Source organism: Komagataeibacter melomenusus (assembly GCF_013155395.1).
Lineage (GTDB): Bacteria > Pseudomonadota > Alphaproteobacteria > Acetobacterales > Acetobacteraceae > Komagataeibacter > Komagataeibacter melomenusus.
This window is the reverse complement of sequence record NZ_JABJWC010000005.1, coordinates 1-57,671: the sequence shown is the minus strand read 5'-3', so window position 1 is coordinate 57,671 and position 57,671 is coordinate 1. Positions and strand designations below refer to the sequence as shown.

General features: G+C 61.8%; 46 protein-coding genes and 1 pseudogene. 27 read left to right on the top strand and 20 right to left on the bottom strand.

What is annotated here, in order from left to right:
• Positions 1-19 precede the first annotated feature (19 nt).
• Positions 20-481 carry an Lrp/AsnC family transcriptional regulator gene (locus tag HNW77_RS03355; RefSeq protein ID WP_172155398.1) on the top strand — a complete coding sequence of 154 codons (462 nt, stop codon included), beginning with the start codon at positions 20-22 and terminating at the stop codon, positions 479-481.
• 145 nt (positions 482-626) lie between these two features.
• Complete coding sequence (locus HNW77_RS03350; RefSeq protein WP_172155485.1) at positions 627-1,634, top strand: NAD-dependent epimerase/dehydratase family protein; 1,008 nt, start codon at positions 627-629, stop codon at positions 1,632-1,634.
• Between the two features lie 6 nt (positions 1,635-1,640).
• Here HNW77_RS03350 and HNW77_RS03345 read toward each other — a convergent pair whose 3' ends face one another.
• The 5 genes from HNW77_RS03345 to HNW77_RS03325 all read right to left on the bottom strand — a co-directional run bounded on the left by HNW77_RS03345 (position 1,641) and on the right by HNW77_RS03325 (position 6,235).
• Entirely contained in the window at positions 1,641-2,486 is an 846-nt protein-coding gene (locus tag HNW77_RS03345; RefSeq protein ID WP_172155396.1) for a copper resistance protein B, read from the bottom strand.
• Positions 2,483-4,438, bottom strand: coding sequence for a copper resistance system multicopper oxidase (locus HNW77_RS03340; RefSeq protein WP_172155394.1), 1,956 nt, complete (start codon positions 4,436-4,438; stop codon positions 2,483-2,485). The genes HNW77_RS03345 and HNW77_RS03340 overlap by 4 nt, the downstream gene beginning before the upstream one ends.
• Before the next feature lie 81 nt (positions 4,439-4,519).
• A complete protein-coding gene (locus HNW77_RS03335) occupies positions 4,520-4,909 on the bottom strand; it encodes a hypothetical protein (RefSeq protein ID WP_172155392.1) in 390 nt (129 codons plus the stop codon).
• Between the two features lie 163 nt (positions 4,910-5,072).
• Positions 5,073-5,891 (bottom strand): FTR1 family iron permease, encoded by an 819-nt coding sequence (locus tag HNW77_RS03330; protein WP_172155390.1) that lies wholly within the window; start codon positions 5,889-5,891, stop codon positions 5,073-5,075.
• Positions 5,892-5,893: 2 nt separating this feature from the next.
• Positions 5,894-6,235 carry a cupredoxin domain-containing protein gene (locus HNW77_RS03325; protein ID WP_172155388.1) on the bottom strand — a complete coding sequence of 114 codons (342 nt, stop codon included), beginning with the start codon at positions 6,233-6,235 and terminating at the stop codon, positions 5,894-5,896.
• A gap of 200 nt (positions 6,236-6,435) precedes the next feature.
• Here HNW77_RS03325 and hmpA point away from each other — a divergent pair, with 200 nt between their 5' ends.
• A complete protein-coding gene (hmpA, locus tag HNW77_RS03320; RefSeq protein ID WP_172155386.1) occupies positions 6,436-7,638 on the top strand; it encodes an NO-inducible flavohemoprotein in 1,203 nt (400 codons plus the stop codon).
• A gap of 9 nt (positions 7,639-7,647) precedes the next feature.
• Here the strand turns inward: hmpA and HNW77_RS03315 are convergent, their stop codons facing one another.
• Positions 7,648-7,899 (bottom strand): hypothetical protein, encoded by a 252-nt coding sequence (locus HNW77_RS03315; protein WP_172155384.1) that lies wholly within the window; start codon positions 7,897-7,899, stop codon positions 7,648-7,650.
• Between HNW77_RS03315 and HNW77_RS03310 the strand changes: the two genes are divergently transcribed.
• From HNW77_RS03310 to HNW77_RS03290, 5 genes are all read left to right on the top strand, one after another.
• Positions 7,882-8,574 carry a glutathione S-transferase gene (locus HNW77_RS03310; protein ID WP_172155382.1) on the top strand — a complete coding sequence of 231 codons (693 nt, stop codon included), beginning with the start codon at positions 7,882-7,884 and terminating at the stop codon, positions 8,572-8,574. The genes HNW77_RS03315 and HNW77_RS03310 overlap by 18 nt on opposite strands.
• 74 nt (positions 8,575-8,648) lie before the next feature.
• Positions 8,649-10,271 carry an ABC-F family ATP-binding cassette domain-containing protein gene (locus tag HNW77_RS03305; RefSeq protein WP_172155380.1) on the top strand — a complete coding sequence of 541 codons (1,623 nt, stop codon included), beginning with the start codon at positions 8,649-8,651 and terminating at the stop codon, positions 10,269-10,271.
• Positions 10,272-10,327: 56 nt separating this feature from the next.
• Positions 10,328-12,715 (top strand): heavy metal translocating P-type ATPase, encoded by a 2,388-nt coding sequence (locus HNW77_RS03300; RefSeq protein WP_187353156.1) that lies wholly within the window; start codon positions 10,328-10,330, stop codon positions 12,713-12,715.
• 167 nt (positions 12,716-12,882) lie between these two features.
• Positions 12,883-13,152 carry a metal-sensitive transcriptional regulator gene (locus HNW77_RS03295; protein ID WP_408886759.1) on the top strand — a complete coding sequence of 90 codons (270 nt, stop codon included), beginning with the start codon at positions 12,883-12,885 and terminating at the stop codon, positions 13,150-13,152.
• A gap of 24 nt (positions 13,153-13,176) precedes the next feature.
• Positions 13,177-13,548, top strand: coding sequence for a hypothetical protein (locus HNW77_RS03290; RefSeq protein WP_172155376.1), 372 nt, complete (start codon positions 13,177-13,179; stop codon positions 13,546-13,548).
• Positions 13,549-13,628: 80 nt separating this feature from the next.
• On the opposite strand, the gene HNW77_RS03285 is transcribed toward HNW77_RS03290, so the two are convergent.
• Positions 13,629-14,732 (bottom strand): glycerophosphodiester phosphodiesterase family protein, encoded by a 1,104-nt coding sequence (locus HNW77_RS03285; protein WP_172155375.1) that lies wholly within the window; start codon positions 14,730-14,732, stop codon positions 13,629-13,631.
• A 202-nt stretch (positions 14,733-14,934) separates the two neighbouring features.
• On the opposite strand from HNW77_RS03285, the gene HNW77_RS03280 reads away from it, so the two are divergent.
• The 4 genes from HNW77_RS03280 to HNW77_RS03265 all read left to right on the top strand — a co-directional run bounded on the left by HNW77_RS03280 (position 14,935) and on the right by HNW77_RS03265 (position 19,447).
• On the top strand, positions 14,935-15,294 hold the full coding sequence (locus HNW77_RS03280; protein ID WP_172155374.1) for an STN domain-containing protein: 360 nt from the start codon (positions 14,935-14,937) through the stop codon (positions 15,292-15,294).
• 568 nt (positions 15,295-15,862) lie between these two features.
• A complete protein-coding gene (locus HNW77_RS03275) occupies positions 15,863-16,477 on the top strand; it encodes a sorbitol dehydrogenase family protein (RefSeq protein WP_172155373.1) in 615 nt (204 codons plus the stop codon).
• A gap of 17 nt (positions 16,478-16,494) precedes the next feature.
• Positions 16,495-18,132, top strand: coding sequence for a GMC family oxidoreductase (locus HNW77_RS03270; protein ID WP_172155372.1), 1,638 nt, complete (start codon positions 16,495-16,497; stop codon positions 18,130-18,132).
• Entirely contained in the window at positions 18,125-19,447 is a 1,323-nt protein-coding gene (locus HNW77_RS03265; protein ID WP_172155371.1) for a cytochrome c, read from the top strand. The genes HNW77_RS03270 and HNW77_RS03265 overlap by 8 nt, the downstream gene beginning before the upstream one ends.
• A 262-nt stretch (positions 19,448-19,709) precedes the next feature.
• Here the strand turns inward: HNW77_RS03265 and HNW77_RS03260 are convergent, their stop codons facing one another.
• Positions 19,710-19,958 (bottom strand): hypothetical protein, encoded by a 249-nt coding sequence (locus HNW77_RS03260; RefSeq protein WP_172155370.1) that lies wholly within the window; start codon positions 19,956-19,958, stop codon positions 19,710-19,712.
• Between the two features lie 232 nt (positions 19,959-20,190).
• On the opposite strand from HNW77_RS03260, the gene HNW77_RS03255 reads away from it, so the two are divergent.
• Positions 20,191-20,715, top strand: a complete 525-nt coding sequence (locus tag HNW77_RS03255; protein WP_241694269.1) for a phosphatase PAP2 family protein — start codon at positions 20,191-20,193, stop codon at positions 20,713-20,715.
• A gap of 177 nt (positions 20,716-20,892) precedes the next feature.
• Here the strand turns inward: HNW77_RS03255 and HNW77_RS03250 are convergent, their stop codons facing one another.
• The 4 genes from HNW77_RS03250 to HNW77_RS03235 form a co-directional block, all read right to left on the bottom strand.
• A complete protein-coding gene (locus HNW77_RS03250) occupies positions 20,893-22,284 on the bottom strand; it encodes an NAD-dependent succinate-semialdehyde dehydrogenase (protein ID WP_172155368.1) in 1,392 nt (463 codons plus the stop codon).
• A 238-nt stretch (positions 22,285-22,522) separates the two neighbouring features.
• Positions 22,523-22,978: an Rrf2 family transcriptional regulator gene (locus HNW77_RS03245; RefSeq protein WP_172155367.1), complete on the bottom strand. Its 456-nt coding sequence runs from the start codon at positions 22,976-22,978 to the stop codon at positions 22,523-22,525.
• A gap of 340 nt (positions 22,979-23,318) precedes the next feature.
• Positions 23,319-25,904, bottom strand: a complete 2,586-nt coding sequence (locus HNW77_RS03240) for a TonB-dependent receptor plug domain-containing protein (protein WP_172155365.1) — start codon at positions 25,902-25,904, stop codon at positions 23,319-23,321.
• A gap of 570 nt (positions 25,905-26,474) precedes the next feature.
• The gene (locus tag HNW77_RS03235; protein ID WP_172155363.1) at positions 26,475-27,377 is read right to left on the bottom strand and encodes a delta(1)-pyrroline-2-carboxylate reductase family protein; all 903 of its coding nucleotides are present in this window, start codon (positions 27,375-27,377) and stop codon (positions 26,475-26,477) included.
• Between the two features lie 657 nt (positions 27,378-28,034).
• Here HNW77_RS03235 and HNW77_RS03230 point away from each other — a divergent pair.
• Positions 28,035-28,256 carry a (2Fe-2S)-binding protein gene (locus HNW77_RS03230; RefSeq protein WP_172155361.1) on the top strand — a complete coding sequence of 74 codons (222 nt, stop codon included), beginning with the start codon at positions 28,035-28,037 and terminating at the stop codon, positions 28,254-28,256.
• Between the two features lie 218 nt (positions 28,257-28,474).
• On the opposite strand, the gene HNW77_RS03225 is transcribed toward HNW77_RS03230, so the two are convergent.
• Together HNW77_RS03225 and HNW77_RS03220 are read right to left on the bottom strand one after the other, a co-directional pair.
• Positions 28,475-29,989: a sodium:solute symporter family protein gene (locus HNW77_RS03225; protein ID WP_172155359.1), complete on the bottom strand. Its 1,515-nt coding sequence runs from the start codon at positions 29,987-29,989 to the stop codon at positions 28,475-28,477.
• Positions 29,986-30,162, bottom strand: a complete 177-nt coding sequence (locus tag HNW77_RS03220) for a DUF3311 domain-containing protein (protein ID WP_172155357.1) — start codon at positions 30,160-30,162, stop codon at positions 29,986-29,988. Before HNW77_RS03220 ends, HNW77_RS03225 begins: the two co-directional genes overlap by 4 nt.
• A 559-nt stretch (positions 30,163-30,721) precedes the next feature.
• Between HNW77_RS03220 and ppdK the strand changes: the two genes are divergently transcribed.
• From ppdK to HNW77_RS03170, 11 genes are all read left to right on the top strand, one after another.
• A complete protein-coding gene (gene ppdK, locus HNW77_RS03215; protein WP_172155355.1) occupies positions 30,722-33,397 on the top strand; it encodes a pyruvate, phosphate dikinase in 2,676 nt (891 codons plus the stop codon).
• 81 nt (positions 33,398-33,478) lie between these two features.
• Positions 33,479-34,345 (top strand): pyruvate, water dikinase regulatory protein, encoded by an 867-nt coding sequence (locus HNW77_RS03210; RefSeq protein WP_172155353.1) that lies wholly within the window; start codon positions 33,479-33,481, stop codon positions 34,343-34,345.
• 249 nt (positions 34,346-34,594) lie between these two features.
• Positions 34,595-36,037, top strand: coding sequence for a D-glycero-beta-D-manno-heptose 1-phosphate adenylyltransferase (rfaE2, locus tag HNW77_RS03205; RefSeq protein WP_172155351.1), 1,443 nt, complete (start codon positions 34,595-34,597; stop codon positions 36,035-36,037).
• Entirely contained in the window at positions 36,030-37,178 is a 1,149-nt protein-coding gene (locus tag HNW77_RS03200; RefSeq protein WP_172155349.1) for an AGE family epimerase/isomerase, read from the top strand. Before rfaE2 ends, HNW77_RS03200 begins: the two co-directional genes overlap by 8 nt.
• 11 nt (positions 37,179-37,189) lie before the next feature.
• Positions 37,190-37,543, top strand: coding sequence for an immunity protein Imm33 domain-containing protein (locus tag HNW77_RS03195; RefSeq protein WP_172155347.1), 354 nt, complete (start codon positions 37,190-37,192; stop codon positions 37,541-37,543).
• Positions 37,544-37,881: 338 nt separating this feature from the next.
• The gene (locus HNW77_RS03190) at positions 37,882-39,222 is read left to right on the top strand and encodes a B12-binding domain-containing radical SAM protein (RefSeq protein ID WP_172155345.1); all 1,341 of its coding nucleotides are present in this window, start codon (positions 37,882-37,884) and stop codon (positions 39,220-39,222) included.
• 52 nt (positions 39,223-39,274) lie between these two features.
• Positions 39,275-40,951: an alpha-keto acid decarboxylase family protein gene (locus HNW77_RS03185; RefSeq protein ID WP_172155343.1), complete on the top strand. Its 1,677-nt coding sequence runs from the start codon at positions 39,275-39,277 to the stop codon at positions 40,949-40,951.
• A gap of 484 nt (positions 40,952-41,435) precedes the next feature.
• On the top strand, positions 41,436-41,567 hold the full coding sequence (locus HNW77_RS17970; RefSeq protein ID WP_257788376.1) for a hypothetical protein: 132 nt from the start codon (positions 41,436-41,438) through the stop codon (positions 41,565-41,567).
• Positions 41,568-41,924: 357 nt separating this feature from the next.
• Complete coding sequence (locus tag HNW77_RS03180; protein WP_408886755.1) at positions 41,925-43,151, top strand: MFS transporter; 1,227 nt, start codon at positions 41,925-41,927, stop codon at positions 43,149-43,151.
• A gap of 156 nt (positions 43,152-43,307) precedes the next feature.
• A complete protein-coding gene (locus tag HNW77_RS03175) occupies positions 43,308-44,576 on the top strand; it encodes an acyl-CoA dehydrogenase family protein (RefSeq protein ID WP_172155341.1) in 1,269 nt (422 codons plus the stop codon).
• A 163-nt stretch (positions 44,577-44,739) separates the two neighbouring features.
• Positions 44,740-45,741, top strand: a complete 1,002-nt coding sequence (locus HNW77_RS03170; RefSeq protein WP_172155339.1) for an asparaginase — start codon at positions 44,740-44,742, stop codon at positions 45,739-45,741.
• 175 nt (positions 45,742-45,916) lie between these two features.
• Here HNW77_RS03170 and HNW77_RS03165 read toward each other — a convergent pair whose 3' ends face one another.
• Both HNW77_RS03165 and HNW77_RS03160 read right to left on the bottom strand, forming a co-directional pair.
• Positions 45,917-47,791 carry a CocE/NonD family hydrolase gene (locus HNW77_RS03165; protein ID WP_172155337.1) on the bottom strand — a complete coding sequence of 625 codons (1,875 nt, stop codon included), beginning with the start codon at positions 47,789-47,791 and terminating at the stop codon, positions 45,917-45,919.
• 72 nt (positions 47,792-47,863) lie between these two features.
• Positions 47,864-50,017 (bottom strand): TonB-dependent receptor, encoded by a 2,154-nt coding sequence (locus tag HNW77_RS03160; protein ID WP_241694262.1) that lies wholly within the window; start codon positions 50,015-50,017, stop codon positions 47,864-47,866.
• A gap of 542 nt (positions 50,018-50,559) precedes the next feature.
• On the opposite strand from HNW77_RS03160, the gene HNW77_RS03155 reads away from it, so the two are divergent.
• Entirely contained in the window at positions 50,560-51,474 is a 915-nt protein-coding gene (locus HNW77_RS03155) for a LysR family transcriptional regulator (RefSeq protein WP_172155335.1), read from the top strand.
• Between the two features lie 106 nt (positions 51,475-51,580).
• Here the strand turns inward: HNW77_RS03155 and HNW77_RS03150 are convergent, their stop codons facing one another.
• From HNW77_RS03150 to HNW77_RS03140, 3 genes are all read right to left on the bottom strand, one after another.
• Positions 51,581-52,474 carry a LysR family transcriptional regulator gene (locus HNW77_RS03150; protein ID WP_172155333.1) on the bottom strand — a complete coding sequence of 298 codons (894 nt, stop codon included), beginning with the start codon at positions 52,472-52,474 and terminating at the stop codon, positions 51,581-51,583.
• Between the two features lie 293 nt (positions 52,475-52,767).
• Entirely contained in the window at positions 52,768-53,910 is a 1,143-nt protein-coding gene (locus HNW77_RS03145) for a hypothetical protein (RefSeq protein WP_172155480.1), read from the bottom strand.
• A gap of 188 nt (positions 53,911-54,098) precedes the next feature.
• A complete protein-coding gene (locus HNW77_RS03140) occupies positions 54,099-55,556 on the bottom strand; it encodes an amino acid permease (RefSeq protein ID WP_172155331.1) in 1,458 nt (485 codons plus the stop codon).
• 398 nt (positions 55,557-55,954) lie between these two features.
• Here HNW77_RS03140 and HNW77_RS03135 point away from each other — a divergent pair, with 398 nt between their 5' ends.
• Positions 55,955-56,827, top strand: a complete 873-nt coding sequence (locus HNW77_RS03135; RefSeq protein WP_276592046.1) for a hypothetical protein — start codon at positions 55,955-55,957, stop codon at positions 56,825-56,827.
• A 33-nt stretch (positions 56,828-56,860) separates the two neighbouring features.
• Here the strand turns inward: HNW77_RS03135 and HNW77_RS03130 are convergent.
• A pseudogene (locus tag HNW77_RS03130) lies at positions 56,861-57,671 on the bottom strand (restriction endonuclease); the annotation flags it as partial.

The window sequence follows — 57,671 nt, the reverse complement described above, 5'->3', positions numbered from 1 at the left end:
TGGTGTCATATGATCGGTTATGAGCGAAAAACTGGATCATTTTGATCGTGCCATATTGCGCGCCCTGCAAAAGGATGCGGGCCTGTCGCAGCGTGAACTGGCCGAGCGGGTCGGCCTGTCACAGAATGCCTGCTGGCGGCGGCTCAACGCCCTGCGCGCGCGCGGCCTGGCAGGCGAGCGCACCCTGCGGCTTGATCCGGCAAGGCTGGGGCTGGGGCTTACGGTTTTTGTCATGGTGCGCACGCGCAGCCACTCACGTGAGTGGCTGGAGCGGTTTCACAAGGCTGTCAACGACATCCCCAATGTGATCGATTTCTACCGCATCGCGGGCGATTACGATTACATGCTCAAGATCATCACCGAGGACATGGACTCGTTTGACAATATCTACCGCACCCTGATCAACCGGGTCGACCTCGATACGGTCACATCCTATATCGCCATGGAGGCGATCGCCGCCAGCCGTGACCTGCCCATCTGAACCCGGTCGGGGCAGGGCGCGGGGGCCGCGCATGTGTTTATGCGCCGGGTGTGTCCCGATAACAGGACTCACCCATTGCGCCCTGTCACGCTAAGACCGCATGCGGTGGCCGGGGCAGGTGGCCGTGGGGGTTGTGGAGTTCATGATGCGTATTCTTGTTACCGGCACCGCCGGGTTCATCGGTTTTCATGTGGCACGGCGGCTGCTGCGCGAAGGCCATGCGGTAACCGGCATCGATGGCATGACCCCCTATTACGATGTCATGCTCAAGCGCCGGCGCCATGCCCTGCTGCGGGAATACGCGGGTTTTACCTGCAATGAATTCATGCTCGAGGATGCGCAGGCCCTGGGCAACGCCTTTGAGCAGTGCAGGCCGGAACGGGTCATCCACCTCGCGGCACAGGCAGGCGTGCGCTACGGCATGGAAAATCCGGGCTCGTATGTCAGCGCCAACCTTGTGGGCACCTATAACGTGCTCGAGCAGGCCCGGCGCTGTGCCGTGCCCCACCTCATGATCGCCTCGACATCCTCCGTCTATGGGGCCAGCCCGGTCACTCCCTTTGCCGAGGACCAGCGCTGCGACCATCCGCTCAGCCTGTATGCCGCCACCAAGAAGGCAACCGAGGATCTGGCCCATTCCTACGCCCATCTGTGGAACCTGCCCATCACGGCCTTCCGCTTCTTTACGGTGTACGGGCCGTGGGGGCGGCCTGACATGGCGCTGTTCAAATTCACCGCCAATACGCTCGCGGGGCGTGCGATCGATGTTTACAACAATGGCGACATGGAGCGGGATTTTACCTATATCGACGATATCGTCGAGGCGGTCCTCCGCCTGTCCGCCCGCCCCGTGCCCGCACCGGGGGAAGGCGACCGCGGCGCGAGCCCGGTTGCCCCTTACCGGGTGGTCAATATCGGCAATGGCGAGCCGGTCAGCCTCATGGCGTTCATTCAGGCGATCGAGATGGCGCTGGGGCGCAGATGCGTGTGCCATTACCTGCCCATGCAGCCCGGTGACGTGCCGCGCACCTGGGCGGACTGCACGGCTTTGCAGGAGTTGACCGGCTTTCGCCCCACCACCTCCGTGCAGGCGGGGGTGGATGCCTTTGTTGCGTGGTACCGTGACTATTACGGCGTGCCTGCCCCCGCCTGAGCCCGCTCAGAACCAGCTCCGCACGCCAAAGGTAAGGCGCAGCGCCCCGCTCTCGCCATGCTGGTCATGCACGATGCGGCGGGCCTGTGTCAGATACCCCGCATAGGATACGGCCACATAGGGTGCGAATTTGCGCCAGACCTCGTAGCGCAGGCGCAGCCCCGCATCCACATCGGAAAGCCCGGCCCCCACCTGCCGCGCCGGGTCGGATTTGGTATAGAGATTGAACTCCGCCTGTGGCTGCAAGATGAGCCGGTTGGTGAGCAGGAAATCGTATGATCCCTCGATACGGGAGGCAAAGCGCCCCCGGTCGCTGACATAGGCGGTGGCCTGGAACTCGAACTGGTACAGCGCCAGCCCCTGTACGCCCAGCGCGCCCCATGTGCGGGTGGGGCCATCATCAATATCGGCGCGGACACCCGCCTGCACGTTCCAGTAGGGCGAGACCGCGCGGCTGTACAGCAGTTCGTGGTCGCCATCATGCAGGCGGCCATGCTCGAGCGTGCCCTCCGACTTGAGCCACAGCCGGTTGTAGTCGCCACCGTACCAAGCTTCGCCATCCCAGCGGAAATCGGTGCCACCGGGTGCGTAACGCCCCTCAAGCTGATCGAGAATGCCATGAAGGTAGCGGCCCTGGTCCATGACCGGCTTCATCCCGCCCACATAGGCCACGGGGGCGTTGGTGGGGGCATCGGCAGCGTGATAGGCGGGCCCTGGCGGGGGCTTGCGCAGGGTTGCGGTCGCGGTTTTCCGGGCCGTGGTTATAGTCTGGCCATGGGTTTGGCTCCGGGCCAGCGCGGGCAGGGCTGTGACAGGTAGCAGCAGGGCTGCGGCAAGGAGTGCGCGCCTCATTCCACGATCACCGTGCGGAACATGCCCGTTTCCATATGCAGCATGAGGTGGCAGTGATAGGCCCACAGTCCCGGCGCATCTGCCGTGACAAGATAGCTCAGCTTCGAGCCGGGCTGCGAGATGAGGGTGTGCTTGTAGGGGCGGTAGGCGCCCTGTCCGTTTTCAAGTTCGCTCCATAATCCATGCAGGTGAATGGGGTGCTCCATCATCGTGTCGTTGATGAGGGTAAAGCGCACGCGTTCGTTGCGCCTGAGCCGGATCGGCCCTGATTCGGAAAATTTGCGCCCGTTGAAGCCCCAGATATAGCGCTCCATGTTGCCCGTGAGGTGCATGATGATTTCGCGCGTGGGCGGCCTCGGGTCGGTGCCTGGCCGGGTGGCGCGCAACTGGCTGTAGCTGAGCACGCGGCGGCCATTATGCTCCAGCCCGTCGCCGGGACTGGCCAGGCGGTCGGTCGGCATGCGGGCGATGTTCTGGTTTTCCACGTTCAGGGGCGGGGGGCCGGGATCGTCCACTTCCAGCACGGGCGCCATGTCGGCGGCGGGTGCGTCATGGTCCATTGTCCCGGGTTTGTGCAGGTGGGCGGCAGGCATGGGCAGGCTGTGCCCGTGCCCGTGTCCACCCAGCGCCGTTGGTGCGGGCTGCATGTCCTTCATGTCCATGTCATCCATCGCGCCCTCTTCGTGGCGCGGCATGGGCATGCCGCTCATGGGGGGCTGCGTTTTATGATCGGCCATATCCATGCCGGCCATTGCGCTGCCATGCCTGTGCCCCGGCATGGCCATGCCGTGCATGCTTTCGCCGGGTTTCATGTCGCCCATGCCCATATCGACCATGGTGCGCACCGGGCGTGGGTCCATGGGGGGGATGGGGCCGCTCATGCCCGGTTGCGGGGCCAGCGTGCCCCGGGCGTAGCCGGTGCGGTCTTCGCTCTGGGCAAAGATGGTGTAGGCACGCGCCTGCGTGGGCTGCACGATCACGTCATAGGTCTCGGCCACGCCTATGCGGAATTCATCCACCGGCACGGGTTCGACCGCATTGCCGTCGGCGGCGACCACCAGCATTTCCAGCCCTGGTATGCGGATGTCGAAAAAGGTCATCGAGGCGCCATTGATGAAGCGCAGCCGCACCCGCTCGCCGGGGGTGAAGATGGCATTCCAGTTCATGTCGGGCGCATGGCCGTTGAGCAGGTAGGTATAGATCACGCCCGTTACGTCAGCGATGTCGGTTGCGGCCATGCGCATGCGCGACCAGGCCAGCCGGTCCTTCAGCGCGGCCAGCGTGCCGCCTGCGGCTCTGGCCTCGCGCGGGAGGGAGGCCAGCGTGCGCTGGCGGAAGACATAGTAGTCATCCTGCATCTTGAGGTTGTCCAGCATGTCCATGGGCGAGACATCGCTCCATTCCGACAGCAGGATAACGTAGTCACGCGCGCAGGGCTGCGGGTCGGGCGCGGGCGGATCAATGACGATCGCGCCATACAGCCCCTGCGCCTCCTGCATGCCGGAATGGCTGTGGTACCAGTACGTGCCGCTCTGGGTTATGGGAAAGCGGTAGGTAAACGTCTTGCCAGGCGCAATGCCCGCAAAGCTCAGCCCCGGCACGCCATCCATGGCGGCGGGCAGGCGCAGGCCATGCCAGTGGATGGAGGTCTCTTCATCCGCCAGCGTGTTGGTGACGTTGATGCTTACCGTATCCCCCTGCCGCCAGCGCAGGATGGGGCCGGGCACGTCCCCGCCAATGCAGGGCGCATGCAGCACCTTGCGGTCGATTTCAATACGGGTGCGGCCCACGCGCAGGTCCCAGCGTGGGCGGGCCACGGGGGGAATTTGGCCAGCAGTTGGCGTGCGGGCCAGAAGCGGGCGGGGCAGGGCGGCCACAAGCCCCCCTGCGCTCAGCCCCGTTACAAAACGGCGACGGCTCAGGCCGCCCCGGTTGCGAGACGGAATCAACATAGGAAAAATCCGACAAGGAAACAGGTCAGTCAGAGCCCGCCCCGTACCAGACAGGACAGGCGCCGAAACGCGGTGACGTGTTCAGATGTTGCGGATTTTGGGCGGTCGCAGGGGCGGTAGCCAGTCGCCACCCACAGCCGGAGCCTGCCGGGTGGCGATGAAAGCCCGTGTTCCCTCGGCAGACAGGCCGGTCAGGCGCTCGGCCACGGGTGGCGCAGGCATGTCCGACAGGCCCGCATGCACATGGCAGCACGGGTCCTGGCTGGCGGGGGCGGGATCGTGGCGGGCATGATGCATGTGGGCCATGTGCATCATGTGCGCGGGGGTCATGCAATCAGGCGCCATGGCGCAGGCCGTGGCCAGCGGATGGGCGTGGGCGACGGGGGCGGAAACGGCGCCGGGAAACAGCCCCGCCTGCATCAGCAGCCAGACCAGCAGGCCAATCCATGTCCGGCCCCGTGCCGTGAACATTGCGCACTCCCATCCGCCGTGAGGCGTTGCAAACTGCTGCCCATAATACCCATGGGGGGCATGAAGGGAAGCTTTTTATGCCCGCCCGCCCGTGGCTTTGTCAGATTTCAAGAAGCTTCAAAGAACGCCGCCTTTTTGGATCAAAGACGGCACCCGGAAACTTTTATGATTTTATCACAGCCTGCCTGCGCACCAGTCGGGTCGCGATCAGCATCACCGCCAGCGTTACTCCCCATGCCACGAGCTGGATGCCCATGGGCCGGTCGGAATACCCCACCAGTGCCTTGGCGGCGCGCCCCACCATGCTGCCGTCAGACAGCAGCCACGATGTATCCCACACCTCGTAGCCCAGAGCGGGCACGATATCATCGCCCGCCAGCAGGGCTGCGGCCTGGCTGGCCATGCCTGCGGCCAGCAGGGCGATGAGCAGGCCGGTCACGGCAAACAGGCGGTGCAGCGGGATGACGATCAGCCCGCGATACAGCAGCCACGACATGCCGCCGCCCGCCACAATGCCCAGCAGGCCCCCCACCAGCATCGGCACCGGGCCGGAATGGGTCGAGACGGCAATGCCATACAGGAACAGCACCACCTCTACCCCCTCGCGCAGTACCGCTACGGCCACCACCACGGCCATGGCCGCAAGCGAGCGCTGGCCGGTGGCCACTTGCGCGCCCAGCGCCTTCATGTCGCCTGCCATCTCGCGCCCGTGCCGGGTCATCCAGATATTGTGCCAGCCCAGCATGACCACCGCGATGCACAGGATGGTGGCCGAGAATACATCCTGCCCGTTGCCCGACAGCGCCGCCGAGAGGCTGCCCGCAAACGCCGCCACCACCGCAGCCCCCGCCACGCCGGCGGCTATGCCGCCTGCCACCCAGCGCCCCCTTCCCGCTATGCCCTGCGTTGCCGCGAGCACGATGCCGATGATCAGGCCCGCTTCCATGACCTCACGAAAAACGATCAGCAGACTTCCAAGCATGTTCAGGGCTCCTGCGTTACGGTAACGGTGCCCGTTGCCTGGTCGGGATGGTAATCATCGAAGAACTTGTAGGTGCCCGGATGCAGCGGCCCGGCATGGACCGTAATGGTGCTGCCCGGCACCACGATCTTCTCGAATTTCAGGTCATAGCTTTCGAACTCGTCCGTCGTGTCATCCTGGTTGTCCAGCATGATGAGGAAGCGCGTGCCAGCAGGCACCGTAAAATGGTCCGGGCTGAAATGATGGTCTTTCACCACCAGGTGCACGGGGTCCTGCGCCCATGCCGGTGGGGCGGACAGGAGGGCCGCAAGCCCGAGGCAGGACAGGATGGTCGCATAACGCATGAACAGACTCCGCGTGGAATGGCGGCAAGATATTGCGACTTATTATCACTGTCAATTTCACTCTTGCCACCCGCGGTGTCCTGTCGTGTCGATGCGGGGCTGGCATGCGTGGATGGAGGCCGGAAAAAGGTATGTCCTGTTGACATCTTTTGGCGGCGCCATAAAAGGTTTCATTTATATACACCTTAATGGAGGCCAGAATGGCGCCGCCGCTCGATGACACAACCCGCAGCATCATCAAGGCCTGCGTGCCCGCGCTTGAAGCGCATGGCCTGGCGATCACGACTGAAATGTATCGCCGCCTGCTGGCCAATCCTGCCATCCGCGACCTGTTCAACCTCTCGCATCAGGAAGATGGCGCGCAGCCCAGGGCGCTGGCGCTGGCCGTGCTGGCCTATGCCCGCAACATCGACACCCTTGGCGCCATGGCCGGGGCTGTCGAACGCATTGCTGAAAAACATGTGGGCCTGAACATCAGGCCCGAACACTACCCGTATGTGGCCGAGGCCCTGCTTGGCGCGATTGCGCAGGTGCTGGGCGATGCGGCAACACCTGAAATTCTCGATGCATGGGGCAAGGCCTACTGGTTCCTGGCCGATATCCTGATCGGGCGGGAAAAACAGATCTATGAAGCCCATGAGGCAGCTCCCGGCGGCTGGGTGGGGTGGCGGCCCTTTTGCGTGCAGGCCCGCAAGGCCGAGAGCGAGAGCGTGACCTCCTTTGAACTGGTGCCTGAAGATGGCGGGCCGGTGATGCGGCATGTGCCGGGGCAGTATCTCAGCTTCCGGCTCGATGTGCCGGGGCATGGCAGTGAACGGCGCAATTACAGCATCTCGTCAGCGCCCTCCGCGCAGGGCTACCGCATCAGCGTGCGCCGCATCGATGGTGGCGTGGTGTCGGACTGGCTGCATGACAGCGTGCGTGAAGGCAAGGTGCTGCAGGTTTCCGCCCCCGCCGGTGCGTTCACGCTCGCGCCTGCCACCGGGCCGATCGTGTTCCTGAGCGCGGGGGTGGGGTTGACGCCGTTCATGTCCATGCTGGCGGAACTGACGGGTCGTGACGCGCATCCCCCCGTTCATTACATCCACACCACCCGCACCCCGCGCACGGAAGCCTTTGGCCAGACCATTCGCGCGTTGGCTGCGAGCGGGCAGGTGCAGGCGGATCTGTTCTACACCCGGCAGGTCCCGCAGGCTGCTTCACCCGTGCCGGGGGTAACCTGCCATGAAGGGCGCATCACGCCCGCATGGCTACAGGGCAGGGTGGACCCGAAGGCGACGTGGTACATCTGCGGCCCTGACGGCTTCATGCGCGACATGGTGGGCGCGCTGAAGGAAGCGGGCGTGCCGCCTGCGCAGATCCACTACGAATTCTTTGGGCCTGCCGATGATCCGGCGCTGTGAGTTAGGCAGTTACTGAAAAACAAAGAAGTTTTTGGTGAAGCTTTTTTCAAAAAGCTTCGAGAGAACGCCGCCTTTTTGAAAAAAGGCGGCACCCGAAACCTTTTGCTCTTTTTCGGTAATCATCGGGCACGCTGCGGGCAGATCAGGCGGAACCAAACAGGTGGCCATTCCCTTATCGCCAGTATCCGCATCGCGCGTGCTGCCGGGCGGGTTCCTGTCTCCCGGCCCGGAAGGTCCGCTGCCATGATTACCGTATATCATCTCGACAATTCGCGTTCGCAGCGCATTTTATGGCTGCTTGAGGAACTCGAACTGCCCTACGAGATCCACTTTTACAAACGCGACCCCAGAACCATGCTGGCCCCAAAGAGCCTGCGCAACATTCACCCGCTGGGCAAGGCCCCGATCATTACCGATACCGAGGGCGACGTGACGCTTGCGGAAAGCGGGGCCATTATCGAATATCTTGTCGAGCGCTACGGTAACGGGCGCCTGCAGCCCGAACGCGGCACGCCCGCGCATGTGCAGTTCCTGTACTGGCTGCATTATGCCGAGGGCTCGGCCATGCCGCCGCTGCTGCTCAAGCTGGTGTTCGGCCTGCTGCCCACGCGCGTGCCCTTTGTCATCCGCCCTATTGCCAGCCTGATCGCAGGCGGGGTGCAGTCACGCCTCATCAATCCGCAACTCAAGCTGCACATGGATTTCTGGGAGCAGGCGCTGAGCCGGAGCGAATGGTTTGCCGGCAAGGACTTCACCGCAGCCGATATCCAGATGAGCTTTCCGCTGGAGGCCGCCGCCATGCGCGCCGGGGCGCTGGGCGGCAGGCCGCATGTGGGGGCCTTTTTGCGGCGCATCCATGCACGGCCCGCCTATCAGCGTGCGCTGGTTAAGGGCAGTGCCTATGCCTTTGCCTCGGCAGGGGACGGCCCTGCCTGAGGGCATGGCCGCGGTTTACGCCCCACCTCGGTTCGTATTAAGTGCGCGCAGTCCTTCCGCGCGCCCGAGGTTCCATGATTCGTCTCGACAGTATTAGCAAGCATAATGGCCAGCGTCTGGTCTTCATCGAAGCTTCGGCTGCGTTGCAGAAGGGCGAGAAGATCGGCCTCGTGGGGCCAAACGGGGCGGGCAAGACCACGCTGTTCCGCATGATCACCGGGCAGGAGGAGCCCGATGAAGGCCAGATCCTGACCGATCGCGGCATCACCATCGGCTTTTTCAGCCAGGATGTGGGCGAGATGGCGGGCCGCAGCGCCGTGGCCGAGGTGATGGAGGGTGCGGGTGCGGTATCGGAGGTCGCCTCCGAACTCGCCACGCTCGAAACGGCCCTGGCCGACCCCGAACAGGCCGACCAGCTTGACGCCATTCTCGAACGCTTTGGCGAAGTGCAGGCCCGCTTTGAGGAACTCGGCGGCTACGCGCTCGACAGCAGGGCGCGTGAGGTGCTGCATGGGCTGGGCTTCAGCCAGGAGATGATGGATGGCGATGTCAGCCGCCTTTCAGGCGGGTGGAAGATGCGCGTGGCCCTTGGCCGCATCCTGCTCATGCGCCCTGATGTGATGCTGCTCGATGAGCCAAGCAACCATCTTGACCTTGAAAGCCTGATCTGGCTGGAACAGTTCCTGGCCGGTTACGATGGCGCGCTGCTCATGACATCGCATGACCGGGCGTTCATGAACCGGGTCATCAACAAGGTGATCGAGATTGATGGCGGCAACCTGACCAGCTTTTCGGGTGATTACGAGTTCTATGAACAGCAGCGCGCCCAGAACGAGAAGCAGCAGCAGGCCCAGTTCGAGCGCCAGCAGGCGGCACTGGCCAAGGAAATCAGCTTTATCGAACGTTTCAAGGCGCGTGCCTCGCACGCAGCCCAGGTGCAGAGCCGGGTCAAGAAGCTCGAAAAGATCGACCGCGTCGAGCCCCCCAAGCGCAGGCAGGCGCTGAGCTTCGAGTTTCCGCCCCCGCCGCGCTCGGGCGAGGACGTGGTCAAGCTGCGGGGCGTGGACAAAAGCTATGGCAGCCGCGTGATCTACCATGACCTCGACCTGCTGATCCGCAGGCGCGAGCGGTGCTGCGTGCTGGGTGTGAATGGTGCTGGCAAGTCCACGCTGCTCAAGCTCGTCACCGGCGCTACCCAGCCCGATGCGGGCACGGTTACGCTGGGTGGCAGCGTGAAGCTGGGCTATTTCGCCCAGCACGCCATGGACCTGCTTGATGGCAGCCGCACGGTGTTCGAAACGCTGGATGATGCCTTTCCGCTGGCAAGCCAGGGGTCGCTGCGCGCGCTTGCGGGCAGCTTCGGCTTCTCGGGCGATGAGGTGGAGAAAAGCTGCCGCGTGCTGTCCGGCGGCGAAAAGGCGCGGCTGGTCATGGCGCTGATGCTGTATGACCCGCCAAACTTCCTGGTGCTGGACGAGCCGACCAACCACCTCGACATCGCGACCAAGGAAATGCTCATCGCGTCGCTCGCGCAGTATGAAGGCACGATGCTGTTCGTCTCGCATGACCGGCACTTCCTTGCCGCCCTGTCCAACCGGGTGCTGGAAGTCACACCGGGTGGCATCCACCAGTATGATGGCGGCTATACCGAATATGTTGCCCGCACCGGGCAGGAAGCCCCCGGCCTGCATGCCTGATCCGGCCATCGACCCTTGAAAATACCATTGGGGGGTATAAAGTCAGGACGGTGAGCATGAGGAGCGCCACCGTGGTCCAGACTGTCAGTTTCCCCGTTGGCGGCATGAGTTGTGCCGCCTGCGCCACGCGGCTTGAAAAGGTGCTCAACCGGCAGGCGGGTGTGCAGGCCACGGTCAATTTCGCCACCGGCCGGGTGCAGGCCGATGTCGATGACCCCGCAACCGCGCTGCCCGCCATGGTCGCGGCCATTGGCAAGGCGGGTTTTACGGTTGCCGAAAGCAGCGTGGACCTGTCGGTTACCGGCATGAGTTGTGCCGCCTGCGCGGCACGGGTCGAGAAAATCCTCAATCGTCTGCCGCTGACACAGGCCAGTGTGAATTTTGCCACCGGGCGCGCGCATGTCACGTACATGCCCGGCGTGAGCGGGCCGGAAAGCTTTGTCGCCCGCATCCAAAAAGCCGGTTTTGGCGCGACCATGGTGGATGATGCGGCCCCTCGCCCCGACCCGCACGCCCTGCGCATGCAGGCGTGGCGCAAGGAGTACCGCCAGTTTGCGCTCACCCTTGTGCTGGCGCTGCCGTTTGCGGTGCAGATGCTGGCCATGCTGGCGGGCATGGGCTTCATGCTGCCCGGATGGGTGCAGGCTGCACTCGCCACGGTGGTGCAGTTCTACTGCGCGCGCCAGCTTTATCCGCGCGCGTGGCGGGCCGTGCGGGGCGGCGCTGCCAACATGGATGTGCTGGTGGTGCTGGGCACGGGCATCGCCTATTTCTTCAGCCTGGCCGTGCTGCTCCTGCGCCTGCCGCAACCGCTGTATTTCGAGAGCAGCGTTGCCATCATCACGCTCATCTCACTGGGCCGCCTCATGGAAAGCCGCGCGCGCGACAGGACGGCGGCGGGGCTGGAAAGCCTGCTGAAACTCCAGCCCGCGCTGGCCCATGTGGAACGCGATGGCGTGGTGCATGACTGCCCGGTGGAACAGGTGCGCGTGGGTGACGTGTTTGTCGTGCGCCCTGGCGAGAGCCTGCCGGTGGATGGCACGGTGCTTGAGGGCGCATCGGATGTGAATGAAGCCATGCTGACCGGCGAGAGCCTGCCCGTGGCCAAGCAGGTGCATGACATGGTGTTTGCGGGCACGCTCAACACCACCGGCAGCCTGCGGGTGCAGGCCACCGGCGTGGGGGCGGATACCGCGCTGGCCCATATCGTGACAATGGTGGAGCAGGCGCAGGGCAGCAAGGCCCACGTGCAGCGCCTGGCCGACCGGGTGGCGGGCGTGTTCGTGCCGGTGGTGCTGGTGCTGGCGGTGCTGACCTTTGGCGTGTGGTGGGCGGTGAGCGGGCAGGTTGCGCCCAGCCTCATTGCCGCCGTGTCGGTGCTGGTCATTGCGTGTCCGTGTTCGCTGGGGCTGGCCACGCCCACGGCCATCATGGTGGGCACCGGGCTTGGCGCGCGCGCGGGCATCCTGTTCCGCAATGCCGATGCGCTGGAACAGGCCCAGAAGCTCGATACGATCATGCTCGACAAGACCGGCACCCTGACCGAGGGCACGCCCATGGTGCAGGACATGCAGCCCGCGCCCGGCGTGGACCCGGGCCTGCTGCTGGAGGTGGCCTGCACGCTGGAGCAGGATTCCGAGCACCCGCTGGCCCGTGCCATCATGGCGCATGCCGCAAGGCTTGGCGTGCGGCCCGGCATGCTGGCCGATTTTCAGGCCATGCCGGGCATGGGGGTTGCGGGCATGGTGGATGGCGTGGCCGCCTGCCTCGGCGCGCCACGCTTCCTGGGTGCGCGCGGCATTGCGCTGGACCCTGATGGGGCGGACGGTGTGGCGGGCGCGGGGCGCACCGTGATCGGCGTGGCGCGGGCGGGGCATCTGCTGGGCTATATCACCCTGTCCGATACATTGCGGCCCGATGCGGTGGCGAGTGTGTCAGCATTCCGGGCGGCGGGCATCCGGGTGGTCATGCTTACGGGTGACAGCCCGCAGGCAGCCGCCCCCATCGCGGCGGCCGTGGGGGTGGATGACTGCCACGCGGGCGTGCTGCCCGGCGACAAGGCGCGGATCATCGAACAGTACCGCGCGCAGGGCCATGTGGTGGGCATGGTGGGCGATGGCATCAATGATGCCCCGGCGCTGGCGGCGGCCGATGTGGGGTTTGCCATCGGGGCGGGTACAGCCATCGCGCGCGAGACGGCGGATATCGTGCTGATGAAAAACGAACTGGCCAGCGTGAATGATGCCATCTCGCTCTCGCGCGCCACATTGGCCAAGATCCGGCAGAACCTGTTTTTTGCGTTCATCTATAACATTCTGGGCCTGCCGCTTGCTGCCTTCGGCCTGCTCAACCCCATCGTGGCGGCGGCCGCCATGGCCATGAGTTCGGTCTCTGTGGTCAGCAACGCGCTGCTGCTCAACCGCTGGAAGCCGCGCGCCCGATAGTGCAATCCTGTTACGGTCTGTTCCGCGTGCGTGTGCTCGCCTATGCTGTTTCCAGTTGCATGAGCCAGCATGATTCAAGGGATGGACGACGACGCGTGGTAACCAGACATAAACAGCAGGGCACAGACCCTGCCTCCTGCACGCAGTGCGCCCCGCCGGATGACAGGATCGTGGAACAGCCGCACAAGAAAGCCCTGACCAACCGCGTGCGCCGCATTGAGGGGCAGGTGGGCGGCGTACTGAACATGATCGAGAATGACCGCTACTGCGTGGATATCCTGACCCAGATCTCGGCGGTCAAGTCAGCGCTGGATGGGGTTGCGATCCAGATCCTGTCCTCTCACGCCAAGGGCTGTGTGCGCAAGGCAGTGCAGGAAGATGGGGGCGAGGAAACGATGGAGGAACTGCTCGGCATCATCCGCAAGCTGATCCGCTAGGCGTGATCCTGATGTGAATGGAAGATGCTGCCTTGGCTGGAAAAAGGCGGCATCTGGCCATGTTCGTTCCATGGTCATCAGGAACGGAACTGGGTGACGACGTCTCTTTGCTACGGAGTAATGAAAATGACCATACCGCCTGATTATGCAAAAGTGCGCGAGGTATGCCCCATTTGTAGCCAGGGATGGGTGCTCGTTGCACGGGACAACGCGACACATGCCCTTTTTTTCCGCTGCGATGAATGCGGAAGTGAATGGGAAGATGCCCGGAACATCGAGGATGAATCATCAAGAAGGAGAGATGATTATTACGATTGGGATTTTGTAGAAAGCAGGGAACTGGCAACAAATAAAGTCTATAAATACGTCATCAATAAAATATCAAAGAACTGGTAATGTATCGTGGCCCCCCTGATGCTTCAGGGGTGCCTATTGCCATCATGTTCCACATCCCTGCGTTTGCGCGCATGGCGGCGTTACAGGCCCAGCGCCATGCGGCCTATGGCCGGGTCATCGGTAAAGAAGCCATCAAGCCCCAGATCGAGATGGCGCCGGATTTCGGCAATCGCGCCGGGTACGTTGCGCGCGCTGTCGCCATTGCCATTGCGTAGCTGGGCGGGCAGGAAATGGTTCTCGGGGCGGAAGGTGTAGGAATGCACCAGCAGCCCTGCGGCGTGGGCATCATCGATCAGGCTGGTGGGGGCAAGCCACGCGCCTGCGGCATCACGCGGAATGATGTCATCATTCGAGGGACCGATCACATCCGCATAGGCCCGCACGCCACGCAGGCCATCGGGGGTCATGAAATCGCCAAACGTGGCGGGGCTTGCCGTGCCCAGCGTGTCGGGCACCGTTTGCGTGCGTCCGCCCATGAGGAACATCAGCCGCGCCTGCGGGTTGATGGCCTGCACCTTGCCATGGAGCAGGCGCAGGTTCGCCGTCTCGAAGGACTGGACCTCGAGCGGGCAGTAGCGGGTGTAGTCGTGGGCTGCGATGACGCGCAGGAACGTCTCCTCCGGCGTGTGGCCGAGGTGATGGAAATGCGTTGAATTCTTTATTTCCGGTATCAGCCCGATCATGCGCCCGCGGGTTGCGGCCTCGGCTGCGACAAAGTCGATCACTTCCTCAAATGTCGGAATATCGAAATGCCCGTCATAGCGGGTGTTGTGGGCGCGGAGCGTGGGCAGGCGTTCACGCGCGCGCAGGGTCTTGAGTTCGGCTAAGGTAAAGTCGGTCGTAAACCAGCCGTCTTCCGCCTTGCCATCGATGGTCATGGTGCGGCGGCGGCTGGCAAATTCCGGGTGGGCGGCCACGTCGGACGTGTCAGCAATATTGCTTTCATGGCGGGCTATGAGCACGCCATCACGCGTGGGCACGAGGTCGGGCTCGATATAATCCGCGCCATCGGCAATGGCGCGGGCATAGGCCGCGAGCGTGTGCTCGGGCCGCAGGGCCGATGCCCCCCGATGCGCCATGACAGCGGGCACCGGCGCCAGAGATGGGTTGGCAAAAGCGTGCCGGGCTGTCAGCGCGGCCATGCTTGTCAATGTGCCTGTCATGGCCTGTCTACGGGTCAGCATGCCTGTGTCCTTATTAAAGCGCGCGTCAATTTTAAGCCGGAATACGCAGGGGGCAATGGGGCCGTACAGACCTGAACGGTGGTGAACCGGGAATTCCATATGACAGTTTAATGAAAGTTATACCACAAAGCGAGAAACCGCTTTTTTCGATTGTCACCCTGTCATGACCGCCCCTGGCGCCCGTTAACAGGAACCATGATACATGACAGTCCGCTTCCGGTGTGATTTCCGTGCTTTTTTACTTGTTACGGCTGGCACGGCCAGTCTGGTCATGCCATGGGCGCGCGCCGAGGCCCGGAGCATCCATATTGCCGCCCAGCCCATGGCGCGGGTGCTTGAGGCGTTAGGGCGCCAGACGGGCCAGAACATCGTTTTCACGCCGCGGCAGGTGGCACATATCCAGGTGGAGGCCGTCAATGGCAACATGACGGCGGCACAGGCGGTCCGGCGCGTGCTCGCCCTCATTCCCATGAGTGCCTTTGACCACAAGGGCCTGTACAAATACCTCGATGCCTATGGCATCAGGTCTATCCGGGCATTACGCTCAAATACGAAGTCATGAACCTGGCCAACTGGCAGCCACGCTACGTTACCGGCGATCATCTGCAATATGTTGATGAAATGGATAATTACGGTCGCGCCGTTTATTTCCATGTCGTTTTCAACTGACGGACCATGTGCCTGCGGCAGTGTTTTCAGGAGGTTTTCCCCACCGGGCCTGGTCATAACCCGCTCTGGAACTGAAATGAACCGGCATGCAGGCGCCATGTTCATGGAAAGCTGAAATAGTAATGATACTTTTCAAATACATATTAAACACTTTTTATAAATCAGCACGCGTCATGTCATCATAACGGCCTCTTTTCATGGTCCTGTCGGCCGGGCAGGCCCACGTGGTTGTGGTGACGAGCACTCTGGTCATGTCACTATATTTTTACAAATCATGTCTTGCCCGTGGAGCCGCCACTTTTACTCATGGGATGTGAAGCTGCTATACGCGGAGATAGGGGTATAAAAGGTTGCAGGACTGCAGTAAGTGGCGGTATCGATATAACACTATTGCATCCCGCACGGTCATGCCTGTCTTCCGGCATTCCTGCTGGACCAACGTGCATGAGAGGCGACCCTAGATGGCTGCAGAACGGCCCTGTTTTCCTACCAGTATTCATCGTTCCACCCCCAACGCCATCAGGCTGAACCGGGCGCTGCGCATGTCGCGCCGTGATGCGCTGCTCGGTGCGTTCGGGGCTGCCGTTGTCGTAACGGGCAGCAGGCAGGGCCTTGCCGCCACGGCGGAGCAGGACACGGTCGTGCCGCTGTTCATGGCCCTGTCGCAGCGCCTGACGGACCGTGACACCCTCGACCCGCGCATTGGCACTGCGCTGTGTGCCGGCATCATCCATGCCGTGCCCGAGCGGCGTGACCAGATCCAGAAACTGCATGACTTCATGACCGGCGGCAACTTTACATCGGCCCATGCGCTCGCCGCCGCCGCCGAGCATCAGGACCCCGTGTTCAAGGCTGTCATCCAGGATATCCTGACCGGCTGGTATCGCGGCCTGGCCGACCACAAGGTCGTGGTCTATCGCTCCGCGCTGATGTTCGACATCACCAAGGATGCGATCTACCCCAAGACCTATGCAACGGGTGGCCCGTTCTACTGGACCCAGACCCCGCCGGAAGTGGCGGTGCCGACTGGCGAACCCGCCCTTTCGCCGTCGAAACTCGTGATCGAACCTACCTGATATCCGGAGCCTTTTTTATGCCGTCCGAACAAGACCTATCTGCTGACGTCGTGATCGTCGGCTCCGGCGTCGCTGGCAGCTCCATTGCCAACGAACTGGCGCGCGCGGGTATTTCCGTCATCGTGCTCGAAGCGGGGCCCCGGGTCGACCGCCAGCATTTTGTCGAGAACTTCCGCAACCTCGAGAACAAGCCCTCCTACCAGGGGCCGTTCCCCGCAGTGCCCTGGGCGCGTCATCCGCCCGACCAGGTCACCCCCAATGATTACCTGCACACCACCGGCCCCGATGCCGAGGCCTACCAGCAGGTCTATCTGCGCATGATGGGTGGCACCACCTGGCACTGGGCGGGCTGCGCGTGGCGTTACCTGCCATCGGATTTCGAACTGAAGACCCGCTATGGCCAGGGCCGTGACTGGGCGCTGAAATATGATGACCTCGAGCCGTTCTACTATCAGGCCGAGGTGATGATGGGCGTGTGCGGCCCGGACCCGAAGGTGGAAGACCTCGGCTCGCCGCGCAAGCAGCCTTACCCCATGGATGCGCTGCCCATCTCCTACGCGGCCCAGCAGTTCCGCAAGCTGATCAGCGAGAAGACGCCCTATCGCGTGGTGCATGAGCCGCAGGCCCGCAACACCCGCCCGTATGACAGCCGCCCGACCTGCGAGGGGCATAACAACTGCATGCCCATCTGCCCGATCGGAGCCATGTATAACGGCAGCTACTCCGTCTATCACGCCGAGGCGGCGGGGGCGAAGTTCGTGCCCAATGCCGTGGTGTACCGGATCGAGCGTGACAGCGCCAACAAGCGTGTCACCGCGGTGCATTATTACGATCCCGACAAGGGCTCGCACCGCGTGACCGGCAAGTATTTCGTGATCGCGGCGCACTGCATCGAGACCGCGAAGCTCATGCTGTTCTCCGCCGATGAGCAGAGCCCGGACGGCATTGCCAACAGCTCGGGCCATGTCGGGCGCAACATGATGGACCACACCGGCGTGCAGGTGAGCTTCATCAGTGGCGACAAGGCCCTGTGGCCCGGTCGTGGCCCGCTGGAAACCAACGTGATCGACAATTTCCGCGATGGCGACTGGCGCAACGAGCGCGGCGCGTATCTGGTGCACATGGTTGATGACAACCAGGTTGACCTTGCCACGCAGCTTGCCATCTCCAAGGGGTATGTGGGCCGCGAGCTTGAGGAGCAGATCCGCTATCTCGCCTCGCACACGGTGCGCCTGTTCAGCCATAACGAAGGCCTGGCCGACCCGGACAACCGCCTGACGCTGAGCAAGACCAACAAGGACATACTCGGCATCCCGCACCCCGAGGTCTATTACAAGCTGCCCGAATACACGGTGAAGAGCTGCGAGCACACGCGCGGCCTGTTCCGCGACCTGATCGGCCTCATGCACGGCACGGACGAGGAATGGACGCCGGGCTACTTCCCGCAGGACCATCCCGCGGGCAGCACCATCATGGGCACCGACCCGAAGGATTCCGTGGTGGACGGCTTCTGCCGCACGCATGACCACGAGAACCTGTTCATCGCGAGTTCGTCCGTTTTCTCTTCGGTCGGAACCGGCAACATCACCCTGACAGTCGCCGCACTTGCCCTGCGCGTGGCTGATACGCTTAAAAAAGAACTCGCCCATGCCTGACGTGACGCGCAAGATCCTGTGGTCGGTCCTGACCGCAGGCACTGCTCTTGCAACATTTTCTGCCGTTCCCGCCCGGGCGGATGATCCTTCTGCCGACCTTATGGCCCGTGGCGAATATATCGCCACGGCGGGCGACTGCGTTGCCTGTCATACAGCCCCCGGCGGCAAGCCCTTTGCAGGTGGCCTGAAGATCACCACGCCCATGGGCGATGTGGTGACGACCAACATCACGCCTGACCCTGATCATGGCATCGGCAAATACACGGAAGAGGATTTTGAGAAGAGCCTGCGCCATGGCATTCGCCGTGATGGCAGCAGGCTTTATCCCGCCATGCCCTACGTGTCCTATTCCGGCATGACGGATGGCGACGTGAAGGCGCTGTACACCTGGTTCATGCATGGGGTGAAGCCAGTGGCCGAGACCCCGCCGGTCACATCGCTCAACTTCCCGGCCAACCTGCGCATCACCATGGGCCTGTGGAACATGGTGGCCACCAGTGAAACGCCGGAAACCGGGGATTCCGCCACCTTTGACAAGCTGCGCCGGGGTAAATACCTGGCCCGTGCCCTTGAGCATTGCGGCACCTGCCATACCCCGCGCAACATCATGCTGAGCGAGAAAGAGGACAGCTACCTCGCAGGTGCAAGCCTGCTCGGGTGGTATGCCCCCAACATCACCTCCAGCAAGACCGGCGGCATCGGTAACTGGAGCGAGGATAACCTCGTTGAATACCTCAAGACCGGCCATGTGGCCGGCCTGAGCCAGGCAGCCGGCCCGATGGGCGAGGCGGTGGAGCACAGCACCAGTCACCTGACCGATGATGACCTGCATGCGCTGGCAGCTTACATCCTTCAGGTCCCTGCCATGACTGACGAGGCCGAGCACAGCCCGCGCGAACAGTTTGGCAAGCCGCTTGAAGAGGCGGACGTCCGCTCGGGTGAACTCACCCGTATCGACAAGCTGGACCAGATGGATGGCGCGCAGATCTATGATGCGAACTGTGCGGCCTGCCATGGCGGTAATGGCGCGGGCACGGCTGACCATTATGCGCCCTCGCTGTTCCATAACTCGGTTGTTGGCTCGGCCCGGCCCGATGACCTGATTATGGCCGTCCTCAACGGCGTGGACCGTAATGCGGGTGGGGTGCATGTGCATATGCCTGCCTTCAACCAGACCTCCGACGTGGAGCGCCTGAGCAATGCCGAGATTGCCAGCGTGGTCAACTACGTCACGGCCACGTTCGGCAGCGGCGACCATGGTGTTACCGCCGAGCAGGTGGAAAAAATGGGCAAGGAACTGCCCAAGACCCCCTGAGGCCGGATGCTCCGGCGGAAGCCTGCACCCTTTGCCAGGGGCAGGACCGCCGGGTCGGTGCTTTTATAAAAGCTGTGAATGATGGTAACGCCGCCTTTTGCAAAAAGGGCGGCGTTCCTGTTTATGACAATGGCTGGAGCAGATCCAGTTTGAATGGATCCATTCGAACTGGTGAAGATGCTCGATAAACAATGAGTTAGAGCCATTCCACTGAGCCAGGGTTCAGTGGAATTGTTCCGGGAGTGGAGGCTGGAAAAGGTCGTTAATCCTGGCTGTTCCGGCCCTGTTGGGCAGAGGGAAAACGCAAGGGTGTGTTTGCGGCGTCAAGGCCGTATTCTTCTACCCGCAGCGGAATGATCGTGTCTGGCGCATGATGTCTGCCCGGCCAATGACCCCAGACGACTTTTGCCGCGAATGTACGACCGCGGCATTCAACCTCCACCATATCCCCCAAGATGGGAACGGGGCCGTTGAAGAGATTCTGATCAGCGCGGAGTTCGCGTTCGGTCACGACTTCCCCTGATTGCAGCAAGATCCGCTTGATCCAGTAGCGCATGCCACAAGCATAGCAGGCGGCTGCCGCCCTTCAAGAAATATCGCGATGTGCCGCTGTGGGGCTGCAAGCCATTCCCGGGTAGTGTTTGCTGGCGAGGGTGTGGTGTCTGTGATAGGCACGACAGGCGCAAAACGGGGCACCAGACATCATGCTGCATTTCATCACCGATTTTGCCGATCAGGCCGTGATGCTGCCGGTGATGGTTACCGTGGTCCTTATCATGGCTGTGTACGGATGGTGGCGCGGCGCCTTGGTCTGGGCGCTGACAGCCGTTGCGATGCTGGCCGTCATGCTGCTGCTTAAAATAGCCGGTCTTTATTATGCCGCTATTGAACGGACGACCATCATCAGCCCCAGCGGGCATGTCGCGGCGGCGTGCATGGTGTATGGCGGGCTTCTGGTGTTGCTGGGGCAGCGTTATTTCAGGCGTTTCCCGGTGCTTATGCTGGTGCCGTTATCAGGCATTGGCATTGCCGTGGCATGCACCCGCGTGGCGTTGCATACCCATACCCTGTTCGAGGTTGTCACTGGCGGGGTAGTTGGTTGTGCCGCAGGCTTTGCGCTGGGGCGTGCGTGCGGGCCGGTGCCGCAGCGGTTATGGTTCTATCTGCTGCCTGTGGTGGCCTGCGTGGCCGCGCTGTTCCATGGGGCGCATCTTGGTATTGAAGGGGCGATACGCTGTATGTTTATGCCCAGGCGAATAAGTGCGTAATGCGCTTCAGGCAATCATCATTTCAGGATTTTACTTTTAATAACGCTGTGTTCTGCACGCTTTGCTGAAAAAAGCTTGGCCAGAAACTTTTGTATTTTCAGGAGTGTTCGCTGTCGATGGCCCGATCAGGCACTGGCCGGGAGGTTATCCCTCGGCCAGTGCCCGGACGTTACCTGGTCAGAACGGAGCGTCGATGTTCACGACGTCGATCAGCTTGTGATTGACGAATTCCTTGATGCCAAGGCCAATCAGTTCACGGCCGTAGCCCGAGCGGGCCACGCCGCCAAACGGCAGGTCGGCCTTCACCATGGTCGGGTGGTTGATGTAGACCATGCCGGTATAGATCTGCTCGGCCACCTTCACGCCGCGCTTGGTGTCCTTGGTGAACACGGCGCCGCCCAGGCCATAGGGGGAATCATTGGCGATGCGGATGGCATCAGCCTCGTCCTTGGCGCGGTAGAGCTGCGTTACGGGGCCAAAGAACTCCCAGTGGCGGGCTTCATTGTTCTCGTGCAGGTTGGTCATGAGCAGCGGCTGGAAGAAGGCACCCTTTTCAGGCACGGGCGCGCCGATCACTTCCACAACGGCGCCATGCTTCTTGGCTTCTTCAACCTGCGCGCGCAGGTCGTCCGCCGCCTTCTGCGAGGAGAGGGGAGCCAGTTGCGTTGCCGGGTCCATCGGGTCGCCTGCCTTGAGGCTGGCTACGCCCTTCTTGTACAGTTCCACAAAGCGGTCATAGATCGCATCAGCCACGATCAGGCGCTTGGCCGAGACACAGACCTGGCCTGCGTTCCAGTGGCGTCCGTACACGGCCCACTTCACGGTCTTTTCCAGGTCGGCATCTTCGAGCACCACGAATGCGTCGGAACCACCAAGTTCCATCGTGGATTTCTTGAGCGCCTTGGCCGCAACGCCTGCCACAATGGCACCAGCGCCTTCCGAGCCGGTCAGGGCAACGCCGCACACGCGCGGATCGCTCAGGATCACCTCGGTGTGGTGGCGGGCGGCATACAGGTTGCGGAAGCCACCCTTGGGCAGGCCTGCTTCCTGCATCAGCGTATCGAAGGCGGCGGCGCACTGCGGCACGTTGGAGGCATGCTTGAGCAGCACCGTGTTACCGGCGGAAAGCTGCGGCGCGATGATGCGGGCCACCTGATAGTAAGGGAAGTTCCACGGCTCGATGGCAAAAACGATGCCCTGCGGCTGGTGGATGATCATGGCCTCGCCCTCATCGGGGCTGGCGACCGGCAGTTTCTCGGCTTTCAGCAGGCGCTCGGCATGCTCGGCGTAATACTCGAAGATCTCTGCCGACAGGATGGTCTCGGCCTTGGATTCCGCATACGTCTTGCCCATCTCCAGCGTGATCAGGCGGGCATATTTGTCAATGTCGCGGCGCAGGATGGCGCCAGCGGCCTTCATCACTTCCGCACGTTTGGCAAACGAGGTGTGGCGCCAGGCCTTGAAGGCATCATAGGCATCGGTCAGCGCGGTCTGGACTTCCTGATCCGTCGCATCGGGGAAAGTCTTCAGCTTTTCGCCAGTATAAGGGTTGGTCGTAGCATAAGCCATGGACAATCTGTTCCTTAGAGTTTCGTCAAGTATATATTCCACGTGCAGGCGTGCAAGAATCGTTTCAGGTATCACTAACGCCCCGCACGTGCAAAAGCTGATTTTTCATCAAGGCGGGAAAACGCGGGGATTTTATACGGAAAACCGGAGTTTTCTGCCCTCTGGCCCGTTCCGCGCCGATGGCGGCCAGGCATGGTAAAATGGAATTTACCGTCTGCGCGCCATAGCTTTCAGGCGCTCAGGCTGAAACCGCGTTGCCGAGCAGCTTGCGTTCGCGGTCGGTTATGACATCAGCCAGCGTATAACGGTCCAGCACCGAGATGAACAGGTCCAGTGCTTCATGCAGCACGCCGCGCAGGCGGCACACATCGCTCAAAATGCAGCCCTTGCGGTTCAGGCCCTCGGGGTGGGGGGGCTGCATGCAGGCCACCAGCCCCATGTCTTCTTCCGTATAGCGCACGACATCACCGATCAGGATCTGCGCGGCGGGCCGCCCCAGCCGCAGGCCGCCGTTGCGGCCACGGATGGTTTCCACAAAGCCGCCCTGTCCCAGCCGGTGGATGATCTTGATCAGGTGATTTTCCGAAATGCCATAAGCCTGCGCAACCTCCCTGATGGATGTCAGGCGGTCTGTATGGATGCCCAGGTAGATCAGGGTTCGCAGGGCGTAATCGGTATGCAGGGTCAGGCGCATGACAGGAGATATATAGGGTTCCCCTGTTAATTCCAGTGGATAATGCTATTTCCCACCCCGGCCGCGTCCGTTGGGGGCGCAGGGCATGCAGGCTGGCATGGGAAAAAGATCAACAGCCTCAGGCCAGTCGCACATTGGCGGTATGGCTCGGGCAAGGCATGTTTGCCGCTGCAATGCCTTGCAACACGGGCGATCAGGCCAGGAGCCGGTGTAGCAGCGTGGCACCTGCACATGGATTGAAACCCGACAGTTCATGGCAGTGGTGCCGGGTTGCGGCAGGGGAACAAAAAATGCCCATGGCTTTCACCATGGGCATTGTCGTCAGGAAGGGTGGAAAAGATCAGAAGTTGGCGTTGATGCGGCCATAGTAGTAGCCACCCGTGATGGGGATCTGCGCCGAGTTCTGGTCATACGGCATGGCGCCAAGGGCGTTGAGTTCCTGCGACATCATGCGGGGACGGACGTTGAACACGTCGTTCGCGCCGACGGCGAAGTGCCAGTTCTTCTGGAACCGCACGCCGATTTCGATATCGGTCATCCAGTGCGGGGTGTTGATGAACTGCTGCAGCGCATTGTTAGAGTACTGCAGGGCTGCCGGACCCCAATCCTGGTACTGCACCATGTCGCTGGTCTGACCATAACGGGTCTGGCGGATGTTGAAGTCCCAGTTCTTGTAGGTGTAGTAGGCGTTCAGAATGATCTTGCTGCGCGGGTTGTCCGAGGTGATCGAGGCGATATCCGCCAGGTTCAGGTTGGCACCATTATGGTGCAGGCGGGTGCGGTTGAGGTCGATCGACATCGACAGCGCGAGGTTGCCATACTTGTGGAAGCGGAAGAGGTAATCAGCCTTGATGTCCACGCCCTGCGTGCGGGTGCTGGCGCCGTTGGTGAAGTAGTCGGCATAAACGTCGTTATAACCAGTGAAGCCGGTCGGCAGGGAAGCAAGCTTGGCAATGGACTGGGATGCGATATAGCCCTCTGTCGTGTCACCGTAAGGGGTGCTGCCACCAAAGTTGGTATCCTGCACGATACGGTCACGGAGGTTGATCTGGTAGACGTCGGCTTCGACATGGAAGCCATCGACGGGTTCCAGAACGATACCGCCGCTGACACTGGTCGAGCGTTCAGGCTTCAGCTTGGTCGCGCCAATTTCCCGCGCGGCCTCGGAATCGGCAGCCAGCAGGCCGCTTGCACCGGTGGGCGAGACGTTGACGGCGCTGAAGTGTGATTCAGCCAGTGTGGGCGCACGGAAGCCCGTGCTGATGGTGCCGCGGATGGCAATACGCTTAGTGAAGTTATAGCGTGTTGAAATCTTGCCGTTTTCGGTATTGCCAACGTCGGTGTAATGCTCCAGTCGGCCTGCGAAATCGAGTTCCCACTTCTTGGTCAGGCGGAAATCACCATCCATGTACCACGCCCAGATGTCACGATACCATGTGCCAGCCGAACCTGGTGAAATGCCAGCATAACCCTGCGTGCCACCGTTTTCGTAGGAGACCGGCTCACCTGCGGTAATGTTATAGGATTCCATCCGTTCTTCGGCGCCGAAGGCCAGCGTCATCGGAACGACATCACCGATCTTGAAATGACGGCGGAAATCGATGTTATTGGTCCACTGCGTCATGCTGTAGGTTTCGGCCCGCGCCGTGCGGGGGCTGGAACCGTAATCGGTGACGTAAGAAGTATTGAGGGTGTTCTTGTTGCCGATCTTGTCGATATCTTCGCCGTAGGTGGTGCTGAGATCCCAGTTGAAGCCCATGAAGTTGTCACCCTTCAGGCCCAGTGTTGCGGCAAAATCGTTTTCTTCCATGGTTTCCAGCGGCGAGAAACCATAAGGGGCAATGCTTTCGCATGCGGTGCAATTGCCGCCTACGGAAGGCGTGCGGTAGTTTTCATAAGCTTCCGCGTGGCGGTGGGCATAGGTGATCAGGCCATAGAAATTGATGCCGGGCGTGAACTGCTTGCCCCATTCGATTGCCAGGTTCTCACGCGTTTCTTCCGGCGTGCTCATGATCATGTTGGAGTTCGTGGCAATCTTGCCAGCATTAGGCCCTGTATAGGTCGAGCTGGCGGCTCCGGCAGGCTGGGAGCCAAGCAGGCGGTGGTCACGCGCGTTGTTGGCCACGAAATGGTCCGTGTGGTACATCTGCCCGCTGATATGCAGGAAGCCGTCCTGGCCGAGCTTCATGCCGCCATCGGCGTTGAGCTGGTAGTTCCAGCCATCTCCGTTATAGGCGTTGGCGCCGGTCTGGCCGCTGAAATTGAAGCCGTGATCCTGCTTCTTGGTAATGATGTTGACCACGCCCGCGATCGCGTCCGAGCCATACATGGCGGCCGCACCATCCTCGAGCACTTCGATATGGTCGATGGCGTTGGCGGGGATCATGTTCAGGTCAACGGGGGTGGAGCCTGATTCCGGGCCTGAATCCGCATAGAGGTTGGCTGTGGTGTGGCGGCGCTTGCCATCAACGAGCACGAGCACTTCATTGGGGTTCAGGCCGCGCATGCGGATGGCGGATGTCAGCGCGCCCGCATCGGCGCCCATGGCGCTGACATTGATCGAGGCATTGGTGCGGGTCAGCGCATCGGCAAGGTTCATCTGGCCCGAGCGGCGCAGTGCCGCCCCGCTGATGACCGAGACCGGGCTCATGCTGTCACGCGCCTTGCGGTTGGTGGAGTGCGTGCCGGTGGAGACGCTGATCTGCTCGACACCGGAGCTGTTCACGCCCCCATTATCTGCCTTGGCGGCCTTGAGGGTGGAGGCGGCACGGCTGCCGTGCGCCTGGGCGGTTGCCGTGTGGTGTGCCCGCACGGTGCTTCCCTTCTGATCCGCTGTTGTCGCGCTACCAGATTGTGTAGCGGCCATCGCTCCACAGGAAACAAAGGAGCAGATAGTCGTAATCAAAAGAGAAGCGCGTCTGTTCATTGAGTCCCCCGCAATTCATAGCTCGTGATGTTATTATTAGAGGCGCGTAATAATTGACGAGAGGGAAAAATGCCGCCCGATCATCAAGGGGAAGATGTGTTGCGCTGGTGCAACACAATGTTAGACATCACCTTAAGTTAACTTTGTGCAAAACAAAACTAAGGGCGGCGTGAAAATCCCGCGGCATGATTGGGAAATATCTTTTCTTTTCATAATTATAACGATTTTCCGCTCTTCTTGCGTTTTCGATGCATTTTCGCTCTTGACGGCGGGTGGCAAGTCATTTGGTTCTTCATGATAATAACAATAAATCAACGCGTTACGAATTTATAAAAGCCTCGGAAAAGCGTGATATAAAAGATACGATTTGTTGTATATGTATCGCATGTCATGCGTATGCATGTACTGTACATTTTGTGTATGAACCGTGGACAGAAGCGATGGCGCTGGCTGCCGATGTCGCGTCCGCGCCGTTCCCGACGGGTTGGTAGCGCTGGAATCGGCGTTGTGGTGGCAGGAGCAGGAGAGTCGGCACCGGCCCTGAGCGTGCGGCCGGTGCCGGTATGGGGGTCAGCCTCCTTGCTGGCGGGCAACCCGGCACGCAGCCAGATCCCATGCGGCACACCCGACGGATTTGAAAAAGACAGGCTGGTCCGGCGCGGGAAGCCTGCCCTGCAGCGCCCGCGCGAGGGGATGAACGTTCTGCCAGTCCACCCCTGCCTGATACAGGTCGCCCGCTTCGCTCGGGGCGCCAATGGGGTCATCAACATAAAGGGCGCTGCCCGCAATGGTGGTGGGGCCGATTTCCACCATGTCGGTCCGGTACGCGCCGACACCTATGACCAGGCAGGAGGCGCGGGCAGGGGCATCATAGATGGCTGTTGTGCTGGCCGTGAGTGTCAGCACCACGTCACAGGGGTCCTCATGCGCCTGCTCGGGGCGCATGCTCAGGCCGGGCATGGCGTGTGCCGCACAGAAGGCGCGCGCCCGTTCGGCCGTGCGCCCGCGGATGACAACGGTGATGCCGGGATAGACGGCCGCAAGGGCCTGCAGATGCGCAACGGCCTGCGTGCCGGTGCCGATCATGAGCACGCGCCGCACGGGGGCATGCGCGAATGTGCGGATGCCGAGCAGGCTGATGGCCGCAGTGCGGCGCATGGTAACGGTGGGGCCATCAAGCGTGAACAGGAAGCGCCCGGCCTGCGCCTCGGCGCAGATGACCTGCCCCTGTATGCTGGGCAGGCCGTGGGCCGGATTGCCGGCAAACAGTGTGAGCAGTTTGGTAACCATGATGTCATCCCCCACGCAGGGCATGCTCATGAGCGCGCCGCGCTGGTCGCGGGTGCGGATGGTGGTGCGCTCGGGGCACAGGATCTGTCCCGCAGCGGTATCAAGCGCCGCCTGTGCCAGGGCGTCGATCAGGGCGGGGAAGGGGAGGAGGGCGCGCGTGTCCTGCGCGGAATATTGCTTCATGCGTATGAACCCTTGCGTCATGAGAAGGGCTGTAGGGGTATGGTATTTTGTGCCTGCCGTCATCCGGGTGCGTGCAGGGGGCGGCAATATGGTATTCCCCAAATAAATGGCAAATATACGTTGCCCTTGCTGGCGGGTGTGCAGTGAAGGAACATATTCATTATGCCATCGTATGTGTGTCTTGTCCCTATGCAGTCAGGGTCATGTGCTTGTTGCGCGCGATAATAATACGGGTTCTTTCTGTTTTATATGTGATGGGTGTGAGTCTGAATGGGATAACCTGTCCGACATTCGGAATGATGGAAAATCGACACTGTTTGAGCATGAGAATGTTACATTCATGCAGGTCAGGCAGATGGCGACGCATGAATTATACAAATATGTATTGAGCAAAGGGTAACGTCCGCGCGGAGTGGGCGTGGGGAGAGGCTCCTGTAGTGGGTTTGCTTGCGTAGCGCTGGCGTGGGGGGCTTTTTTGTGCGGCTGGGCGGGAAGCATGCCTGTCAAGAAAATTATGTTATCACTCATGACATAAATAAACCAGACATGATGGCGTAGCTGCCATGCAGGGGCACACTATTTTTTAATGGCTTGCTCTATTGCGATTTGTTCTCATTCGTGATTATGGTGCTCCCACATCATGAATGGGATGGATAAATGTTTGTCTGCTCCTGCAATATGCTGACTGACACGGACGTGGAAACCGCAGCCCGCAATGGCGCGGTCAGGCCCAAGGAAGTCTATGAATCCAAGGGGTGCCGGGCCCAGTGCGGCAACTGCGTGCCCGGTGTGGTGTGCATCCTGCGCCAGCTTGCCCGCCAGGGGCGCATGGTCCTGCCCGAAGGGCCGCATGTGCATTCCGATATGCAGACGGCCTGACACAGGGTTCCGGCCCTGTCGGGGCGTGGATATGCCTCCTTGCCCCTGTCCATCGCGTGCAGGGCGCGGGATGCGGCATTACTGAAGGCATAAAAAACGGCACGCTTTGAGGGCGTGCCGTTGTGTTCCATCAGCAGGTTTTCTTTAAAAAAAGCGGCACCCCAAAACGCTTTCCATCCATGAGGCGCAGGGGTGCGGCTATGCGTATGGCAAGCCTGTCAGCCCTGTCGCCGCATGCCCTGGCGGGGCTGGAGGGTGGAAGGCGATGCCCCCAGCGCCAGCCGGATCACGCTGCCGAGCACCATCGTCACCATGATATTGACGCCCAGCGCCAGCAGTCCCGTTGAAACGGAAGCCGAAAAGCCGCCAAACGCAATGGGGTGCACGGGCTTGAGTCCATCCAGCCAGCACAGTCCCAGCCCGAACAGCGAGCCACTGGCCCAGCCGCCAATCAGCGCGGGCGCCGAAAGGCGCAGCGGCAGCAGCCCCATGATCAGGGCGGGGAAGGTCTGGAGGATGATGACGCCGCCCAGCAGTTGCAGGTCGATGGCGAACTTGGCGTTGAGGAACACGACACAGCCCAGCGCGCCCACTTTCACCCCCAGCCCGGCCAGGCGCGATCCGGTAACCGATTCGCTATGGCGCGGCAGGATGTTGTGCATGATCAGGTTGGCCGCGCCGATCGCCATGACCGAGGCCGGTACCAGCGCACCCACCGCGATGGCGGCAAAGCAGAAGCCTGCGAACCAGGAGGGGAAGATGGTCAGGAACAGTTGCGGCACCACCTGCGAGGACGAGGTGGTCACGATTCCCGCCGCATGCGCCATCAGTCCCAGCAGCGCGATCAGCCCGAGCACGATGGTGTAGATGGGCAGGAACACGGCATTCTGCCGGATGGTATCGGCGGATTTCGCCGCCAGGATGCCCGTCAGCGTATGCGGATACAGGAAGGCGGCAAAGGCCGAGGAGAGCGCAAGCGTGGCATAGGGCACCGTCTGGTCCTGGCTTACGATGTGGCCGCCGGGAATGGCGGGCAGGTGTTCTGTCGCCGCATGGAACATGGCGCCATAGCCGCCAAGGTGGATCGGCACGATGATGACCGCCGCCAGCACGGCGATATAGATCATCACATCCTTGATGAACGCGGTAAGCGCAGGCGCATGCAGCCCGCCCAGCCACGTATAGGCGGCCAGCGACACGAACGCGAACAAAAGCGGCAGCATGCCGGTATAGCCCAGCGCCTCGACAACCGTGCGGATGCCGATCAGCTGCAGCGCGATATAGGGCAGCACCGCCACCAGCCCGCTTATGGCCACTGCCAGTTCCAGCGTGCGGCTGCCAAAGCGCGCACGCACGATGTCGGCCGCCGTGGCATGGCCGCCATCGCGCGCGATGGTCCACAGCCTTGGCATGACGGCAAAGATGAACGGATAGACGATGATGGTGTAGGGCAGCGCGAAAAAGCCGAAGCCCCCGGTGGAATAGACGAGTGCCGGCACCGCGATGACCGTGTAGGCGGTATAGAAGTCGCCCCCCACCAGGAACCATGTGACCCAGGCGCCGAATTCACGCCCGCCCAGCCCCCATTCCTCACCCTGGCTATGGTGGGTGGCGGCCTTGCGGCGGTTGAGCAGCGGGCGCCAGAACCGCACCGTGCTGCCAAGCACGATGGTCGCGAAAAAACACAGGACAAACACGCCGATGGCGGCGTTATCAGGCAGGGAGGTGCTCATGACTGTTTATCCGCCTTCCATGCCATCCAGATCAGGACGGAGGTTACGGGCACCCAGGCAAGCTGGTACCAGTAAAAGAACGGGAAGCCGAGCAGCACCGGATCGTGCCGGTTATACAGCGGCACCCAGAGCAGCCCCGCAAAGGGCAGCAGGAGGAATATGGCTTTTTTCATGTTGACCGAACTTCTTGTTTTTGTGTGGCCGTCAGCGATTTTTCGGGAAGGCGGTAGAGTGTGTCAACATAATTGAAAGTGTTTTGAAAGTATTTTTTAAAGAAGTGATCGGTTTATTTTGTAATTACATTTTTTTATTGTGCAGTGCGCAATGTTTTTGCTGCGATGCACAACGCAATGCAGCAAAAACAGGCGCTTCGCGGGATGGGGAAAATATATTCATAAAAAAAATAACTAAAATTATTAAAAATAATATAATTGGCATCTCGTCTGCTGGCCGTATGGCCGTCACCAGCACAATTTTCAAAGTAACATGTTGTTATTAAATGGTATTATTTTAATTTACGGGGTGGCCGTCTGTCGCACCCGCCCGCAGCGGCACGGCCCGGCACGCCGGGGTGGGTGAAAATAGTGATTGCCCGGCATTGCCCGCGCCGGTTAAATTCATGGCCCGGACCTGCCAACAACAAACAATATTAAAAGCACGGTCGTCTGTTTTTACCCTGTGCCGGAGCAGGTGTTTCCCTTGACAGGCGGACGCGCGTAGGAACGAACAGACATGACCAAATGGGTTTACAGCTTCGGAGATGGCCTGAACGAAGGGCGCGCGGAGATGCGCAACCTTCTGGGCGGCAAGGGCGCCAACCTGGCGGAAATGGCAGCGAATGGCCTGCCCGTGCCGCCTGGCTTCACCATTACAACGGAAGTCTGTTCGGCCTTTTATGAAAATGGCCGGAAATATCCCGATGACCTGCGCGCCCAGGTGGCCGATGCGCTGGCGCGGGTTGAAAAATCCATGGGCCTGCGCTTTGGCGATGCCCAGGCCCCGCTGCTGGTCTCGGTGCGCTCGGGTGCCCGCGTGTCCATGCCGGGCATGATGGATACCGTGCTCAACCTCGGCCTCAATGACGAGACGGTGGAAGGTCTTGCCCGCTCCTCCGGTGATGCCCGTTTCGCATGGGACAGCTACCGCCGCTTCATCCAGATGTACGGCTCGGTGGTGATGGGCGTGCCCCACCATCACTTCGAGGACGTGCTCGAGCAGTTCAAGCGCGCGGGCAAGGTGGAAGACGACACCGCCATCACGGCCGACCAGTGGCGCGCCATCGTGGCCGATTACCGCCACCTCATCAGCACCCATGCCGGCACCGAATTCCCCACAGACCCGCAGGACCAGCTCTGGGGTGCGATCGGGGCGGTGTTCGGCTCGTGGATGAACCCGCGCGCCAATACCTACCGCAAGCTGCACGAGATCCCGGCCTCCTGGGGCACGGCGGTCAACGTGCAGTCCATGGTGTTCGGCAACATGGGTGATGACTGTGCCACCGGCGTCTGCTTCACGCGCGATCCCTCCACGGGCGAGAACATCTTCTACGGCGAGTACCTCATCAACGCGCAGGGCGAGGACGTGGTGGCGGGCATCCGCACCCCGCAGCCCATGGCATGCGCGCGCGCCGAGGCCGGCCAGCACCCGATGGAAACCACCCTGCCGCAGGCATACGCCGAACTGCTGCGCGTACGGTCCATCCTCGAGACCCATTACAAGGACATGCAGGACATCGAATTCACCGTCCAGCGCAATGTCCTCTATATTCTCCAGACCCGTAGCGGCAAGCGCACCGCCGCCGCAGCCCTCAAGATCGCCATCGACATGGCGCGCGAAGGCCTGATCACGCAGGAAGACGCGATCCGCCGCGTGCCGGCCGCCTCGCTCGACCAGCTTCTCCACCCCACGCTCGACCCCAAGGCCGAGCGCGTGCAGCTTACGCGCGGCCTGCCCGCATCGCCCGGCGCTGCGGCGGGTGCGGTCGTGTTCTCGGCCGAGGAATGCGAGGCGCGGGCCGCAAAGGGCGAGGATGTGATCCTGGTCCGCATCGAGACCTCGCCGGAGGACGTGCACGGCATGCACGCCGCCCGTGGCGTGCTCACCACCCGTGGCGGCATGACCTCGCACGCCGCCGTGGTGGCGCGTGGCATGGGCCGCGTCTGCGTGGCGGGGGCTGGCAGCATCCATGTCGATTACGCCGCGGGCACCATGACCGTGGGCGCGCACACCATCGCCCAGGGCGAGTGGATCACGCTCGATGGCGGCACGGGGGCTGTCTATCTGGGGCGCGTGCCCACCATAGCCCCCACCCTGTCCGATGATTTCAACACGCTCATGGGCTGGGCCGACAGCGTGCGCCGCCTTGGCGTGCGCGCCAATGCCGAAACGCCCGATGATGCTGCAACCGCCCGGCGCTTCGGCGCGGAGGGGATCGGCCTTGCCCGCACGGAGCACATGTTCTTCGGTCCTGACCGCATTGGCCTCGTGCGCCAGATGATCATTGCCGATGATGAACTGGTGCGCCAGAAGGCCATTGCCGGGCTGTTGCCGTTCCAGCGCGATGACTTCGCCAGCCTGTTCCGCATCATGGCCGGGCTGCCGGTGACCGTGCGCCTGCTCGACCCGCCGCTGCACGAGTTCCTGCCGCATGAGGAAGCCGAGATGGCCGAAGTGGCGCAGGCGCTGGGCAAGAGCGTGGAAGAGGTCCGTAACCGCTGCGCGGCCCTGGCCGAGACCAACCCGATGCTGGGCCACCGTGGCTGCCGCCTTGGCCTGACCAGCCCGGAAATCTACGCCATGCAGGTGCGCGCGCTGATCCAGGCCGCCGTGATCGTGGAGAAGGAACTCGGCAAGCCCATCCGCCCCGAGATCATGATCCCGCTGGTGGCAACGCAGGCCGAACTCGCCACCACCCGCCGCGCCGCGGAAGACGAGATCGCCCGTGTGCTGAAGGAAGAGGGTACCAACATCAACTACTTTATCGGCACCATGATCGAACTGCCGCGTGCCGCCATCCAGGCGGACAGGATTGCGGAATATGCCGATTTCTTCTCGTTCGGCACCAATGACCTGACCCAGACCACCTTTGGCCTGTCGCGTGATGATGCGGGTTCGTTCCTGCCTTACTACGTCGATAATGGCCTGCTGCCGCGCGACCCGTTCGTGTCCATCGACCGTGATGGCGTGGGCGCGCTCGTGCGCCTTGGCGTGGAGCGCGGGCGGCAGACCAGCCCTGACCTCAAGCTGGGCATCTGCGGCGAGCATGGCGGCGACCCGGATTCCATCGCTTTCTTTGATGAAGTCGGGCTGGATTACGTCTCGTGTTCGCCCTTCCGCGTGCCGGTGGCGCGTCTTGCCGCGGCACAGGCGGCCCTTGCCACCCGCAACAGGGTTGGCAGCCCCGCCTGATGCCCGTCAGGGGCCTGTAAAAACTGCAAAAAACGGCGCGTCGCCTGCCTTCGGGCGGCGGCGTGCCTGTCAGGCAGGACAATGAGCGAACAGCCGATTATCCTGCATCTTGTATCCGAGGCGACGGGGCAGGCGCTCGAGGCGGTCATGCGCGCCTGCGGGGCCCAGTTTCAGGATGCCGAGTTTTCCATCCGGAACTGGAACCTCGTGCGCACGCGCGTGCAGGTGGGCCGCGTGCTGGCGGGGATCAGTCATGAACCGGGGCCGGTCCTGTCCTCGCTCACGTCACCCGAATTGCAGACCATGCTGCGGGTGGGGTGCGCGCGCCTTGGGGTGCAGGTCAAGAATATCCTTGATGGCACGATCCATTTCCTTGAACAGCAGACCGGCATCCCCGCCGAGCGCCACCCCGGTGGCCAGTACGTGATGGATGACAGCTACCGCCGCCGCATCGATGCCATGCAGTACGTCATTGCGCATGATGACGGACAGAAGACAACCGACCTGACCCGGGCCGAGGTGGTGCTTGTTGGCGTGTCGCGCACGTCCAAGACACCTACCTGCTTCTACCTGGCCAACCGGGGCATCAGGGCTGCCAATATTCCGCTGGTGCCGCACGCGCCGCTGCCTGCGGGGCTGGAACATTTTCCCGGCCTTGTGGTTGGCCTGACCATCGATGCGCATACCCTGCTCGAAATCCGCCGCTCGCGCGTGGGCATGATGCTGCCGGGCCGTTCCATGGCCGCGCCCGGCATGTCTGAAACATCGGTCAAGCCCTATATCGACCCGGTCAACGTGCAGGAGGAACTGCACTGGGCGCGGCGGCTGTGCGCGCGGCACAAATGGCCGGTCATCAACGTTACCCACCGCTCGGTGGAGGAAACGGCGGCGGCCATCATCGACATGCTCGAGCATGACGGCACCAGCAGCATCCTGCCTGCCGTTTGAGAGAGGGTTTGAAAAGTCAGCTTGGAAAACATCCAGCAATCATAAGAAAATTGTTGGTGAAGCTTTTTTCAAGAAGCTTCAAAGAACGCCGCCTTTTCGAAAAAAGGCGGTACCCGGAAACTTTTGTTCTTTCCGAAATCCGCCCACGGCAGGCAGCATCCAGTCCGGGCGACGTGACAGATACGCCGCCATATCCTATTGCTGCGGTAGCGCGTGCGCCTGCCTTTTTTCTGTCCTGATGGATCATGGATGATTGATACACTCACACCCGGCCGGATTGTTGTCGTGGGTGATCTTCTGCTGGATCGTTACATTACCGGCTCGGTCAACCGGATCTCGCCCGAGGCCCCGGTGCCCGTGCTGCTGCATGCGCGCGAGCATGCAACACCCGGCGGTGCCGCCAATGTGGCGGCCAACGCGGCAGCGCTGGGCGCTCCGGTCAGCCTGATCGGGGTGGTGGGCGTGGATGGCGCGGCTAGCACCCTGCGTGAAAAACTGGCGCCGTGGCCCGGCATCGACACGACCGGATGGGTGGTGGACCCCGCCTGGACCACCATTACCAAGACCCGCATCCTTGGCGGGCAGCAGCAGATCATCCGCATTGACGAGGAAATTCTCACCCCCTTCTGCGCCGAGACCAATGCGCGCCTGCTCGCCGCCGTTGATGCGGCCCTGCCGGGCGCGCGCGTGCTGGTGTGCTCGGATTACGCCAAGGGCGTGCTGTCCGATGAGGTGATCCGGGGCATCATGGCGCGGGCGGCGGCGGCCAGCGTGCCCGTGATCGTGGACCCCAAGCGCGCGACATTCGGCATTTACGCCGGGGCCGGGCTGATTACGCCCAACCGTGCCGAGATCAGCCGCGCCACCGGCCTGCCCACCGGCACGGATGCGCAGGTGGAGGTGGCGGCCCGCGCGGCTGGCAGCCAGTTTGGTGGTGATGTGCTGGTCACGCGCTCCGAGCAGGGCATGTCGCTGTGGCGGCAGGCGGGCAGTGTGCGGCATGTCGCGGCCCGGCGCTCGGAAGTGTTTGATGTGTGCGGCGCGGGCGATACGGTGGTGGCCACCATCGCCACCATGCTCTCGGCGGGGCTGCCGCTCGAGACGGCGGTGGTCATCGCCACCACGGCGGCGGCGATCTCGGTCAGCAAGCATGGCACCGCTACCGTCTCGCGCCACGAACTGCAACAGGCCCTGAACGGGGAAACCACCGGCCACGGCAACCTTGTCAGCCTGAACGAGGCCGCGCGCATCGTGGCGGACTGGCGGCGCCACGGCGCGCGCATCGTGTTCACCAATGGCTGTTTCGACCTGCTGCATCCCGGCCATATCGCGTTGCTGCGCGGGGCGGCCCGGCAGGGCGACAGGCTGGTGGTCGCACTCAATACCGATCGCTCGGTGGCAGCCCTCAAGGGGCCATCGCGCCCGGTGCAGGATGAGCAGGCGCGGGCCACCGTGCTTGGCGCCCTGCGCGATGTGGATCTGGTGGTGCTGTTTGATGAGGAAACGCCCATCGAGGCCATCAGAACCCTGCGGCCTGACGTGCTGGTCAAGGGGGCCGACTATACGGAAGACCAAGTGGTGGGCGCATCCTTCGTGCGCGGTTATGGTGGCCGCGTGGCCCTGATTGACCTGATTGATGGCCGTTCGACCACATCGCTGGTCCGGCGCGCCGCGGGGCAGGCCAATGGGTGAGCGGCCCGTGGGCGCGCAGCCTTGCGGTGGGTTGCAGGGGTGGCTCGAGCAGGCCGCCCTGCCGCTATGGATCGATGCGGGCTTCGACCCCGCGCGGCGGCTGTTTCATGAGCGGCTGGGCTTTGACGGCGTGCCGTGCAACCCGCCCGCCCTGCGGCTCATGGTGCAGGCCCGCCAGATCGCGACCTATGTGCGGGCCGCCGATGATGGCCATAGCGCTGCCGGGGCCACGGCGCTGGCCTGCATGGCGCAGGTGCGCCAGCGTTACTGGCGGGCGGATGGCGCGCCGGGCTGGGTCTTTTCGCTGGCCCCCGATGGCACCCCGGCGGATACGCGGCGCGATCTTTATGCCCATGCGTTCATTCTTTATGCCTGCGCATGGTCCTATCGGCTCTCGGGCGAGCGGACATGGCTGGAGACGGCACGGCAGACGGTGGATGAAATCACCACCCTGTTCGGCACATCGCAGCCCGGCGGCTATCTTGATACCGTGCCGGGGCAGGATGGTTTTCGCCGTCAGAACCCGCACATGCACCTGCTTGAAGCCTTCCTCGCGCTGGCCGAGGTGGGGGGTGGGGAAATGTATCTCGGTCACGCCCGTGCCCTTGCCATGCTGGGCATGCGGCATTTCATGCTGCCTGGTGGTGCTGTGGGTGAACTGTTCACGCCGCTATGGCAGCCAGGCGCGCCTTTGGGCCAGAACAGGACCGAGCCGGGCCATGTGTTTGAATGGGCCTGGCTGCTGGCGGAATATGCCCGCCTTGCGGGGGAGGGAGCTGCTTCGTCCTTCATGCAGGCCTCGGCGCAGCTGCATGCATTTGGCATGCGCCACGGCGTCTGCCCCGACACGCTGGCCGTGTGCGATGCGGTGACCGACCACGGCGCGCCGCTCGAGGCCACGACACGCATCTGGCAGCAGACCGAATTCATCCGCCAGCTTGCCCGCCGCGCGGCAGGGGGCGATGGGGTGGCGCAAAAACTGCTGGCGCCAGCCTGCACCCGTTTTGCGCGCGCCTATGTGCCGCCCCGGTTGCGCGGCGGCTGGTTTGACCGGCTGGGGGCGGATGGTACGCCGCTTGATGGCTACATGCCCGCGAGTTCGCTGTACCACATCTATGGCGCCGTGCGTGAAATCGGTTGAAGGTAACAGCCATGGCAGATCACCCCTATGAGGCCATCCAGGCCGAAACATGCGCGCGGTTCAAGGCGCCCTATCTGGATTGTGGCTGGCACCTGAAGCTGGGCATTGCCCGCAATGTCAGGACAGCCCTGCGGCCCATAAATGGCGTGCGCCTTGAACCTGAAAATGGCACGAGCGGCTGGTACATATGGGCAGGCGAGGAAACATCGGACGACGTCGATTTTTTCGTGCCGCTCCATACCAGCCATATCGGTAACTGGTGCGCGCTGGTCATCCCCTATCTGGGCCTGGCACCCGGCTGGCGCTTCCTGATTACCGAAGATTACGAGGATGTGTGGATCAACGCGCATCCTGAAATCGAGTGACATTGCAAGGCCCGCTCCACAGGGAGCGGGCCTTTGTTGCATGCAGGGGCCACAGGCATGCAGCAGGCTTAAACCTGATATGTGGCCAGATTTAAGTTAAGTCCTTGCGATTTGCAGTAAGTAAAACAATTCAAATAATAAATAAGTAATAAATAATCTGTTCAGTAAATAATCATGCAAATTTTTGATATATGAAATATGTATGCTCTATATGGTTGCGTGTGAATGCAATCGTGTTTATTGCGCGTGGTGGACATGGCGGACAAAAATCGTACGATATGCCTGACAGTTATTTATCCAGCATATTTCCTTCACATCCCGGGCCATGGAGTTGAAGCATGTCCAAGGCAGATCTCAAGCTGCTGATCATCCAGCCATCGCATTACCGTTCCAAGACCGACCGGACCATTTTCAAGACCAAGCGGCGGCAGATGGTGCCGCTGGCGCTGCCTTACCTTGCAGCCCTCACGCCGCGTGAATGGACCGTCACCCTGCTGGACGAGCAACTGGAGGACATCAATTTCGAGGTGCCGGTCGATGTGGTGGCACTCAGCGCCTGGACGCTGCATTCCCCCCGTGCATACGACATCGCAGCCGAGTTCCGCAGGCGTGGGGTCAAGGTCATCATGGGGGGGCCGCACGTGTTCTTCTATGCCGAGGAGGCGGCCGAACATTGCGATGCGGTGGGCGTGGGCGAGGCCGAGCCCATCTGGCGCACCATGCTCGAGGACGCGGCGGCCGACCGGCTGCAAAAGATCTACCGCGCCACCCCGCTCAAGGAACTCAATGACCTGCCGCCGCCCCGCTACGACCTGCTGGACCTGAAGAAGTTCGGCCCCTTCCGCACATTTGCCGTGCAGTCCTCGCGCGGGTGCCCGTTCGTGTGCGATTTCTGCTCGGAGCGGTTCTATCTTGGCGGGCGCTTCCGCTGGCGGCCGGTGGACCAGATGGTGGCCGAACTCGAGCGCATCAAGGACAAGGGCAGCCACTTCTTCTTTGGCGAGAGCAATTTCGGCGGCAAGAAAAGCCGCGCCATGGAACTGATGGAAGGGCTGGTGCCGCTCAGGATCCGCTGGTCCACGCTGTGGTCGTCCAACCTGTGCCTTGATACGAACTTTCTCGACCTGGCCCAGCGCAGCGGGGTCATGCACGTCAATATCGGCATCGAGAGCATTGACGAGGAGATGCTCCAGGGCATGAAGAAAGGCTGGAACAAGGCCAGCCGCTATGGCGAGATGTTCGACAACCTGCGCAGGCGCGACATCAGCTACTCGCTCAACTTCATCTTCGGCTATGATGACGAGCACCCCGATGTGTACGAGGCGACCCTCTCCTTCCTCGAGGCGCACAAGGTGCCAGCCGCCTACTTCAATATCCTGACCCCCACCAAGGGCACGGCCCTGTTCGAGCGGATGAAGAAGGCGGGCCGCATCATCGACCCCGAGGATATCGACCGCTGGCCCGGCCAGGTCTGCCATATCTGGCCCAAGAACTGCACGCCGGGGCAGATGGAGCAGCGCATCCAGGGCATGTACCGCAAATTCTACAGCATGCGCTCGATGGTGCATCGCCTGCCGTTCCCGCGCACGCGATCGGACATGTCATCATGGATCCTGAACATGACGGAACGCCGTATGGCCTTTTCATCCACCGGAAACAATGATTTTGATATCTATTGACTCCGTCTGCGCCAATTTCGGCGCAGGTGGCAACAGATAGGGGAAAGACGGCATGCGCGGATCAATCGGTAGTATGCTGCTGGACCGGCTCCGGCATCTTGGTGTTTCGCGTATTTATGGCGTCCCCGGTGATTACAATCTTGAATTCCTCGAACTCATCGAGCGCACGCCGGGCATTGCGTTCATCGGCACCTGCAATGAACTCAATGCAGCCTATGCGGCCGATGGCGATGCGCGGCTGGCGGGCATCGGGGCGGTGCTGGTCACCTACGGGGTGGGTGACCTGTCATGCCTTTCCGCCGTGGCGGGGGCGAGTGCGGAGGGCGTACCGCTGGTCGTGATTTCGGGCATGCCGCCGTGGCACGCCATCCAGTCGCGCGCGCTGGTGCACCACACCCTTGCCGATGGCAATTATGACAACGTGCTGAACTGCTACCGGCAGTTCACGGTGGCCTGCGCGCGGCTCAACCCCGCAACCGCCGTGGCCGAGACCGACCGCGTGCTGCAGGCGGTGCAGGCGCTGCGCCGCCCGGTCTATATCCAGTTCCCCTCCGATATCTGCTATGTGGCGGTTGACGTGCCGCCGCCGCCCATGGTCGCCGCGGTATCCGACCCCGGCCTGCTGGCCCGCGCGGCGGAGCAGGTGGTCCAGCGCATCAGCCAGGCCCGCAGGCCCGTGGTGCTGGTTGATGCCATGGTGCGCCAGTACGGCCTGCACGAACGCGTGCAGGCGCTGTGCACCACCTTCGGCATTCCCTATGCCGCCCTGTCCACCGCGCGCACGCTGCTGCCTGAATCCGGGCCTGAATGGCTCGGGCAATATGGGGGGGCGGCTTCCGCCCCGGCTGTTGCGGATTACGTGCAGGCCGCTGATTGCGTGATTGCGCTGGGGGTCCGGTTTGTTGATTCCACGTCGGGCTATTTCTCGCAGCAGATCGCGCCGGGCGCCATGATCGACGTGCAGCCCTTCAGCATGACCTGCAATGGCGAGAACATTCAGGGCATTACCGCTGCCGATCTGCTTGATAGCGTGTACCAGCGCCTGGCCAGCGTGCGCATGACCCGGCCCGAACGGAGTAGTGCCGCATCGACCGCGCCCGTGCCAACCCCGCCAGCGGGGGCGGGCTGGGCGCAGGCCCCGTTCTGGCAGCGGGTCGAATCCTTCCTGCAACCGGGTGATGTGGTGGTGGCCGATAACGGCTCCTCCATGGCAGCCATGCTGCATGCGCGCCTGCCCGCGGGGTGCAGCCTGCTGGTGCAGCCGGTATGGGCTGCGATCGGGTATTCGCTGCCCGCAAGCCTTGGCGCATGCCTTGCCCGCCCCGAACGGCGGCATGTGCTGTTTATCGGCGATGGCTCCTTTCAGATGACCGTGCAGGAACTCTCCACCCTGCTGCGCCATGAGGCCAACATTACCATCTTCCTCATCAATAATGGTGGCTACACCATCGAGCGCATGATCCTTGGCCCGCAATCGGCCTATAACGACATTGCCAACTGGCGTTATGCCGACCTGCCCCGTGCCTTTGGGCCGGACAGGGCGCCGCGTGCGTTCAGGGTGGCCAGCATGGATGAACTCGAAACCGCGCTGGATCAGGCGGCGGCCCATAAGGGCGTGAACTTTATCGAGGTGCTGTTCACCCCCATGGATGCCCCGGCAGGCATGGCCAAAATGGGGGCGGCGGTGCGGCGCTATGATTATGGAATCGATCTGCCCGACCAGACCTGATCGGGGTGGCTGCACACAGGCAGGTCACTTTTTTGCCTTCGGGGTAAAATGACCTGTTTTTATGCTGGACGGGTGCTTCAGCGCAGGCTATTGAAAATAAGACAGTTTTTTTTGGCCTGCACCTGAAGTGGCCGGAAAGAGGCTGGCATGGCCCGAAAACGGGCCTGTTAGATAGCCAGATAGTTCACGAAATCGTGATAATTGAAGATTAAAATTTGTGCATTTGCACAGATTTTAATCTGTCCTTGCCTCCCTCTGGCGGGGTGCAGGACCATTATGCTGCTTTGCGCGGCACTGTCTTCCCGACCATTGAAAAGAAGATCCGGGCAGCCCGGGGGTCATGCGTATTTATTGAACAATAATAATGTGCCGATACTGTAATGGTCTGCTGGTTACCACAAACTGTTCCAGAATTTTTATTGATAGTATTTCGGTTCTGGTGTTCCTTCCGTCTCACCAACACGACACCAAAGGAACTGAAAACATGTTTATCGAAAATATCAGCACCATGATTGCCCACTCCGTTGACGCCATGTCCTCCCTGACCATGGTTGCTTTCCTGCCCATGATCGCTGCCCTGATGATCGCCACCATCGTGTCCGATCGCGCTGCCTGAGCCCTGGGGTTTCTGTCCTGATACCCCTGCAGCCGGAATTCCCACCTTCGTGTGGGAATGGCCGGCGGCCAGCAGGCAAAAGAGAATGACCATCACAGGCGCTGCGGCGTCTTTTTTTGTGCCCGGTGTTTCGCCGCCCCACCCATGAAAGGGCCACCGGCGCGGAACCGGTATCCAGCACGCTTGTGGCGAAGCGTTTTGGAAAAAAATCTTCGCAAAACACCGTATCAGGCGTTTACCGCCCCTTTTGCGCGCATGGTTTCAACGCGGGGGGGGAATACATTGCCTAGCTGGGCTTGTCGGCATGTCAGCATGGGTGTAACGGCGCGTTTTACGCCCATCATCCAGAGCATAGGCATGACACAGACAATGATCCATGACCGTGGAGGCCCGTCCGCGCCCGTGCGCCACGTGGGCAGTCCCGGCCTGATCTTCTTTATTCTCGCCCTTGGCGGCTTTGCCATCGGCACGGCTGAATTCGCGGCCATGAGCCTCGTGCCCATGATCTCGGCGGGCATGCACGTAACCGTGCCGCAGGCGGGGCACGCCATCGAGGCCTATGCCGCGGGCGTGTGCGTGGGCGCGCCGCTCATTGCCATGCTAGGCGCCAGGTACAGCCGCAAATACCTGCTGATCGGCATGATGGTGCTCTATGTCATTGGCAATGGGCTGACAGCCCTTGCCCCCAATTACCTGTGCCTGCTTTTGTGCCGGTTCATCAGCGGGCTGCCGCATGGGGCCTATTTTGGCACGGCGGGGATTGTCGCCTCTGCCCTCGTGCCCGAAAACCGCCGCACGCAGGCCGTGGCCCGCGTGGTGCTGGGCCTGACCATCGCCACCATTGGCGGCGTGCCCATGGCCAACGGGCTGGGCATGCTGGTGGGGTGGCGCTGGGCGTTCGTGCTGATTGCGGGGCTGGCGCTGTGCACCATGCTGCTCATCATGCGCTTTGTGCCCACCGACCCGCCGCGCCCCAACGCCAGCGCGATGACCGAGATCCGCGCCCTTAAAAACCGGCAGGTGTGGCTGACGCTGGGCATTGGCGTGGTAGGTTTTGGCGGCATCTTCTGTGTCTATACCTATCTTGCCTCCATCCTGCAGGAGGTCACGCATGCGCCTGCCTACATGACGCCCGTGCTGCTGGCGGTATTTGGCGTGGGCATGACGGTAGGCACCATGACCTGCGCGTGGGCGGCTGACCACAAGATGATGCCCACCATTGGCGGAACACTTCTGGTCAATGCGGCAGCGCTCGCGGGCTTTCCCGGAGCAGTGCATTCCGTATGGAGCATGATGCCCATCGTGTTCCTGATCGGCTGTGGCGGCGGCCTGGGCACGGTCATCCAGTCGCGCCTGCTCAGTGTGGCGGTGGATGCACAGGCGCTGGCGGCGGCGATGAACCAGAGCGCGTTCAACATGGCCAACGCCATTGGCCCGTGGCTGGGCGGCATGGCGATCAGCGCCGGGCTGGGCTGGGAGTCCGTGGGCTGGGTGGGCAGTTGCCTGGCCATGGGGGGCTTCGTGATCTGGCTTTTGACGCTGAGCGATATCCGCGCCGCCGCCCGCAGGCAGGCCGGTGGCTGATGGGTGTAAAAGGTTCCGGTAAAGCTTTTGCCAGGAGCCTCGAAAGAACGCCGCCTTTTTGAAAAAAGGGGGCAGCCAAAAACGTCTATTATTTTAAAAGAGTTCCTAAATCAGGGGGATGGTTGATGCGCCGCCCCATCCTTCCTATCGTGGCGCATGAGCATTCCATCGGCACAGGCCCCATGCCTGCCCCCGCTGTTAGGCGACCTGTTTCCCGCCCGCCGCGTGCAGGGTGAAGCGGGCAGGGTGCTGCTGCGGGCGCAGGCGGTGATCGATACCGTCATCGCTCCCACCGCAGCACAGCGTGACCGCGCGGGTGGCTACCCGCATCAGGCCATGGCGGCGCTGAAGGCCACCGGCGTGCTGGCCCTTGCCGTTCCACGCGCCTGGGGCGGGCTGGGGGTAGGGCAGGAACTCTCGCTCGAATTCATGCTGCGCCTGGCTGTGGCGGACCCCGCCATTGCCCAGATCTACAAGGTGCATGATGACCTGGTGCGCGAGATTTTCGTCTATGCTCCGGCCGCACTCAGGCCCGTGCTGGCACGGCGCATCGTGCATGACCACGCCATTCTGGGCATGGCCGTGGCCGAGAACGGGCGCACGGCAGACAGTTTCATGCAGACACTGGCCCGCGCGGGTGAAGGCGGCACGCATGTCATATCGGGCCGCAAGATCTATGCCACCGGCGCATCGGGGGCGGATCTTGTTGCGGTCTCATCCTTTGATCCCGTGCGGGCGCAGCAGGCTGGGGGGAGCGTGCGCGCGGGCGTGCGCATGGACCTCGTGCCGCGCGGGGCGGCGGGGCTGCGCTTTCACCATGACTGGAACCGCATGGGCCAGCGCGCGACCGATTCCGGCACTGTTACGCTGGAGGATGTCGTGGTCGATGATTTCTGGAATGCCCTGGCCCCGGATGCCGACCTGCCGCAGCATGTGGCGCTGCGCTTTCAGGCCGGTTTCAGCGCCATCCTGACCGGCATCGGCCTTGGCGCGTTGCGGGCGGTCTGTGCCTTTGTGCCGCAGCATGCCCGCCCATGGGGGGCCGCAGGCGTAAAAAGCGCGGATCAGGACCCCTATGTGCGCCGCCTGCTCGGCGAGATCGGGGCCGATCTGTCTGGCGCCTGGTGCAGCGTGATGCATGCAGGCCGCCTGCTTGACCAGTACGAACATGGTGAAGTGCCCCGCGCCACGGTCGCCATGGCGGCGAGTGCCGCGCGTTCGGTTGCCACGCGCGCGGCCCTGCGTGCGGCCAGTGATGCCCCGGCCGCGGCAGGGGCGCGAGGCACGGATGCGGCACAGGGGCTGGACCGTTACTGGCGCGATGCCCGCACCCTGTCGCTGCATGATCCCGTGGATTGGAAAAATGCTGAAATTGGCCGCAACCTGCTGACAGGCTGGGCGCCTGAACCGGGGCCGTATCAGTAAAAACCGATAAAAGTTTTTGGTAAAGCTTTTTGCAAAAAGCTTTGGGGAATACTGCCTTTTTCCAAAAAGGCAGCGCCCCGGAACTTTGCCTGACGGGTTTGACAGACGGCCTGCCCGCGTGATTGATCGCGCCCAGAGTGCCTGAAGCAGAAGGTAGAACGCAATGCAGCGACCCGTCATAGCCATCATATCAACCGGCGGCACCATTGCCCGCCAGGCGATGGACCCGCGTGATACGGTCGATTATGCCGAAATCGGCACAAGCCTTGGCGGGGCCGACCTGCTTGCGGCATTGCCCGAGGCCGTGCGGGCGCGCTTTGCTGTGCGGGGCATTCCCTTTTCCAGTTGCGACAGCGTGGAGATGACCCTGCAACGGTGGTTTGACCTGGCCAGCGTCATCAACCAGACCGTTGCCAGCCAGCCCGATCTGAGCGGCGTGGTCGTGACCCATGGCACCTCATCGCTGGAGGAAGGAGCCTGCTTTCTCGACCTGGTGCTCGATGTGCCGTGTCCGGTCGTGGTGGTGGGTGCGCAGCGCCCGGCCAGCGCCATCAGCGCCGATGGCCCGGCCAACCTGTATGCCGCCCTGCTGGTGGCATCGGCCCCGCAGGCAGCCGGTCGCGGCGTGCTGGTGGTGGCCAATAACGAGATCCATGCCGCCCAGGAAGTGACCAAGGCTTCCACTTACCAGCTTGAAACCTTCCGCTCGCCCGATTTCGGCCCGCTGGGCATGATCGAGGCCAACCGGGTGTTCTTCGGGCGCACCGCCGCCTATCGCCGCCATATCGGCTGGCCGCCCGCTTATGGCGCAGGCGGCGAGATCCCGCGCGTTGACATCACCTACAGCCATGCAGGGGCCGATGGCGTGGGCATACGCGCCTTTATGCAGGCAGGCGCGCGTGGCCTCATTGCAGCAGGCATGCTGCCCGGCATGTGCACGCCTGCCGAGAATGGAGCACTTGATGAAGCCGTGGCGGCGGGCATTGTGGTGGTGCAGGCCAGCAGCGGGTATTGCGGCGGCGTGGTGCGGCGCCACGAACTGTGCCAGCGCGGCCTCCTGGCGGCAGGCCACATGCGCCCCCGGCAGGCGCGGATACTGCTCGCGCTCGCACTCATGACGGGCGCGGATACCGATGCCATTCAGGCCCTGTTCGACCGGCCCTGAATGCGGGGCAGGGCGGCCAGGACTGCGGTTTCAGCCGTTTTTTCATGCGTGCAAAAAATGCCGCCTTTTGAAAAAAGGCAGCATTCATCATGAAGCGTATCGGGCCTGTCGTGCTGGAAACAGGCTGCATGATGTTGGGTCGAGAACACCACGCAGCCTGATCATGCAGGATGTCTTAGTGCTGGGGCGGGGTATCGTCGCCCGTGGTTACAGGAATAACCGGCAGGATGAGCGAGGAGGGATGCTTGCCGTCATGCCAGATGGTCTGCGTTGCGACTTCCATGCGGTCGGATGCACCGAATTTTTCGCCCGTATTGGGGTTGGGCGCAAATTGCGGGTAGTCGCTCGATGAAATTTCCAGCCGGATGCGATGCCCTTTGAGGAACAGGTTGCTGGTGGGCCAGACCTTGATGCGATACTCGTAAACCTGTCCTGGCGTGATCAGTTCCGGGGTGGACAGGGAATTGCGGAAACGCGCAACCTGAATCCCGTTGTTGAGGTTGATTGCGGTGCCATCGGGCGCCACATCCACCAGCTTGGCGGTGAAATCCGTATCCCTGGCGGTGGAAGAGGCAAACAGGTCCACGGTAATCGGTCCGGTCACGTTCATCGGCGTATCCAGAGCCTTGCTGGTATAGACCAGAATGTCAGGCCGTCGTTCGATGGAAGACTGGTCGAACTGTCCCTGCGGGCCTGCCGTCCAGGCACAGCAGGAATGACCGCCTACGCTCGGAACCGGGTTGTGGGGGTCATAAACGAAAGTATCCGTCTGGGTCTTGGCCTGCTTGCCGCCTTTTTCCTGCGACAGTGCGCCATCGCCCATGGAGGAAGACGCGCTGTGCTCGCTTCCCAGGTACCATTTCTGGTATTGCGTGCCGGCAACAGGCCATGACGTGGCGCTGTGCCAGCGGTTTTCGCCCATGGTGAAGTAATCGACATGCGGGCCGGTCTGCACGCCGTTATCCATCCCCTTGAGGAAATGGTCGAACCACTGGATCATGAGTTCGTTGACAGGGCTGTTGGCGACCGGGCCGATGGCCTTCAGGCGCGGGCTGACCACGGCCGCAGGCCGCCCCCAGCCGATATGTTCCCATGGCCCGATGATGATGCGCTGGTTTTCACGCGCAAGCGGCGTGCCGCCCTCCTTCTGCATGCCATTGAAATTTTCCAGTGCGCCATCAAGGAAGGAATCATACCAGCCATCAAACGCCAGTACCGGCACGTTTACCTTGCCGTAGCGTGAGCGGATGTCGAACGCCTTCCAGTAATCATCGGATGTGGAGTGATTGACCGCATCATAGAAATAGGGCGCGATATTCTTGCCATTGACCGTAAAGGGCGTGAACGTGGAATAGGGCAGCTGCTGCATCAGCACTGCGGGGTTCTTGCCCTGCAGGTACAACTGTTGCGACAGTTTCTTGTCGCCCTGGTTTTCGGCGGCGGAGGAGCCGATATCCTCCATCATCCACGGTTCGATGAAGGCTAGGCGGAAGGCGCCGTCCTCATAGGTCCAGCCATTGCCATAGTCCGACCCGGTGTTGGAGGGCACGATGGCGGCCAGCGAGGGCGGCGTTGCCGTGGCGGCCAGCCACTGCGTGGCACCGACATAGGATGAACCATACATGCCAACCTTGCCGCTCGAGCCGGGCAGGCGGGCGGCCCATTCCACGGCGTCATAGCCGTCGTCACGGTCATTGCGGTATTCATAGAACGTGCCGCCGGACTTGCCCTGGCCGCGGATATCCTGAATGGCGACGATGTAGCAATGCGACGCAAACCATTCCGGTGACTGGAAGCGCGAGGGCTGGACCTGCGCTGCCGACTTGCCGTACTGGGTGCGCATGAGGATGACCGGAACCTTCTCCTTCGTATCGGGCGTATAGACATCAGCGCGCAGCACCACCCCATCGCGCATGGTGGCGGGAACATCGGTTTTCTTGGTGACACGGCAGCTTCCGCGTCCTTCATCGCTCGGCCATGCCGCCGCGCGGGCGCTCCCCACCGACAGGGCGACAAAACCGCAACTGAGTAAAAGAAGATAACGGCGCATGAATACTCTTCCAGGTAAGGTTATCAAAAACACGATGGGCGGGTACTTGCGTTGAGCCAGGCCTTCTCCTGCTCAGAACCCTGTGGAGAGGGAGGCCGTGACCGCAACGCCACCAGACACGTAGTAAACCGGCGCATGGCCCGCGACCGTGCCATAGCCTTTTGACGTGGCCGTGGCGCTCTGGATGCCGGACAGGTAGTTCTTGGCCCCGAGGTTCATGACATTGAGCTGGAACTGCGGGCGCTTGGCAAAACCGACATCGTGCAGGCGGTAACCCAGCGTCATGTTGGCCTGTTCGTAGCCCGGAATTTTCTCGTCATTCATGAAGGTCGAATACTGCGAGCCGACATAATTGAACGAGAAGTTGCCGAAGTAACGTCCGTTGTCGTAGGCCAGGCCCACGGCGGCGACGAGTTCGGGGCTCATGACCGCGACCTTGCCCTTGGTGGGCAGCACGACGCGGTTGCCATTGGCATCCTGCGCCACGTAATTGTTATCCATCGTGGCATGCAGGTACTGGGCCGAGGCATAGGGGCTGAAATGATGCCACGGACGCAGCCCGATCTCGATCTGCGCACCGCGCGAGGTCTTGCCACCATTCTGCACGGGCTCGGGAATGTTCATGCTGCCCAGCGTGACATAGGTCTGCACCTGGTTGTTGGTAATATTGTAGTTGAACAGCGAGAGCGAGACGTTGACCAGGCCGTAATGGCGGTAGCCCAGTTCCTCGCCAATGGAATATTCACCCGCCATTTTCTGGAAATTGGATGCCGCCTGTCCATGCGCCGGGCTGAACAACTGGCCATAGGCCTCGACCGAGGCCGGTGCACGATAGGCGGTCGTGCCGTCAATGAAGATCTGGTCGTGCTTGGTCATCATGTAACTGGCGGAGAACTGCGGCAGCGGCTGTGCGTAGGACCCACCGGCGTCACGGATCGCGCCAGGCGTGTTGTTGACCATGGTGCGGTCGATCATGATGTATTTGAGCCCCGCGTTAAGCGTGAGCCGGTTGTTGAGCAGTTTGACGGTGTCCGAGATGTAGATGCTGTTCATCTGGTGCTGGAAATGCTGGTCCAGTTCCATGTAGCGGGTGCCATTGCCCAGCGTGATGGGGTATTTCCCCTCCACATTGCGCATGCCGCCATTGGCGGCGACGCCCGTGTACCAGATCTGCTCAAGCAGATCGATGTAGTTGTAAGCGTAACCCACCTGCAGGGTGTTGACGCCCTTCTTCCAGGTCAGGCCCGCATTGAGGAAGAAACTCTGCTGGGGAACGGGGTTGATTTCCTCCGCCATGGTGGAACTGCCGTTATTGTAGGTTGCCCCCAGTCCCTGCAACTGCCCTGCTGGCTGCGTGCCGTAATAGGAACCGTTGGGCGAAAGGCTTTGCGCACCCAGATAGAATTCATCGAATTTAGAATAGGCCGGCGTGAAGTTGAAGTTCAGCCCCTTGGCAAGCTTCGTCTTGAACGGCAGCATCATCATCATGGAGCGCCGTTCGTAATTGTTCAGCCCCGCCCAGTTCTGGTCGCCAACGGTATAATCCTTGTCATAGTTGTAGTTGATGCCGTAACTCTGCCACGCCTTCAGGGTCATGGGGCGGTAGTTGGTCTGCTGCCAGTTGTCATACGAAAAGATGAAGGCGAGGCTGGTATCGGGCGTCCAGTCCTTACGGATTTCGGCATCCACGTGGTATTTGCGGAACTGGCCCGAACCACGCCATTCGTTGTTGCTCGTGGAGGAGAAGGAAGCAAACGCCTTGACGCCCGTATGCGCGATATCGCCTGAATCGAGGCGGATGAATTCACGTTCGAGGGATTTGGAACCAAAGCTGAAATCAGCGCGGCCGCCCATCTTGTCCGCTGCGTGACGCAGCGAGATCTTCATCAGGCCGCCGACATCGTTATAGACAGGCGCTGAAATGTCAGGCGCGCCCTGGTCGATCGTAACACTGGAGATATTGTCAGAATCAACAACCGACTGCGTGTAGGGCGTGTAGTTGATGGAATCCGCAAGCGGCATATCTTCGTAAAGGAACCCGATTTCCGTCTGGTTCAGGCCGCGCATGGAGATGGAGGTGGTGGACTGGCCCAGCGGGTCGTTACCCGATGAGACCACGCCCGGCAGGTTGGTGACCAGTGCAATGGGGTTGGCGGTGGGTGACTGCTTGGCAATGAAGTCACGGGTAATGGTGCTCTGGCTTTTCGCCACGGTCTGTCGCGCCATGAGGCCGCCGCCTGGCGTGGTATTGGTCACGCCATTGGAAGAAGGCGTGCCCTTGCTGACATGAATGAGTTCAGGCTTTGGGGCGGGGGGCGGCGTGTCGGCGGCGGGCGCCTTCGCGGCAGTGGCCGTCGGCTTGGCGGAAGAAGATGGTGTATGGGTTTTATGCTGCGTAACGCTCTGGGCCCGTGCGTGCTGGTTATTGCACAGACCATAAAACGCCGTGGAAGACAGAATTAAAATCCGTAAGCACGCTTTCCGGCTTATTGTATATTTCGGCCTGTTTATGGTCCTGTGCGGTATTCTGAACATCATCGCCTCCGTCCATTTGCGTTCATTCAGAAAAACGTATCAATTTCAATATTCAGGATGGATTACCGTGGACAGGGCGCGCTCATGCTCCCTTTCCTCAATACAATCATCGACCCGAGCCTGATTATAATCATTTCATTACGAATTCATTCCAGAGAAAAAGTGTTTGATAAATTCAACTTCACATTGAATCATGTCTCGGTAGGGAAACGGGTGCAGAGAGAAATTCTGGCATGACGGCGATCCGGCATATTGCCCTGAGGCATTTCAGGTTACTGATCGCGCTGGTTGAAACTGGTAGCCGCGAGGGGGCGAGCCAGCGGCTCTGCCTGTCAGCCTCTGCCGTGTCCAAGTCCCTGCGTGAGCTTGAGGGGCTTGCGGGCGAGAGCCTGCTGGCCAGCCATGACGGCAGGCTTGTCCCCACGGGCAAGGGCGCCCTGCTGCTGGCAACCGCGCGCCGGATAGAAGATGAACTCGCGGCGCTGGAAATAGATTTCACCCGCACGCACAGGGTCCTGGCCGATACGGTTTCCATCGGGTACGCAACGGCCGCCCTGCGTCCGTTCCTGCAACGCCTGATGCTTGATATCAAAAAACATTATCCAAACGTTACGATATCGGCCTACAGGGGCCGCAGGGAAACATTGCTCCAGCATCTTGGCGCCCATCTGATTGATATATTCGTAGGCCATCTTGGCTGCCTGCCGCCCAGCGCGGCGCTGGAACGCCTGGAAATCTATCATGACTACATGGTGATATTTGCCCACCCACAAGACCCCATCACCACCGAGCAGATGTATGACTGGGGTTATCTGGGCACGCGCCCATGGCTGCTGCCAAGCCCCGGGCTGGTCAATTCCGTATATTTTCATAACTACCTGTCTGAAATCGGGCAGGCCATTCCGCTTGATGTCATTGAAACCGATGGCCTGTTCTTCGAGCGCGGCGAGATTGACCTCGGCCGCCTGATGCTGACCACCGATGGCGCGGCCCGGGCCTTCGGCATGGACCAGCGTTTCCGGCGCCTTGCCATTCCGCTCCCGGGTTTTCATGCCGCGACCGGCCTGGCCTGGCATAAGCCCACGCGGCCCGCCACCCAGGCAGTGATAGACCATGCCGTCCACCTGCTGCATCATGACAGCCGGTAAGGGCCAGGGCAGATCCAGTTTGAATGGACCCATTCGAACAGGTGAAAATGCTCGATAAACAATGAGTTGGAGCAATTCCACTGAGCCAGGGTTCAGTGGAATTGCTCTAGGCCATGATCTGGCGCACGCTTTCCATGATGTATTCTATGCCCGGCCGCCTGTGCTCTCCCTTTGCCCAGACCAGGCCGGAACTGCCCTGCATCTTGGCAAATGCAAGGGGTAATATCCTGTAATGATCAAGGAATGAGGTTTCTTCCAGCACGTCCTCGGTCATGAAGATCAGGCGGTTCTTGTCATAGTTCTCGGGGCGGTAGGTATTGTCATCGAGTTCAAGCACGTCCATCGGCATGGACAGGCCATGACTGCTGATGAAATTGTTGAAATGGACCCGGTTGACAAGCCCCGATGTGTGGAGCAGCCACGGGCAGCGCAGCAGGAAAGGCCAGTCCTTCTCCTGCTTGGGGGTGAGGTTGAACGTCTTGTGCGCCAGTACGATGTAGCGTGTGTCGGTCAGGGGATGGATCGTGAATTTCTTGGTGTCCATCCCGGTCAGGCCGCCGCAGAACAGGTCGATGCTGCCAGCCTGCAGGCGGCGCAGGAGCGGGATGCGGATGTCACGCACGGCGTTGATGGTCAGCAGCGGGTGCTTCTTTTTCGTATCGAGAATGATCCGGCGCAGCAGCGGCTGGAGCGACACGGTGGAATAGCCGATCGTGACACGCTCGTTCATGCCCGTGCCGATCTGGGCCAGGTCATGTTCGAGCATCTGCATTTCGTCATCCAGGCGGATGGCGGTTATGAGGATGCGCCGCGCCTGCGGCGTGGGCACGACGCGCCCGTCATGTTTGTGGTACAGGGCGCAGCCATATTTCTGTTCCATCTCCTTCAGCCCCTTGGAAATGGCGGCGAAGGAGACATTCAGCCGCGCGCTGGCCGCGCGCATGGAGCCCGTTTCATACAGGGCCCGCATGATCTGGAGTTGACGGAAGGAAAACTGCATCAGACCCTGTATGGCTCCTGACCCATGAAAAACAGGGATGGACAAGGCATGGCGCCTCATGAGCGAAGGCTGGCCTGCATCCGCCCTGTGCCATGCACGAAGCTAGCCATACCTGTTTCGCTAATGCAAGGTGTCGATGTGTGGCGGGCACGGGCGGGCGTGCCTGTCGCGCTGGCCATAAACCGGCTCTGGCGCGTGGCGGCTTCCTCAGGCACGGCAGCCATGCTGCCATGCGCCGTGATGGCGGTCCGACGGGCTTTCGCGGGCCCGGCCCGGGCTTGCGGGGCGGGAGCCTAGAACACGCTGTTGAAGGCGAATTGCGGCGAGATGACCTGCCCGGTATTGTGGCCGGCAAAGATGGCCGTCACACCGGCGATGATGCCAAAGCGCGGTGACCAGTTATATTCCACCGCAGGTGCGATCACCCAGTCACCCGAGGCCTGCCCCAGCGTGTCCTGGTATTTGCCCCGGGCATTATAGCCGCGCACCCGCGCGCCATTGGCCCAGTCGCGCGCCAGATCCATGGCGATGACCCATTTCTGGTTGATGCCATATTCCAGCGAGAATCCGCTCTCGCCATACATGCCCGGATGCGCCAGCCCGCGAAACCCCGCCGAGGTGCCATAGCTGCTGATATCGGCAATATGCGCCTGCGTCAGCGCGCGGCGAAAGGTGCCCCACGTGCGCAGCCGCAACTCGTGGTGGCCGGGCAGGGTATAGGTGGACTGCTCCGTCAGTGCCAGGCGGAAGGTATAGGTGCCGGTACCCACGCCATCTTCCGCGCGGCCCAGTTTTGTATAATCGCCTGCGGGGAAGGCCACGCCCACGAACAGGCTGAGCGCCGGGATATAGCGCCTGGGGTCGGCATCAAGGTAGCGCCACATCACGTCCACCGGCAGGTCGCCCATCTTGGCGCCACTCGTGGTGCCGCCATAGCCGCCATGCCGCCAGCCGTAACTGATGGTGGGCGTCATCTGCAGGCTGATCGAATTGGTGATGGAGTATTTGTACAGCGTAAAGCTCGAGACCATGTGCGCCCGGTCCTTTATGGGTGCCGCACGCCCCACGCTATCAAGGTTGCCAACAGGCTGGCTGTAGGCAAAATACGGCTCCCACGCAAACACGCCCTTCTTGGTCAGCGCGCCGGAGGGCGAGACGAGCGAGCCGGTATACCACTGCGGGTAAGGCGCGTTTACGCCCTGCGAGCCTGCCGCCGTGCCATTGCCGGTGCCTGCCGCCTGCGCGGATGAAAGGCCCGCGAGGGCAATAAGGAATGGAATCGCAACAAATAATATTGATTCCGATAGCGGAATGTATGATGCTGTTCCAAAGGGGCGACCAGTGTCTTTTTCCCGCGCTGTCAGGGCGCGGGGCATGGATGCGGTGCCCAGCCTTGCGGCGTGGGCGCGTGTCAGGGAAGTCATGGTTGCGGCCATTTCCTGCTCGGGGCGTCCCTGCATGCATGGCAGTGCATGCCGGGTCTTATCGGTTCTGGGGTAAGTGTGCGGGTGCCTGCTATACGAACTGCAGTCGCAGGGAAGGGATCAGGACATCAGGCCAGTGCTCCTCAAGCTGACAGACCGGTGAGGCGGCGGGAGAATGGCAGTTCTCCCGCCGTTTTCTTTTACGGTGCGGTCATGCGCGGCGGTTCCTGCCCATCATGCGGGGCGGCCGGGCGCGCGGGGTTGAGGTATTTCCACCCGATCACCAGCAGCACGGCCACGATCGACATGCTGGCAATGGTGTAGGTGCCATTGGGGTAGTCAAACAGCATCAGCACGAGCACGCTGCCCAGATAGGCCAGTGTCAGCCATGAGGTGAAGGGCGCCCCCGGCATTTCAAAGCCTGATGAGGTCATGCGCCCGCTGCGTACCGCCTGGCGCAGCCTGATCTGGCAGAGCAGGATGAAGGCCCATGTGCTGATGATGCCGATCGCAGCCATGTTCAGCACGATCTCGAACACCTGCGAGGGCACGATGTAATTGAGCACCACGCCCACCAGATACACCGCAACCGTAAGCAGGATGCCGTTGGCCGGCACGGCGCTTGCGTTCATGCGGGCCAGCGGCGCGGGGGCGGCGCCGCCGAGCGCCATGGCGCGCAGCACGCGCCCGGTGGAATACAGCCCCGAGTTGAGGCTCGACAGGGCGGCTGTCAGCACCACGATGTTCATGATCGTATCAACGCCGGGCACGCCGAGGGCTTCAAAAAAGGTCACGAACGGGCTGGTGCCCCCGTGATAGGCGGTCCAGGGCAGCAGGTTGACCAGCAGCACCACCGACAGCACATAGAACAGGCCGATGCGCCAGATCACGCTGTTGATGCTGCGCGGCAGGACAGTGCGCACATCCGCGCACTCGCCCGCCGCGGTCCCGATCAGTTCTATGCCCGAATAGGCAAACACCACGCCCTGCACCAGCAGCAGGCTGGCAATCAGCCCGTGCGGAAAGAGGCCGCCGTTATCGGCAATCAGGTGCAGGCCGGTCTGGTGGCCGCCCACGGGCATGCGCACGCCCAGTATGATGCTGCCCACGACAAGGAACAGGCACAGGGCCACGATCTTGATGAGCGAGAACCAGAACTCGATCTCGCCAAACCACTTCACGCCCACCAGGTTCAGCGTCGTGACCACGCACAGCGCCATGAGCGCGAAGACCCATTGCGGCACGAAGGCGAACGTGCCCCAGAAATGCATGTACAGCGCCACTGCCGTAATATCGACAATGCCGGTCATGGCCCAGTTCATGAACGACAGCCACCCCGCGACAAAGGCCGCCTTCTCGCCCAGGAACTCCCGCGTGTAGGACACGAAGCTGCCGCAGGTGGGCCGGTACATCACCAGTTCGCCCAGCGCGCGCATGATCAGGAACGAGAACATGCCGCACACAAGGTAGACCAGTGCCAGCGAAGGCCCCGCTGCCTGAAGCCGTGAGCCCGCGCCAAGGAACAGGCCCGTGCCGATCGCGCCGCCCACGGCGATCATCTGGATCTGGCGGCTGCCCAGGCCCTTGTGATAGCCCTCGTCATCTTCCGCTGGCAAAATGGGGGTGCTGTCTTCCTGCGCGTGGTCCGGTATGCTCATGCTGTTGTCTCCGCCGTGGTCATCGCAGATGGGAGGGTGAGGGAAGGCGCCCGCCGGTGCTCCGGCTGGCCATGGTTCAGGGCGGGCCTGAACCATGTACAAAAAGTATGCAATTTTTCTGAATGGTAAGAACGGTGTGGCCTGGCCCGTACAGATCCGGTCTGCAAGGGGCAGATCCTGTGCGGTGGGGGAGAAACAGAAAGAAATATCATGCAGCATCAAATAGTTGTTCTGTCGCGAACATTGTCAGACACATTAACGGCTGACAAGCAAAGATGCCTTGATAAGAGCGTTATGATTAAAAAATGAACATAAATTTTAAAGCTTTAGCACAAAATGCACTACATTTAATCATGAAAGGGAGCCGCCCCACCATGTCTGAACAGGAATCTGGCCCCGTGAGAGCCCGGTCCGTCGCCCTGATCGCGGGCGTGCTCGGCGCCATCATCATCCCGGTCGTGGCCCATGCCGATAACCAGCATTTCGATGGTGGCGAACTGGCGCAGGATGCGCCGCAGTATTTCGTGCTGCGCCCCGATGATGCGGCCACCACCACGCAGATGGGCGAACTGCGCCTGTCGGAGAGCAGCATCGATTTCAGCAATGGCGAACGGCTTGACGTCACGCTCGATCCGGGCGGTCGGGCCGGGCATCTGCTTTACCGGGTGGCATACGGGCAGAATCCGCTCACGCCCACGGGGCACCTGCTGTGCGCGGCCCCGCTCAACCCGCTTTACCTTGATTTTGCCACCCGGGGCGATGACGAGGCACATTATGACATGACGCTCTACTGCAGTTCGCGCGTGGTGCCGTTCCGCACGATTGGCGCGGGGCGGAGCGCTGCCGTCTTCCATTACACCCGCGCCACCGATACGGTCTGGGCGCACAGCCCGGCCGAGAGCGGCTACCTGCATGGGGCGGTGGCGCAGTACTGCACCCGCCATCACGCGCATGACACGCAGGCGGCCTGCACCGCGCGTGAGGAATCAGCCTACGCCGCCATCATGGCGCGCCAGATCGCGCCGCCGGTGCTCAGGCAGTGCGCGGCCTATGTTACGGGCCGGCGCGAGCATGCGGGTTATGTCAGCTTTGACGGGCTGCTCAACTGCGCCCGCCTGCATGACAGCAGGGCGGTGTTCGATTACTGCGCCACCCGCATCACCGGGCAGAAGCGGGCCGATGATACGGCTTTTTTCGATGCCACTCCGGCCCAGGCGGATGGCGTGGCGCTGTGCTTCAACGCGCTGGCCGCTCACCAGGCGCGCGATTAGGCGCGGCGCGGGTGGTCAGGGCGCACAGGCCATTCAGGCCACGTCGGGCACTTCAATGCCCGAGACGAATTTGTAGATGTCTTCATGGTGCAGCAGGAAAATGCGGTGTTTCTTGCCCAGCGTAAGGGCTTCCTGCGTGTAGGGCGCGTTGGAGACGATGGCGCCGATATCCGCGCGGCTGTCGGTCTTTTCCTTTATGCCCTGCCAGATCACGTCATCATGCACGGGCTTGCGGTCGATCCAGCAATGCACCAGCATTTTCAGCCCATTGCGGCTGCAATGGATGACCGAGCCCAGGCCGGTGGCCACGGGGGGGCGGATTTCCCATCCCGCCTTTTCGATCCATTGCGAGCAGAAGGCCGCGTATTCCGCCTGGTTCATCTCCTGGTGGTAAATGCCAGGTGTCAGCACGGTGGCGGAGGGTGTGCGCGCGGTGCTGGCAGCAAGCGTGGTGAGGTGCGCGCAGACCGTCTTGTGAATGGCAGGCCACAGCGCGCTCTGCCCGTCACGCGCGAGCGCGGGCAGGAGAGTGGTGCGCGTAAAGCGTTCCACATGCGTGTTCCATGGCGTGTGGCTGTGGGTCAGCGGGGTGGTGTCACTCTCGGCCTGCCGGTACCAGCGCGCAAGCATGGGGCGATGGCGCTCGGCCAGTTTCAGGCAGGTGCCGATGGCCTTGCGCCGCCGCGCCATGAGCCAGATCGTGCGCACCACCCGCATCATGATCCACCCGGCACCGGTCATGAGCATCAGCGTCAGGATGAGCGAGCCGAGTTTCTGGAAGCCGCGCGTCATGAAAAACAGGTCGGTTGGCAGCGGGGTTTCCCGGTTCTGCACGATAACGGGC

Excerpts from the sequence above, each read along its gene's own strand:
- HNW77_RS03185 (WP_172155343.1), top strand. The coding sequence starts at position 39,275 with ATGCGCGGATCAATCGGTAGTATGCTGCTGGACCGGCTCCGGCATCTT.
- HNW77_RS03275 (WP_172155373.1), top strand. The coding sequence starts at position 15,863 with ATGGCTGCAGAACGGCCCTGTTTTCCTACCAGTATTCATCGTTCCACC.
- ppdK (WP_172155355.1), top strand. The coding sequence starts at position 30,722 with ATGACCAAATGGGTTTACAGCTTCGGAGATGGCCTGAACGAAGGGCGC.
- HNW77_RS03210 (WP_172155353.1), top strand. The coding sequence starts at position 33,479 with ATGAGCGAACAGCCGATTATCCTGCATCTTGTATCCGAGGCGACGGGG.
- HNW77_RS03325 (WP_172155388.1), bottom strand. The coding sequence starts at position 6,235 with ATGCGTTATGCGACCATCCTGTCCTGCCTCGGGCTTGCGGCCCTCCTG.
- HNW77_RS03355 (WP_172155398.1), top strand. The coding sequence starts at position 20 with ATGAGCGAAAAACTGGATCATTTTGATCGTGCCATATTGCGCGCCCTG.
- HNW77_RS03225 (WP_172155359.1), bottom strand. The coding sequence starts at position 29,989 with ATGAGCACCTCCCTGCCTGATAACGCCGCCATCGGCGTGTTTGTCCTG.
- HNW77_RS03160 (WP_241694262.1), bottom strand. The coding sequence starts at position 50,017 with ATGGCGCGACAGACCGTGGCGAAAAGCCAGAGCACCATTACCCGTGAC.
- HNW77_RS03280 (WP_172155374.1), top strand. The coding sequence starts at position 14,935 with ATGACAGTCCGCTTCCGGTGTGATTTCCGTGCTTTTTTACTTGTTACG.
- HNW77_RS03330 (WP_172155390.1), bottom strand. The coding sequence starts at position 5,891 with ATGCTTGGAAGTCTGCTGATCGTTTTTCGTGAGGTCATGGAAGCGGGC.
- HNW77_RS03235 (WP_172155363.1), bottom strand. The coding sequence starts at position 27,377 with ATGAAGCAATATTCCGCGCAGGACACGCGCGCCCTCCTCCCCTTCCCC.
- HNW77_RS03190 (WP_172155345.1), top strand. The coding sequence starts at position 37,882 with ATGTCCAAGGCAGATCTCAAGCTGCTGATCATCCAGCCATCGCATTAC.
- HNW77_RS03255 (WP_241694269.1), top strand. The coding sequence starts at position 20,191 with ATGCTGCCGGTGATGGTTACCGTGGTCCTTATCATGGCTGTGTACGGA.
- HNW77_RS03170 (WP_172155339.1), top strand. The coding sequence starts at position 44,740 with ATGCAGCGACCCGTCATAGCCATCATATCAACCGGCGGCACCATTGCC.
- HNW77_RS03265 (WP_172155371.1), top strand. The coding sequence starts at position 18,125 with ATGCCTGACGTGACGCGCAAGATCCTGTGGTCGGTCCTGACCGCAGGC.
- HNW77_RS03310 (WP_172155382.1), top strand. The coding sequence starts at position 7,882 with ATGATTACCGTATATCATCTCGACAATTCGCGTTCGCAGCGCATTTTA.
- HNW77_RS03340 (WP_172155394.1), bottom strand. The coding sequence starts at position 4,438 with ATGTTGATTCCGTCTCGCAACCGGGGCGGCCTGAGCCGTCGCCGTTTT.
- HNW77_RS03250 (WP_172155368.1), bottom strand. The coding sequence starts at position 22,284 with ATGGCTTATGCTACGACCAACCCTTATACTGGCGAAAAGCTGAAGACT.
- HNW77_RS03345 (WP_172155396.1), bottom strand. The coding sequence starts at position 2,486 with ATGAGGCGCGCACTCCTTGCCGCAGCCCTGCTGCTACCTGTCACAGCC.
- HNW77_RS03335 (WP_172155392.1), bottom strand. The coding sequence starts at position 4,909 with ATGTTCACGGCACGGGGCCGGACATGGATTGGCCTGCTGGTCTGGCTG.
- HNW77_RS03200 (WP_172155349.1), top strand. The coding sequence starts at position 36,030 with ATGGGTGAGCGGCCCGTGGGCGCGCAGCCTTGCGGTGGGTTGCAGGGG.
- HNW77_RS03270 (WP_172155372.1), top strand. The coding sequence starts at position 16,495 with ATGCCGTCCGAACAAGACCTATCTGCTGACGTCGTGATCGTCGGCTCC.
- HNW77_RS03150 (WP_172155333.1), bottom strand. The coding sequence starts at position 52,474 with ATGCAGTTTTCCTTCCGTCAACTCCAGATCATGCGGGCCCTGTATGAA.
- HNW77_RS03350 (WP_172155485.1), top strand. The coding sequence starts at position 627 with ATGCGTATTCTTGTTACCGGCACCGCCGGGTTCATCGGTTTTCATGTG.
- HNW77_RS03285 (WP_172155375.1), bottom strand. The coding sequence starts at position 14,732 with ATGCTGACCCGTAGACAGGCCATGACAGGCACATTGACAAGCATGGCC.
- HNW77_RS03145 (WP_172155480.1), bottom strand. The coding sequence starts at position 53,910 with ATGGCCGCAACCATGACTTCCCTGACACGCGCCCACGCCGCAAGGCTG.
- HNW77_RS03300 (WP_187353156.1), top strand. The coding sequence starts at position 10,328 with ATGAGGAGCGCCACCGTGGTCCAGACTGTCAGTTTCCCCGTTGGCGGC.
- HNW77_RS03195 (WP_172155347.1), top strand. The coding sequence starts at position 37,190 with ATGGCAGATCACCCCTATGAGGCCATCCAGGCCGAAACATGCGCGCGG.
- HNW77_RS03315 (WP_172155384.1), bottom strand. The coding sequence starts at position 7,899 with ATGATATACGGTAATCATGGCAGCGGACCTTCCGGGCCGGGAGACAGG.
- HNW77_RS03155 (WP_172155335.1), top strand. The coding sequence starts at position 50,560 with ATGACGGCGATCCGGCATATTGCCCTGAGGCATTTCAGGTTACTGATC.
- HNW77_RS03305 (WP_172155380.1), top strand. The coding sequence starts at position 8,649 with ATGATTCGTCTCGACAGTATTAGCAAGCATAATGGCCAGCGTCTGGTC.
- HNW77_RS03140 (WP_172155331.1), bottom strand. The coding sequence starts at position 55,556 with ATGAGCATACCGGACCACGCGCAGGAAGACAGCACCCCCATTTTGCCA.
- HNW77_RS03175 (WP_172155341.1), top strand. The coding sequence starts at position 43,308 with ATGAGCATTCCATCGGCACAGGCCCCATGCCTGCCCCCGCTGTTAGGC.
- HNW77_RS03245 (WP_172155367.1), bottom strand. The coding sequence starts at position 22,978 with ATGCGCCTGACCCTGCATACCGATTACGCCCTGCGAACCCTGATCTAC.
- rfaE2 (WP_172155351.1), top strand. The coding sequence starts at position 34,595 with ATGATTGATACACTCACACCCGGCCGGATTGTTGTCGTGGGTGATCTT.
- HNW77_RS03230 (WP_172155361.1), top strand. The coding sequence starts at position 28,035 with ATGTTTGTCTGCTCCTGCAATATGCTGACTGACACGGACGTGGAAACC.
- HNW77_RS03165 (WP_172155337.1), bottom strand. The coding sequence starts at position 47,791 with ATGCGCCGTTATCTTCTTTTACTCAGTTGCGGTTTTGTCGCCCTGTCG.
- HNW77_RS03220 (WP_172155357.1), bottom strand. The coding sequence starts at position 30,162 with ATGAAAAAAGCCATATTCCTCCTGCTGCCCTTTGCGGGGCTGCTCTGG.
- hmpA (WP_172155386.1), top strand. The coding sequence starts at position 6,436 with ATGGCGCCGCCGCTCGATGACACAACCCGCAGCATCATCAAGGCCTGC.
- HNW77_RS03240 (WP_172155365.1), bottom strand. The coding sequence starts at position 25,904 with ATGAACAGACGCGCTTCTCTTTTGATTACGACTATCTGCTCCTTTGTT.
- HNW77_RS03180 (WP_408886755.1), top strand. The coding sequence starts at position 41,925 with ATGACACAGACAATGATCCATGACCGTGGAGGCCCGTCCGCGCCCGTG.
- HNW77_RS03290 (WP_172155376.1), top strand. The coding sequence starts at position 13,177 with ATGCTGCCTTGGCTGGAAAAAGGCGGCATCTGGCCATGTTCGTTCCAT.
- HNW77_RS17970 (WP_257788376.1), top strand. The coding sequence starts at position 41,436 with ATGTTTATCGAAAATATCAGCACCATGATTGCCCACTCCGTTGACGCC.